Below are 57,671 nucleotides of genomic sequence, written 5' to 3' on the forward strand. Positions count from 1 at the left end.
AAAAACAAAGGAACAAACCCATGCCCACCCAATACCCCGCCGAACTCAAAACATGAGCCCTACGCCTACTGGCCGACCACCTCGAAAACAACCCCGACACAGGCATCTACACGCACCTGCCGAAACATCGGAGAACGCCTCGGCATCGGCCCCGATACTCTGCGAAAATGGCACAAACAAGCCGAAATCGATGCTGGCAGCACCCCCGGCACCACCACTGATATGGCAGCAGAAAACCGGCGCCTGCGCAAAGAAAACGCCGAGTTGAAGCGAACCAACGAAATCCTGCGCACCGCCCCGGCTTTTTTCGCGGCAGAACCAGGCCGCCCAGCCCGATCATGATCCGCTATATCGATAGGTATAGGAATCGTTTCGGGGTTGAGAACATCTGCACCGCACTACAAGAAAACCTAGCTGGTGGTTTCATCACCTCACGCGGCTACCGCGCCGCTAAGGCTCGTGTTCCTGCTGCACGTACTTTGAAGGACCAGCTTCTGATTCCTGAGCTGATGAAAATCCACTAGGAAAACTATTCAGTCTATGGTGTGCGCAAAATGTGGCACGCCATGAACCGGGTCGGCTGGAACATCGGTCGGGATCAGACCTACCGGCTGATGAAAATAGCCGGTGTTGCTGGTGCTCATCGGGGTCGTAAGCCTGTCACGACTCGGGCTGCTACAGTGGTTGATGACCGTCCTGATTTGGTGAATCGGGATTTTACCGCCACTGCCCCGAACCGGCTGTGGGTAGCTGATTTCACCTATATCAGGACGTATTCTGGCTTCTGTTATACGGCCTTCATTACTGATGTGTTTTCCCCGGAAGATTGTGGGTTGGGGTGTGTCTTCGACGATGCATACTCTGGGGATGCCTTTGATGGCTTTGAAGCAGGCTTTGTTCCAGGCGAAGAAAGATGGTTCTGATCTAACGCAGATTGTGCATTATTCTGACAGGGGGTCACAGTATGTTTCTACTGGTTACACCCAGGATTTGAAGGCGTTGGGTGTGCAGCTGTCGGTGGGTTCTACTGGGGATTCTTATGATAATGCTTTGGCTGAGTCCGTCAATAGTGCGTATAAGGCGGAGATGGTCAAGGATCGCCTGTTTGATTCTGTGGCTCGATTGGAGTTGGAGACGGCTGAGTGGGTGCGCTGGTGGAATCGGGTTCGGTTGCATCAGGGTCTTGGTTATCGGACTCCTCAGGAGGTGGTCGATGGTGCTTTAGTGGTCTTATAATTGTCGGAACTAAACCACGTACATATCAGGACAACCATCCCCTAGTTGTGTTATTCCGTGGAACACCAACACCCGCCCACATTGTTTTCGTTGCGAGTTATAGGAACGGGAGAGTTGAGCAGATTTGCTCCTCTCCCGTTTTCCATTTAAAGAGTAAAGAGAGTACACAGACTAGGTGACGCCTCGTAAAGACGCAAGTACAACAAATTGACGTAGAAACCCAGCCCTCAAGGGACTGGGTCTCTACATATCTAGAAATTTACCACCATAGATCCAGACGAAAGACCAGACCTAGTTGACGAAATTCATTGGCAAGTTGAATGTATTCTCGATCGAACCATGCACGCTGGTCTTGGTTGTAGAAACCATGGTTCTCTTCCGTGAAATTATCCAGAAAGAAAGAACACCAATGTTCATATCGCTGGATAAGTTCTGAAGAGAATTTTTCTCTAAAACCGTAATAAGGATGCAACTCATCAACCATGTAATCCACGAAAGGGTCCAGGGTGTAATTAGCTGAAAACATCGGTACATTTTCGTCAGAAACATTCATATCTCTATAGTGTCCCTAACAGGTTTTATTTCCCGTGGGAAATGATGTGATGACTTTACGATTGTTTGTAGAAACCGCCACACGGGGATAGATTGTTTTTTGGTATACCGGTTTTCTATTAACTTTTTTGAAGACTTGAATAGGAGTTACATAACAGCGAGTGGTTGAATTCTGCTGCCGACTATATGAAGGTGCCTGTAAAGCATTGATTGTTGAATACAGCATAAAATCATCCCAGTATCCAGCGAAACCTCCCTTTGCGTTATTCCAATCGCCTTCATGCCTGCTCCGAATGTGCACGTATCCGTTGTCTTTATTTCCGCATTTTAGATCGATATTCCCGTTATGTTTCGAATTGCGGATAGTGTAAACGACAGTATTTTCTCTACCAGCGTTGCATAAACCGATTTTTATGGGGTTCAGATAAAGGTTGCTCTCCGGAGTTGTTGACGTTGAAGAATCATGGTGAAGAGAATCTAAGTCCGAAGCTACTTCTCCTGCGAAGAATTTACTTCCTTCAGGGGCAGTTGGAGAGAAAGCTATAATATCTCCTTCTGCATATAGCTCTTCAACCTCTTCTTGATATGCAGATATGGACTGTTCTGCGTCGCTTGCTTCTGTTGAGGGGACATGTATGAGAGCTGAGCTGCGTAATTCCTTAGAGCTGTCAGGGCTGGAAGTGACCGTTCCAGCTTGGGCTAGACCTGAGGAGGTCAGAAGAAGAAGAGCTAGTGCAGAAGAAGACAACACCTTTGTTGTGATTCGCATAGATTTTTCCTCAGTTATCAATGAACCGAGGCTCAATTAAGCCTCGGTTCAAGTCTGTTGAGCTGACATTCAAAATGCAACAGGGTTAGCTAATATTTTCGATTGTTAAGCTCTTTTTTATTGCGCAATCCTATAAATCTCTACAGCCGAAAATCTAACCCCGAATCTTCCAGACCCAAATACATAGGCTCCGGAGCAACCTCAGCAACCGCAGTCCGCAAAGTACTCTCCCCCAGAACCTGCTGAATCTGAAGAACCTGATGTTTCTGGTAACGATTCAATTCATGGCCAGGGACATGATCATAGAACATAGGATTAGTCCTTCCCTCAGCCATCATCTGGAAATACACCCGAGTCTTACCCGAAGACTCAAAGTTTTCTTTCACATCAATCACCACAACAAGAACATCATGACGAGTCTGCAACAAATCTCCTGGTTGCAAATCAGAAACCTTAGCAGGCTCCAAAGCACCAACCACCCCGGCACGTTCCACCGCACACAACGGTTGCCGCACCTGAACAGACTCCTGTTTCCACAGACGCAAAGCCGAAGGCTCCAATACCCCCTCAAGCTCCCTCATACCAGAAACCAAAACAGTCCCATCAGACTGCGGCTGAACTTCCTCAACGTTGAGAATCTGACCCTCATAACCCATCACATCCCCAGTACGCACGCGACTAATCGAACGAGTACGCCAGTTCTGCTCAGCAACACCAGAATCAGGACTCATCTCCACCGTCACCTACGTATCGGGAGAAATACCAGTGGTGACCAACCCGCGCTCCGTGAGAACAGTAATAGCCACCGACTCCGGACTGAGCTGTTTAGTGCGCATCACGTTAAACCACTGCTGACCGTCAATTACCCTGTCCCCAGGACGAATTTGAGCACAAGCAATCCGTCGAGTCTCCGGATGCTCGTTCAACTCTCGACTGTAACTTTGGATCAGTTCTTCCGCACGAGGTACTTGCGTTACGCGCTCCTGAACAGGGCCGCCACTGACTCGATGAATATCCTCTTCACCATCAGTCACCACCACATGCTGATGACCATCTTCATCAGCAACAGTGACAGAACCGGCGATCTCCTCGGTGGTAGGCTCTACCGCCATCACCGTGCCACGAACATCAATAGTGGTATCTGTTGCGCACGTCTTGACCTTCAACCTGCACATCATCACCCACAGCCATCTCAGAAATATCGGCAGCCTCCAAAGCCAACACCGGGCTACTATCGCGGATCGTGGCAGCCAGAGCAATCGTCTGAGCAGCAGCTAACGACTCCACATAACAATGAGCACCCGCCTCAGCTTCTACTGCTAGATGCAGACCATCCTCATACGCCATATGCAGCACTCGACCAGAAACATTGACCCCCGTCACTAGGACGTTTTTCAGGTCAATAAATTCTTCACATACAGAAGGCAAAATCTTCAGATGCGCAGCCGTGATGTAATCTCCTGGTTCAATATCCGCTAGAGTAACACTGCCGAAAGTCTCCAGAACAGCATCACGGTTCACAGCCCACTCAGCACCCCCCAGAGTAGCCTCAGCTTGCTCCGCAGTAAGCACTCGAAACTTCTCCTGCGTCTCCAATGGACGAACATGAACAGTGAATTCTCGTTCGCTCTCGCGCGACACGGCAGAAAGTTCCACCGTCTTCTCCGCGGTATTAACACCAACAACTGTGCCCAACACACGCGGATACACCAAAGCCTCCGCAGAATTACCAAACTCAGTATCGGGACTGTTCGGATCAGCCACCGGCGAAGCATCAACTCCGATTTGAGCCAACACAAACTGACCCACATGAAGCTCCGACAAGGACATCAGACCGCCACCAGACTCACCGCCGCCGCAGACACATCACCATCAAAATCACGAATGAGCACCAAGGACCGCTCAAAAAGATGCTGATGCTCTACCGACAATTTCACCATCGCCAGCACCGTGCCGATACGCTCAATCGTCACCGAGGAATCCTCCCACGCCAGTTGTGGTTCATCCACCAGTGCGTCCTGACTCAACTGTAAATTTTTATACACTTGATCAGTTTTAGCCCGCGAATTATGCGCCCGAACCATCGAACGAGCCTGATTCACTGCCACAGCATTAATCCACTCAGCGAACGAACCGCGCTCTGGGTCAAAAGAATCAATTTTTCGTGTGGCTTGCAGGTACGTTTCTTGCACCACATACTCTGCATCAAGGAAAGTCAAACCCCACTTGCTCAGGTAAGACTTCACTGCCCTACGACTTTGTTTTAGCGCCTCGATACGCTCAGCAGTCCATACCTCTTCGGTTGCTTTGCTCATGATGACATCGTCTCTTTGCCAGTAGTAGGGCGGTAGGGCTCATCAACACCTACGCAAGCATGACAGCGCCCAGAAGCTACTATCGGTGTTTTTTAGCGGGTTAGACATGATTTCCTTTGCAGATGCTGATGAGTGATTTTTCAAAAGACACAATCCGGTCTATTTGTGTTTTATAAAAATATGTGGGGAAATAAAAAACCGGTTATTGCGAACGAAGGAACCAGCCACCATTGAGTGTACTCACATTCAATGCTTGTGACTGAGATAGCTTCATCGAAGTTCACAATATTTCGCCCTCGAATACCGCCGGATATAGCTCACGTAAACGGTTCAGACGGTTGCGACCTGTGCGGTCAGAGACATCAAGAAAACGACCTGCCGCAGCTCCGGTAATCTTGACGCCTTCTTCTATTTGCTCATTGACCCAGCGTGCTAGTTTCTGATCTTCCTCGGGCAGCTCTTCGGCAGTTACCGCAGAGATCGCCTCTGAACTGGTTTCGGTTTCATCGTCAACAACCACCTCAGGCTCAGATTCTGAATCTACTGAAGAAACCTCTTGCGCAACAGAATCCTCTTGCTCGCCCTGTGGGAGAGTTTCTTCGGGAGTATCTGCTGTTATTTCCTCAACAACCCCAGTCTCAGAATCAGAAAAGTGCTGATGCTCCACACGAGGGTTAGCACTGATAGCTGACTGAGCCGGAACAGAAGCCACTGCGCTCACCGTCGGAGATGAGGTAGGCACCTCCAGTAATCTCTCCTCCAGAACATCATCCACTCGTCTCACAGAAGTCGTGCGCTCCTCTGAGCCAGCTTCGGCCTCAGTGTCTTCTTCATCAGGAACAGCAAAAGCCTATCGTGATGCTTCTTCCGTTGCCGCAAAAACCGCCACAGGAGCCGTAGCAGCAATACACGCACCAATCCACGACTGCAACACGGTCTGTCCCTCTCCGACGCTCAAAGCGTGAACCGCGTTAGCGACCACTGAAATCGTGGTGAACGCCCCGAGCGTGAACCAGGTCAGACCCACAGGTTCTTTACGGGATTTATGAATCACCGCAGCCATCGAATACGCCAGAATCGCAATGTCAATAAAAATTGGTACAGCCCATCGCATCCAGGTTGGCAGCCCTACCCAAGCGGCGACATCATGCAAACCATTGAACGAGACCATGAAAGAGGTGAGCCCCAATAGCCCAATCAAAATGACGGTGAACCAGAGGGTTCGGATAGAGTCCGGGTTGATCCGGTTCTGCCTAGTTCTGGGGATATTCTTCACAGGTGTTCCAGTTCTTTGATAATCTGTTTTCATAACTTGGTCTCCTAGAGTGTTGTAACTCGTAATTGCATAAACTGGTTTGACAAGTTTTTTCATGTGGCGATCTGCCGTGCAAGACGGATCGCCACATTTTTTATCCGCCAAACGCTTCATCAACCTAGCCCTGTTCATCTTCACGCAGGGTGGTCACGACCTCATCGAGCGTGATAACCGTGGAATCCACTGCGGTTGCTAGTTGCTCTGAATCTCCTAGCAAGTCCGGTTGTAGGTTGAAGAGTTTGAGCAAACCTGAGCCGGCAAGCAACGTATGCACGACCTGTTGAGCCATCTTCTGCGAAACACTCCCGGGGTCAAAAACTTGCCGATTATTCGCGGTCATAGCTTTCTTGAAGAGCTCTTCAAGCTCGGTGGAGACCTCAAGAATTTCTGGGAAGTACAGGTAATCATCTGGTGTATCTTCACCGCGAGGTAATTCCTCATTGACCGCCGTGATAGTGGTATCGAAGGGGTCAGTGGCTGCTCGTTGAGCTTTTGCAGGGGTAGCTGTTTTGCTCTCTGCGGCTTTGAAAAAGCCAATCCCTAGATCAGCTACGGGCAAGTCCAGTTGTTCATTAGGTACAGCCGCAGGTGCTTTTCGCACGAGCGCTTTGCGTGTGCGTCCATCACGTCCGATGGTTGGCAAGTCTTCGGGGAGAGCTCCGGCTTCTTTAGCTTTTTTGATTTCTTTAGCCACGCTCATATGCGAAAGTCCAACGACTGAGGCAATGGCGCGAGTGGGCATTCCTTCCTTGGCTAGTTGGTTGATGAAGTCACCGCGGCGGTGACGTGGCAGAATCCAGCGTTCTTCACCGATTTCACCGTCCAGGTACGCATCCCAGCTGGTGTAACCCATGGTGAGCCAGATGCGCTGGCTGTATGCCATCACGCACAGGCTCTGCAAGAGTGTGGCTGACTGGGGTAGGTCTTTGGTGATTTGCTTGGCTTGATCGAGGGTGAGTTCGGGGAGAACTTCTACCTCTTCGGCTGGCTCGAATACGGGGGTTTGCAAAAGTGCGCTCATGATATTTTCCTTTGAGAAATGGTTAGGATTGCAAGACTTTTTAGGGGGTAAGAATTCCAGCGAGTCGGTCGGCTCGGTGTCCAGGACATTCTCGCTCAGCCGAGTGCTCCATGTGGTGGACAGGGCAGGTAACGATACGGGGTTTTTGTTGTGACTGTTTATGCTCGATTACTGATTCAGCCAGGGAGGCAAGCTCGTAGAACTCTTTGGAAATGCAGCTGAAGGCGAAGGGTTGAGGGCTTCGGATATCTTGGGTTGCTCGAGAAAAAACGATCTGAATCATTTGAGCCAGCACATCATCATTGATGTGACCAGAATCGAGACCTGAGGATTTTTTGAGATTCATTCGAAGGTCTTGATGATTCACGCCTCGGGTAATTCTGCTGACTGGTGCAGGAGATTTTTTGAGGTTTTCGGTTGGTCGGTCAGTCTCTGAGTTATCCACAGGTTGCTCTTTTTTGACTGACTGACTGACTGATTAGAGAAGTCTGTGCGCGCGTTCCTATTAAGGCGGGAGTGTCGTTTATGTCAGAGTGACACCTAGCCTGTGTCAGATTGACACCTAGCCTCTCTGAAGGTGTCGGAGTGACACCTTGTGTGTTTGCCCCGGAATTACCGCTAAGTGTCAGAGTGACACCTTGTGTGTTTTTGGAGTTATTCACAGGCTGATTTTCTACTTCCACTTCTTCGATGGGAATCCCAAATCGTGCCTGATTACTCTTTTGAAGTTGCTTGAGTGCCTTCATAGTTCGCCACGGAGTTTTAGTGCCCCTATTCCAAAGATGAAGGACAATCAGGTCTGTTTGACGGCCGCCGAAGTCTGCATATGCGCGTCGTTCACGATGAAGCAAATCAGCCTGTTCGAACTCTTTGAGAGCTCGGATGACAGTGGATTTACTAGCGCACGTTTCGTGAATGATGAACGCTACGCCTTTATCACCTTCGTGATCGGGGATGTAACCGTCGTCGTCAGCTTGCCCTGCAAGGAAGCGGAGGATTGCTGTTCATCCTACGGCGCTGTTTTCGAATTCATGGGTACGAGCCCATTCAAGTGCTTTGCTGCTTATAGCTAGGCACCATTATGAGTGGTTGAAAATTTGACGTATTTGGTGAGTTCTTCAATTTCTACACCCATGAAATTAGCAATATTTTCAATCTCACTGGGTTTGAATTCAACTCGACCTCTAAGTCGGGAACTCATCTGAGCCTGAGAAATACCTAGATGTTGAGCTAGGTCTGTTTGGTTGATTTCGCGGCGGCTAACTTTGGCTCGGATGTTGCCCGCGATGGAATCTGCATAGGTCATACTCACACATTATCGGTGATACCGATAATGCGCAATCTTTATTTATCGGCTTAGCCAATAATTTTTCATTTTTACTTGCTATTATCCAGAAATACTTGTAGCTTGAAGGTATGGCAAAAACAATCATCACCCCCGCCGAAGCCGTGGGTAAAGAAGTAAAAATTTGGATGGCTCGAAGAGGCCTCAACCAAGGCGATATTGCTCGAATCCTGGGAGTTACTCAGTCATCCGTATCTGAAAAATTACGTGGGAAAATCGCAATCAGCATTACAGATTTAATTACCATTGCTGCTGCTTTAGAAATTTCTTTAGCCGACTTACTTGGCGAAGGCATCTTAAACGCAAAAATCCCCTCCACCGTTACAAACAATGAAGGGAATAAAGAAGAAGCCCCAATCGGCTTTATACCGAATGGGGCTTCTTACGATGTAGTTGCGGGGGCAAGATTTGAACTTGCGACCTCCGGGTTATGAGCCCGGCGAGCTACCGAACTGCTCCACCCCGCGGCGACTTCTATAACTATACACATGCCGTTAACCTGCTGCAACCTAAAAGCCCCCTTTGTAAGAGACAACACAAAAGCTCCAGGTTCCTCTCTCCTCAGAGAAAGAGAACCCGGAGCTTCATCTCCAGCGGTAGCGCGGTATTACTCGGCTACAGCGCCGTCAGCTTCCATAGCCTGCGCTAGCGCCTTATTCAAACGGTCCTGAGCTTCACCATAGGCAGCCCAATCGCCGTCCTTCATCGCCTTTTCAGAATCCTTCATCGCTGCAGAAGCGTCCTTGAGCGCTTGCTGTAGTGACGGCGAATCGGAAGACTCATCCGGTTTATCCGAGGATCCCGTGTCAGCCTTCTTTTCGTCCACACCAGCGTCAGCAGCGGTCTGCGCGCCCGAGTCACCCCCGAATAGCTCGTTCAAAGCTTCTTCCAGCGTGGGCGCAAAGCCTACCTTTTCACCAAACCCAACGAGTACTCGACGCAAGGTCGGGTAAGAAGAATCGCCAGAGGATTGCACGTAGACCGGCTGCACATAAAGAATGCCATCTCCAACCGGCAAAGTCAGCAAGTTACCGTTGGTTACCTTAGAGGCGCCCTGACGCAACAGGTTCAGCTCGGTAGAGACTTCAGTGTCAGAGTTGAAGTTGTTCTGCGCCTGACCGGGACCAGGCACCACAGAGCTTCGAGGTAGCTCAAGCAATGTGAGCTTTCCATACTGATCTGAGACCTCGCCGTCCTTGCCGGTACCTGCATCGCCGTTGGCAGACATAAATCCGTACATGACGTTACGAGTGTTGTCATCGGACTGTTGCGGAATCCAGCTCGTTGTCAGAGAGAAAGCCCCTTGTTCTTCTTCAGGCATCTTCAAAGAGAGGTAGTAAGGAGGCAACGGAGTCGCCTGCTCCACAGTGGGATCATTAGGAACTGACCAAACGTCGTCGCCTGCATAGAACGACCCGGCATCGGTCACGTGATACCTGTTCAGCACTTCACGCTGAACCTTGAATATGTCCTGCGGATAACGCACGTGATCCAACAGGCCCGCGCTCATCTCAGAAACCGGTTTTACGGTCTGGGGGAAGACCCCCTGCCATGCTTTAAGCACAGGATCTTGGTCGTCCCATGCGTAAAGGTCTACTGAACCGTCATAGGCATCAACCGTAGCTTTAACAGAGTTACGAATGTAGTTCACTTCCTTGTTGGGAAGGGCAGCGGCAGCACCTGACTGTGTCTCCGAATCGACGGTCGCCTCACCGAGCTCCTGCGACTGCGAGTAAGGGTACTGATCGCTGGTAGTGTACGCATCCACAATCCACACCACGCGGTCATTGACGATCGCAGGATAGGGGTTGCCGTCCACCGTAAGGTAAGGAGCTACCTTATTGACGCGGTCGGTAGGATCACGGTCATAGAGCACCTGTGACTCAGGACGAACGACGTCAGAAAGCAAGATATCCGAAGACTGGAACTTGATGGCGTATGCCAGACGGTTGAAAAAATTACCAATATTCGGGCCGCCGTCACCCTTAAAGGTGTACTTGGCGTCGGCATTTTCTTGATCGTTAGCAGTCTGGGGGCGGTCAAGCTCTAGCGCGTCGTCGCTCTCAGAGCCACCCACAATCGAATATTCGGGAGAGGTCTGCCCAAAGTAGATTCGAGGTTCATAGTTCTCGCTAATCTCGCCGGTTGCTGTAATGCCATCCTGCATAAACTTTGGCTTACCGTCTGCCTCAACCTGGTTCCCGTAAGCAGCAATCACGCCATAGCCGTGGGTGTAGACAACATGCTGGTTAATCCACGAAGAATCAGCATTCTGCGCAGGGTTCAATTCGCGTGCTGCCAGCACGGTGTCATGGGTTTCGCCATTGATTTTGTAGCGGTCCACTGCCAAGTTGTCATCAAACCGGTAGTAGGGGCGGAACTGCTGAAGCTGAGCGAAAGACGCCGATACTACGTTCGGATCCAACAAACGAATGTTAGAAATGGTCTCGCTCTCCCCCTTCAAAGCTCCGGCGTTGGTGGCGGTAGTTGCATCATAATTTTGCACATCAATGTTTTCTAGCCCGAATGCAGCGCGAGTTGAATCGATGTTGCGCTGGATATATTCGCTCTCCGCTGCCTGCTCGTTAGGAACAACTTGGAAGCGCTGAACAATCCAGGGGTATACGGCACCGGCAACTAGCGCCGCAATCAACATCACGGCAATACCGATGACGGGTAGCCGCCACCGGTTGGTCAAAGCCGCCACGATGAAGAACGCCGCAACCAAAACGGCAGCAATCGCCAAAATAGATTTGACGGGGATAATCGCGTTGACGTCGGTGTACATAGCGCCAGCCCATTTACCGGACTGGGACTGAGTAGCGGTGTAACGCTCCAGCCAGAACTGGGCACCGCGCAAAACCAAGTAGAGAGCCGCCAAAACCGCTGCATGCATACGGAAAGCGCGAGTAGTATCAATACTTTTTTCGTTAACTTTGATACCGCCGTAGAAGTAATGCATGACGATTCCGGCAAGTGCCGAAAGAATAACGACGGTGCTCAAGAAAGTAAGAAGCGCTTTCCAGAAAGGGAGGCTAAAAATAAAGAAGCCTAAGTCTCGACCAAATTCTGGATCCTGCTGACCAAATTCTCCACCGTTGAAGAAAAGAGCAACGGTTTCCCACTGGGACATCGCGCCACTACCGACGAACAAGCCAAGAATGAGAGGAATTGCAATCAGCAAAACCTTTCGCATGCTATCTACCGATTGACGGTAGCGATCCATGTTCTGGTTGAACATATCTTGGAATTCAGCAAAAGGATCCTGCCCCGGCACTCCCTGCCCAGGGGCAGTCTGCGAGTAAGGGCGATGGGGGCGACGATTCGGCGCTTGAGGCGCCTGACCCTTTTTGTATGCAAAGTAAAGGCTTGCCCACACTGCCGCTGCAGTAATCAGCCCTGCTAAAGCGAAAAGAGCAAGTTTATAGAGGTTTTCTTTGACAAAAACATTCAAGAAACCCAGCTGGTCATACCAGAGAACATCGGTATAGATTTGCGTGCCAAACACAAAGAGCGCAATCAGCACTCCCACTATCACCAGCGTGGTGATAAGAGTGCTGTTTTTTCGTTGTGGACGGCGGGATTGGGGCGGGCTAGCTGCTCCGGTGCTCACATCTTCCTCGAAACTTCAGTGGTGTGCGATTTATATTCGCCGGTCTGACGGTGCCTTGGCACCGCACTTAGGTGTCTATCCATTGTGCCAAAGATAAAGGTGGCATGGGGATTTATTTCTTAATCGCGAAAAGCTTCCTGAAGCAGTTTCACTACCGCCCCAGCGAAATCGCGTTTATCACGCGAAATGTTATTACCGGAAGAACCCTCAGATTCCTCAGGTCGTTCCCGCTAGCTGGAACACTGAAAGTTATACTGAAGCCATGTCTAATGATGCTCAGCTTGATGCAATTAAAAGCGGGTACACCTTTGAAGGTGCCACAGTAAATCTTGGCGTGGCCCTGAGCAACGGTGAACCTCAGCCAGATGTTCATGTCTCACTCCCCCTTGCCATGATGAACCGCCACGGTCTCATCGCTGGTGCCACCGGTACCGGTAAAACAAAAACCTTGCAGGTACTCGCTGAACAGCTTTCAGCCAACGGTGTGCCTGTCTTTATGGCAGACGTGAAAGGCGACCTCTCAGGAATCGCCGCCCCCGGCGAATCCAATGACAAGCTCGTCGCGAAGACGTCGGCGCTGGGTCAAACATGGCAGGGCACCTCCTACCCCGCCGAATTCTTCACTCTCGGCGGTGAAGGAACCGGTGTTCCTATCCGCGCCACCATTGAATCATTCGGTCCAATTTTGCTCTCTCGAGTGATGGACCTGAACAGCACCCAGGAATCGGCGTTGTAGCTAATTTTCCACTACGCTGACCAAAAAGAGCTCGAACTCTATAACCTTGCCGATCTTCGTGCGGTCATCCAATTCCTCACCTCAGCCGAAGGCAAAGCCGAGCTGGAGAACCTAGGTGGAGTATCTAAGGCGACTGCCGGCGTCATCCTGCGTGGTCTGGTCACCCTTGAAGCAGATGGTATAGACAAGTTCTTTGGCGAGCCTGAATTTGATACAGCCGAGTTCTTGCGCACAGCCTCCGACGGCCGCGGCATCATCAGCATCTTAGAGCTGGCTAATCTGCAGTCTAAGCCCCAGCTATTTTCTACCTTCCTCATGTGGCTGCTGGCTGATCTCTTTGAAGATTTGCCCGAAGTGGGCGATGGTGAAAAGCCTAAACTCGTTTTTTTCCTCGATGAAGCACATCTACTCTTCAACGGTTCTTCTAAAGCGTTCAAAGAGGCCATCACTCAGACTGTGCGTTTGATTCGCTCTAAAGGTGTAGGGCTCTTCTTCATTACGCAGACACCTAAGGACGTACCCGCCGAAGTTCTGGGTCAGCTCGCTAACCGCGTACAGCACGCTCTGCGCGCGTTCACCCCCGATGACCGAAAGGCGCTGGTAGCAACAGCAAAGACCTTCCCCAAATCTGCTTATGATCTCGAAGAAGTGTTGACGACGGCGGGAACCGGCGAGGCAATCGTAACCGTCATGACCGAAACCGGCGCACCCTCACCGGTTGCCCTCACCCGCATGTACGCACCGCAGTCTTTCATGGGGCCGGCTCCCGAAGCGCTCAGCGCCACCGTGAACAACAGCACGCTGAATACTAAATACGCCACGGTGGTCGATTCGGTATCTGCTTTTGAGAAGCTCACCCAGAAAGCAGAAGCAACGCAGCAAGAGACAGCCTCTGCCCAGCAGAGTCAGGCTAATGATTCGGCAGCAAAAGAAGCCGAAAAGCGTGCAGCTGCTGAAGCTAAAGAAGCCGAGAAACGCGCTAAAGAAGAAGAGCGCGAGCGTCAGAAACGCAACGACGCCGTTATGAGGGTGGGCACGAATATTGCCACTACCTTGGGTCGCGAGATTGTGCGATCCATCTTTGGCACCAAGCGTTCCGGCCGTAAAGGCGGTCTGGGCGGCTTGTTCTAAACCCTGAGCCTATAAGAAATCTCCGCCCGAAAAATTCGGGCGGAGATTTTTATGCTCTTGTTTTGATGCTTTTACTCAGCGGTGCAGGTGGGGAATGTGGAAGGATCCTCTCCTGCCCCAATCTTTTTCACGGCGTCGGCTGCTTCTGTCAGATTGGAAACTTTCACCACGGACAGCCCCTCAGGAATATGCCCTACCACTTCGTCGCAGTTATCTGCTGGGGCAAGAAAAACCGTGGCACCGGCGTCTTTCGCTCCCACCATTTTCTGGGCGATACCGCCAATAGGTCCAACATCGCCGTTGGACTCGATAGTTCCTGTTCCCGCGAAGTGAACGCCGCCGGTCATCTTGCCTTCGGTGAGCTCGTCAATGATTCCTAAGGCAAACATCATGCCGGCACTGGGCCCGCCTACTTCTTCTAGACCGTACTTGACCTTGAACGGGAACTCATAGGAGCGATCCAGCGCGAGACCTAGAAGGTAGCGGCCATGGTCATCGCTGCGCTGAGGGGTGATGGTCTCGGTGATTTCTTTACCATCTCTGCTGACGGTGACGGCAAGGGGCTTGTCGCGGTTCTTGTCTAAAATCTCAGCAATTTGCCCATAATTTTCCAAGGTTGTTGAGCCCAGTTTAAGCAAGATGTCGTCTTCTTGAATCTTTCCTTGACTGGGGCTATTTTCAGTCAGTGAGGCTACTTTCAGCTTTTCTTTCACCGGTTTACCCAGATAATTGAGGGCAGCTGCCTGAGCTATCTCCTGAGAATTAGTCATATCCGCAGTGTTTTGCTCAACTACTTGCTCACTGGTGACGGTGGGTTGGTACAGCAAGTCCGATGGAAGTACCGTGCTGGTTGAGCTTAACCAGCTTGCCAGAGCAGGTACTGCGGTGAGGGTGGTGTTGGGACCACCCGCTACCGACACGGTCGTCATATCAAGATTGCCCGAAACATCATAGGTCTTAGCACCGTCAATTGAAATGAGCTGGTGTCCCTCATAATCACCAATGGTGTTGAAGGTGGGGCCCGGCTCCTCGGTCACGAAATCAACGGGAACCACAAAACCCGCCACCAGCAACAAACCCGTAGCCCAACCTGCAGTGGTGCGAGCAGATGGACGCCCGGTGCGCAACCGGGGTAACAGACGGGAATTGGTAGATGCGGGATTTGATGAATCGCGGGAAGTCATTATTCTAGGTTACCGGCTCGCCCAGGGTCCCCCGTAGATTGTGGTAGCAGATTCAAGCTGGTTGTTTGCTGTACGTTTTCATAGCTGTGGGCAAAACATTAGCCAGCACTCAGGCTCGTTGGGTAACGTAGAGGAAAATAATCACCAAAATATGTGGCAAGGAGAGACGTGTTATGGCTTCATCGAACAATTCACACGAAAACCACGACGGCTCCGATCCGTTCGAAGAATTTTTCAAAAAGCTCTCTGAAAATGGCGGGTTCCCTGGGGGTAATTTTGACCCTTCCGCCATGGGCATAGACCCTGACATGATGAAAAACATGGGTGGCATGCCCATTGATCCCGCTATGATGCAGGGTATTTTTGCCCAGGTGAGCGCCATGATGAGTAGCTCCTCGACCGACGAACCGGTGAATTGGGATCTTGCCCGTCAAACTGCGCGTCAGGTGGTATCTGCCGATGGCGACGCCTCTGTAACTTCCAACGAAAAATCAGCGGTTGCAGACGCCACCCAGCTGGCAGATCTTTGGTTAGACCCGGTGACCGCCTTTGAACGCCCCAGCTCTCAGACTGAGGCGTGGTCAAAGTCTGAATACGTAGAGAATACTTTTGGAGTATTCCAGGAAATTGCCGGCCCCATTGCCGAATCAATGTCTGAAGCCATGAATAACTCCATGGATTCACAGCTACCTGAAGAAATTAAATCTCTGCTGGGCGGTCAAACCAATATTCTCTCGGGAATCGGTGGCATGATGTTTGGCGCCCAAGCTGGTCAGTCCATCGGCAAGCTTGCGGCAGAGGTAGTCTCCTCCACCGACGTCGGGCTTCCCATGGCAGAGGGACGCTCAGCGTTAGTTCCAGCGGGTATCAAAAATTTCGGCGAGGGGCTAGAAATCCCTGCCCAGGAAGTCATGCTGTATCTGGCGGTCCGTGAAGCTGCGCTGGTACGCCTTTACAAGGCAAACCCCTGGTTGCGCCAAGACATTATTGATTTGGTAAAACGCTACGCCCGCGGAATTCATGTAGATATTGAGAGGATGCAGGACGCCGCTCAAGAGATTGACCCTATGAACCCCGACGCCATGCAGGAAGCCTTCGCTGCTGAAATTTTCACCCCGCAGAATACCGAAGATCAGCAACTTGCCTTGGCGCGTTTGGAAACCCTGTTGGCACTGGTAGAGGGCTGGGTAACTGTCATTACCGAGCAAGCTACCAAAAACCTGCCTATGGCAGCACAATTGGCGGAAACCATGAACCGCCGTCATGCCAACGGAGGACCTGCCGAGCATATCTTCGCAGCACTTGTGGGATTGGAACTGCACCCCCGCAAGAACCGAGAAGCCGCTAACTTCTGGCGTTCCTACGGTGAAGAACGCGGTAAAGACGCCCGCGATGAGTTGTGGAGCGCTCCCGAAACACTACCTACCGGCGACGAGCTGGATGACCTCGATGCCTACACGAAGCGTGTCGAGATGGTCACCGCATCTGACGACGAGTTCGACGCCGCTTTGGAGAAGCTCCTTTCTGGCGGCTACGACGAAGATCAGACATCTGAGAAAATCGAAACGGATGATGCTTCGGAAAACAAGAACTCCGATAAGCCCGACGATTCGGACTCAGATAAGGACTAGCAAGCTTTGGGATAAGGTATAAGGTCAGATCTCCAAACCCGGGCACAGCAGTATGGTGAACTGGCTGGGTCTGGCATCAATCGCTTCACTGAGGGTTAGCGAAGCGAGCGAGAAGGTTAGTTCACCGTTGCTGTGCGTGCTGGATGCTTATCCCCTTGAATCAACCCTTTAGTTTTGAAATTTGAGCCCAGCGCTCAAACCCGCCAGATAAGCCTCTGCCTCCGCTTTTCGGGGGTAGAGGCTTTCTAATGCCCTAAAGCGTGCGCTGTGGTTGAGCTCGATAAAATGGCACAGCTCGTGGTGTAACACAAAATCAATCACATATTCTGGGGCACCCTGCAAGACGTGGGAAAGGCGGATGCTTCCGCGTGAAGGGGTAGCAGATCCCCACCTCGTATTCTGATTAGTCACCCAGCGGATACTGGTGGGGCGAGTCATCTTCGGGAGTCTTTCCATCAGCGCTTCGGCACGAGCTATCAAATATTCATCGCTGGCCCGCGCATCCTGCTGTCTCTTATTCCGCTGACGCTGTTTGAGCAAATCTGGGAGCAACTTTTGAATGTACTCCTGCACCTCGCGGGGGCTGCTGGTTGCAGGAACCATGAGCCGTGCTCGCCCGTCGTCGTCCATGCGAGCGCTCACCGTTTTCCGGCGCCGGGAGGAACGCACCACCACAATCTCCGGCATGGATTCAGTGGCAGGAATAACGCTTTCAGAAGTGCTTGAACGTGGCAAGGGCGGCGCTTTCTAGGGGCAAGCTCAAAGGTTGATTATTTAGTAGGGGGCGCGATGGAATCAAGAAAACGCGAACGGCGTCGATTCGCCCGGCCGCCGGGGGTGCGCGCCCTCGACCAGGAGAAGGTGAGATATTTGCGAGCGCGGGTGATGCCTACATAAAGCAGGCGGCGTTCTTCATCTATTTCATCGCCCGTTTTGGCAAAGGAAATAGGCATGAGCCCTTCATTGAGACCGCAGAGGAAGACGGCGTCCCATTCCAGGCCTTTCGCCGAGTGGAGAGATGCCAGGGTTACACCGTTCATTTTGGGTGGATCCTGGTGCGCCATCCGCTGGGCGAGTACTGCCACGAATTCAGCCATGGTGAGGGGACGAGGAAGCTCGCTGGCGCCGTTATCGTGGGCTTGATCGCGCGCTTTTTCTCGCTCGTTGTGCAGGCGATCTGCCATAGAGACGAGTGCAGCCAACGATTCCCATTTCTGGCGAACAGCGCCGGACGCCGAGGGCCCCTTAGCGGTGTACCCCAGGGATTTAAGGATATCGCGGGTGGCTTGGGGCACCGGATCATCAGAAATCGCAGCGGCGGCACCGCGTAACTGGGCATAGGCATTTTTGACTTCGGGGCGGGAGAAAAATTGCTCTGCCCCGCGTAGCTGATAGGCAATACCTTCGTCGGTGAGTGCCTGTTCCAGTGCAGCTGATTGACCGTTCGTCCTAAAAAGCACGGCAATTTCAGACGGCTCGACGCCCTCTTTGGTGATGAGATCTTGAATGTCTTCGGCGATGCCCGCGGCCTCGTCCTCGTCGTCGGCGTATTCGAAGAACTCTGCGGTGGGCCCTGTCCCCCGCTGAGATACCAACTCTAAAGGTTTGGCCCAGGCTCCCGGGGTGGAATCTTTAGCCGGCTTGCGGGAGTTCAGGAGGGTATTTGCTAGTTCAACGACCTGGTGGGTGGAACGGTAATCTCGCACTAGTTTGACGACATTGGCGTTGTCGTAGCGGCGGGTAAATTCCAACAAATGGCGGCTCGTTGCGCCGGTGAAGGAGTAAATGGTCTGTGAGGCATCACCCACTACGCATAGGTCATCGCGCCCGCCTAGCCAGGCGTCCAGTAGCCGCTGCTGAAGGGGAGAAACGTCCTGGTATTCATCGACGACGAAGTGCCGGTACTGCTGGCGGACGGCGGCAGCGACCTGCTCATCGTCCTCTAAGACCCCTACGGTCAGAAGCAGAACATCTTCAAAATCAATAATGTTCCGCTCATCTTTGAGATCTTCGTAGGCTTTGAAAAGGCGGCACATGTTGATGGGGGTAATATCCGAGGGCAAAACGCGATCTGCCAGATGTGGCATGAGGGTGTCATAGGTGTACATATTGACCTTTGCCCACTCAATTTCAGCGGCGAGATCTCGAATCATCGCCCGGTCGGCGCTGATACGCAGGCGCTGAGCGGCCTCGGTAATCAGTTGAGCTTTATGGGAAATGATGCGAGGTTCGGAGCCGCCAACCGCCTGCGGCCAGAAGAATCGGAGCTGCCGTAAAGCTGCCGAGTGGAAGGTTCGGGCTTGCACTCCTACCGAACCCAGTGCCCGCAAACGAACCCGCATTTCATCGGCAGCGCGAGTTGTAAATGATAGAGCTAGGACGCGGGTTGGGACGTATCTGCCGGTAGCAATTCCATAGGCGATCCGGTGAGTAATCGCGCGCGTCTTACCGGTGCCGGCGCCTGCCAACACGCACATGGGGCCGCTGAGTTCAGTAGCAACCCGGCGTTGCTCAGGATCAAGCCCCTGCAAAATCAACTCAGGGCTCGGCGGTGCCTGCTCTGCTAAATTCGCTGAGCTACTGGATGAGTGCGCAGGATTCGGCAGAGTAGACATGAAACTCCTGAAGGTTGTGTTTAAAAGGGCTCTTCCAGTGTAATTTATGCCAACGGTTCACCGAGAAAATTCTCGATGAGCATACGGGAGATTGACGCGCGGGAGGGCAGCTTGATTTCCCCGCTGGAGTGAGCGGTTTTCAGCTCGTGAGCGGTAAACCAGCGTACCGTTTCTATTTCTTCGCCGTCCGCTTGCACCTGGTGGGGGTTAGAAATCTCAGCACGATACCCTAGCATCAGTGAACGCGGAAAAGGCCAGGGCTGCGAACCCAAATACTGTAGGCTGTCTACTTCGCCGTTGCACTCTTCCAAAAGTTCTCTTTGAACTGCGTTCTCCGCTGATTCACCGGCTTCGATGAACCCGGCAAAAGTGGAAAACCGATTCTTTCCCCAGGCGCGTGCCTGCCCCAGCAGAATTCGTTCTTCGCCGTCAAAGGTTGCAGTTACCGCTGTAATAACTGCCGGATCTGTTCGGGGAAAAATCTCTCGACCGGCAGAATTCACACGCGACCATCCCGCCTGAGCCACAACAGTTTCCTGCCCCGTTGCCGGGTCATAGGCTGCTCCTCTGTGCCAGTTGTTCAATGCCACAGCAGCGCCAGCAAGTTCTAACCAAATCTTTAACTCTGCGTCTTGAGAATTCGCTACATGTTCGGCAAGCTCGTGCACCGACTGCCAGTGCCCCTCGGCATGAGAGGCCAGGACGTCGCGGGGCGCTCGTTGCTCTCCGTCGGGTCCTAAGAGGTTGAGATGCTCGGTCTTGAAATCACAGAAGTATTCCCAGTTGCCCGTCAAGGCCAGAACCGCGCTCCCCTCGCGTGTTCTGCCGATGAAAATCACATCAGCTTGGCGCTGCGGCTCTGCTACCCAATGCCTGAGCACTTCAGCTTTAATCATCGAAGCGTTCAGTTGCAGAGGCTTGGATGTCTCATCCACTAAGATTTCGTGCCCCTCTACTGCCACGAGAACCGGCTCCTTCTGGGATTTCTCTGCACCCAGAAAATCCTCTACAAGCTGAGAAAGAAAGCCTGGACGAGCCCGATTTTCACCCTCCATCCGAGGTCGCGTACCAGTCAGAGGCAGATACCCTAACGGTGCAATAGATTCTCCTGGTTCACGAGAATTCGTAGAGTTTTCTTCAAAAATAGGGTTAGATTCCTGCTTCATTGCTGTGACCTGCTGATTCTCTTGTACTCTGGAAAGGTGACTGTTACACCGCTTCAACTTGCCGCTATTGTATCTGCCGGAGTGCCCGGGCTCTATCCTGTTGCCGCGCTCCCCTCTGCTGACGATGCCGTCGATTTTGATTCGGCCATCATTATCGATTCAGCCGATAAGCGCTGGCGGGTCCGCTCTCCCAAGAACCCCGAAGCAAGCGTTCGTTTAGAAGCTGAACACGTAATTCTCCAGTCCTTTTCCGCCGGTTTGCGCGCGCGCCTTCCTTTTCAGGTGCCCACTATTGTCGGCTCAGTGCCTGTCGATGGTATGCAAACTTTTATCTATACCCACATTCCCGGTAGCCACTACGACATTGACGAACTGGCAGAAATTTCCTCTCATGCCAAACCGGGCACCGAAGATTTAGCAACCGCGCTGGGGCGCATAATTGCCACCATTCACGTAATGCCCACCACAATTATTGAAGACGCCGACCTTCCGGTCTACACCTCCGAACAGTTGCGCCAACGCCGTCTCACAGAACTCGAACGAGTCGAAAAAACCGGCAAAGTGCCCGCCGGCCTCATTCGCCGCTGGCGAGAACTGCTCACCGACCCCCACATATGGAACTTTCGACCGCGCGTCATCCACGGGGATCTCAACGAAGATAACCTGGTCCTCAACCAGAAAAAAGTCACCGAAGTAACCGGCTGGTCCGAAGTATGTGTGGGGGATCCTGCCATGGATTTCTCCTGGCTTCTTGCCTGCGAAGACCGTTCCTTTAGCGACCGGGTCATGAACGTCTATACCGAACAGATGCCGCAACGCCCCGATAATTCTCTGGCGCTACGCGCGAATCTTTACGCCGAATTTGCCCTAGCCCAATGGTTGATACGTGGTATCGAATTAGAGGATCAGGCGATGGTCGATGAAGCATTTGCCATGCTCCATCAACTAGAAAATGATCTGCGCAGAGTCGGAGAAATCACCGACGATAAGACCAACTTCGCGCTGAGTCCAGATGATAAACCGTCAGGGTCGGTAGCGGCTCCCTAACTCATCATTTTCTAAGTATAAGAGGTAGGTTTAGCGTTTTCTACGCTGAGACGCTTCCCCCTGTTGTCCAGCCTTGTACGCTCGACGAATCAGCCTCTTCAACGATTCTTCGTCAGCCAGATGTTGCGGTCGCACTGTCTTTGCCGCCCCCACGTAGAAGAAAGTGGCAAAAACGTCCTCAACTGGGATGTCATTCAACCGGGCAAAAGCCAACCGGTACAGTGCTAGCTGGATGGATTTAGCCTCCATCTCAGAAGCACGAGGAACTCGACCCGTTTTCCAGTCCACCAGTTCCCACGTCATATGTCCCGATTCATCAATGTGGCGATAAATAGCATCTACTCGCCCCCGCACCGAAATACCTTCAACCGGGGTTTCGAGCGGAAATTCCACTGCCCACGGTTGCAGGTTTGCCCACTCGCTCGCCAAAAAGTTTTCCCGTAGTTGCGGTAAATCTAAAGAATCATCAATGTCATCGTCGGCAAACTCTTCATTTCCCATATCTAGCATTGCGGAGTGCTCAAAATGGGACTCCACCCAGGCATGAAAAATGCTACCCTGACGGGCTGCGATGCCGGGACGCTGCGGCATCGGTCGTATCAAATTACTCACAACAGCTTCTGTGTTACTTTTCAACGCCACCAGCTGCGAGGCGCTGAGATGAGAGGGTAGCTCAAACTCGCGATACTCCGTTGGTTCGTTGAGCAGCGCCAGGAGTAGCTCGGTTTCTTGACGCCAATCCTCAATGGAAGGCCCGTCCAGCTGGGTTTGTTCTCCTCCGATGACAGCTGGCGAGTCGCCCTCCTCCGCAGAACCACGAAGGACGTTTTGCGCGGCACGGGTAAGCCTCGCTCGCCGGGAAACCGCCGGGTCGCGAAGAATATCTGTGGTCATAGATTCACCTGCAGAGGGGGAAGTATTCTCTGAACTATGTCCTGCATCATGAGCCAGATCCCATTCTTCTTCGTTCTTCCACTGAATAATTTCGGGCCCGTCCAGAGGGTCAAAAGGCCATAGAGCGGTGGTGAGCGACGCCGATTGAGGATTCTCCTCCCCTATCTGAGTTTCGTCCAAGGTACGCAGCATCAACGGCATGTCGCTCGCAGGATCATGCTGGGGACTCAATTGTGCTTCCTCAGCCAGTTCCTCCCAAAATTCAGAAGCTTGCACAGGCTTACTCGCGGTCCCTTTCCAAGCTGCCGAGCCCAGCATCAGAAGAGTGCGAGCGCGCGTGATACCCACGTAGGCAAGACGCCGTTCCTCCGCAGTACTGTGTATCAGGGCTTCTTCTTTGAACTGCCCTATATATGCCTTGAAATCAGTGAGGTTTTCGTGGTCGGGATTCCACCCGGGCAAAAAGTTCTTGTCCCCGCGTAGAGGCCAGGGAACAGTCTGCGAATTCTGGGTCCAGCGCGCGTCTTTTGTCAGGGGAAAATCGCCTTGGTAGAGCCCTGGAATGTAGACGTGATCCCATTCAAGACCCTTCGAGGCATGCACCGTCAGAATCTGCACCGCATCATGACGCGGCTCTTCAGCAGCCATTTCCAGCCCAGATTCTTCAGCAGCAGCGGCGTCCAACCATGCCAAGAAACCGTTAATTCCGCTGGCTGATCCGCTCGATGCGGTCAAGCTGAAACGAAGTATTCGTTCGTCGTCTTCAGTCAGCTCATCGCTGTTCTGAAACGCTGCCGCTCCTGCATGTAGGGTGGCGTTGATGCGCGGAGCGCTCATCGCATACTGAGCGGCAACCTCGTGGAAGGCATCTAGATTTCGACGCGCCTCATGGTTCCCTCGCCCCGGCTTAGCCGCCAACTCGATATCGAGCAGAATTGTCCGCTCGATTTCTACCAGCAAACTTGAAATATCATCTGCCATAAATTGGCGAAGATAACTGAATTCTGCAGCAAGTGCCTGAAGCCTTTGCAGACCCACCTCGGTCAGTGAACGACCTCGGACCGACGTCCAGCCCGGTTTCGGTAAGGTTTCCAGCGCTTCAATCAAAGAGGAATGATCCGTAATATCCGAAACGGTCTCCCTCGCCTGCCTTGCCTCTTCTTCTGCCCGTTCTTGCTCACTCAAGTCGGCAAAAAGGTTCTCCGCGCGCCCTTCTCGAATAGCTTTCTCGCGCTCGCGTGCAAGGTGGGTGGACCAGTCGGACAATGCCAGCAGGTCAGATAAACCGAGTCGCCAGCGGGCACCTGCCATGAGACGCATCAGGGCATCCGAGCGCCCCGGGTCAGCAAGAACTCGCAGGACAGAGACCATATCGATTACTTCAGGGGTATCCAGCAAACCTCCCAATCCAACGATTTGATAGGGAACACCCAACTCTTCACATGCCTGGCGGATAGGTTCCATCATGGCGCGTTTCTTACACAGCACTGCCATAGTGGGCATTTCGGTCAGAGGACGGTGAGCATGATGGGCTCGTTCCTGGGCTATTTTCTCTACCATCGAGCGAGCCTCTTCTTGGTCAGTGAGGTAGCGGCCCATCAGCACTTGTCCGACGCCCGGTTCTGGTCTGGCCACCAAATCGGGTACGTCCACCTGGTGAGGTGAACGAACCCATGCGGGTTGCACTTTGAGCGGATCAGCTACCCGGTTAGCCGCATGAAGAATTGCCGTGTCATTTCGCCACGCGACGGTCAGATAACTTGCGGTGGTGTCTTGGGTGGGAAAGTAGCTGTAGAAGCTAAACAGCTGGCCGTCGGATGCCCCGCGGAAACCATAAATGGATTGCTTGGGGTCGCCCACCGCCATGACCGGATGTTCTTCGCGCCCCTTTGTTCCGCCAAACAAATCGGAAAATAACTGCATCTGAGCATGGGACGTATCTTGAAATTCGTCCAGCAAGACCACCTTGAAACGATCCCGCTCCGTGGCACTTGCCTGCGGTATCTCGCGGGCTATACGCGCAGCTAACGCCACTAAATCGCCATAGTCCATAACCTGCATTTGCTTCTTCAAGCGAGAATACTGCTGCACTAAAAGAGCATAGAAAACACGGTTGTGAAGCCTTTGTACCAGTTTGTTCCGCTCGCTCACAGCCCCGGGTTTATCGATGTTTTCTAATGCGGCAATTTGCTGCTGGCACCATTCAATGATGGTTTCGGGGTCAATGAGGTGCTCGGAGCACTCCCCTGCCAGTTGCATCACGCCCTCGATGATGCTCTTTTTCGACGGCGGATCAACCGGCAACAGTTTGGGATCTACAAACTCAACCAGCTGTGCGACCAGCTGCCATGCCTGTGCGCTACCCAGCATCTGCGCATCCTGTTCAATCCCCAGTCGCAGACCGTAATTCGCCACTAACGTATTGGCATAGGAGTGGTAGGTGGAAACACTGGGATCTGAAACCGGGGCATTTTCCTCATTCTGCGGAGTACGCACCATGTCTAAGCGGCGTAGCTGTTCCAAGCGCATACGCATACGCTCCCGTAGTTCACCGGCGGCTTTGCGGGTAAAGGTGACGCCCAGCACTTGATCGGCTCGAACTAATCCGTTGGCTACAAGCCAGACCACACGATCCACCATGGTCGCCGTCTTACCCGATCCGGCGCCTGCCACGACCAAACGCGGGGTGAGGGGGGAGGCAATAATCGCTGACTGTTCAACTGTAGGGCGCGGACGTCCCAGAGCATCGGCAATTTCTTCGGGAGTATATAAATGTTGTTGCATCGTAGACCTAATTCTGAGTGACCTGGCGGCCGCGGTTGCACAGCGGGCAGATATCGGGAAGTTTGCATTGAATGCCGAAAGAACTGCTGGAGGACGACGTATGCCGTGCCTCCACATGGTTGCCCGCAATCAGTTCGGCCGCTCGATTAATGAGTTCAACAGCCCAAGTGCTTGAAGAAGTGAGAGCCGGTTGTTCTTGCTCTATGTACGTCTTGGTATCTCTACCTAGTTGAATGAGGAAGGCTCCACCGGAAAGTTCCTGAAGACCCTCGAATTTCAGCTTGTTGGGTAGCGATAGATGGTGCTCGCTAAAAGCTTGCGCCATGTGCTCACCTGCGCCAGCTTCCAATGCAACCTGGTAAGAGGCGAGCTGAGGGTGCTTCTGCAGGTCAGCTTTGGTGGGCTGGGTGGAGCCTGTTTTCAAGTCAATAATCACGAATCTGCCCAGCGAGTCCACTTCTAGTCGATCCACTCGTCCGCTCAGAAGAGCATCCCGCGCTGGCCCGGGAATGAGTACACTAAAGGCACCTTCAACACCCACCAGTTTGCGCCCCAGCGTGGAAAGATCTGCGGTGTACTGCGCAAACTTTCGCACCATTGTTTCCGCACGCTCTATCACCTGCGCTGACTCCCACGTATCTGGCAAGTTCAGTTGTTTGATGCGCTGGTGTAATTCATCGAGTAGTTGATGCCGGGGAGCATCTGGCATGTCTTCAGCAAGTTCGTGTACCAGAGTACCGAGTGTTCGCGATAGGTCTGTGGCCGCCTCTGCTTTGGAAGCGGAAACAAACCAGTCCAGAGGTGAGCGGTGAATTTCGGCTACCCGGGACGGTGAGATGGGAATTGGCTCGTTCTCCCCGAACCCTGCGCCAGTTGAAGAAATCGGTAGCAGACCCCACCAGGTAGCAGGGTGAACACCGGGTAGGTGGGCTCCCGCTGTTTGGGCAGGATCATTGAGCCGATGCAAAATTTCAGTTGCCGCCTGTGCTCGGTGGAAATCGTCGTCCTGTTTTTCTGCCCACTGGCGAAGCTCAGCGATGAGAGCGCGCAAGGTCATAGGACGCCGCACTTCTACGTTGGTGCGCTGCCCCTCTGGAGCTGGCGCTACCATATCGAGAAATTCGCTCGGTGCGTCATCAACCGAGGAAACCGCAGTACAGATGAGGCGTTCGCTGGCGCGGGAAACAGCCGTAGAGAATTGCCGTAACTCATCGTAGCGGGTATCTCGTATTCGATCGCCGATAGAGACAGTCGCGGCTGCTTGCGGACCCACATCAAAAATATCGGTGAGTTGCTGGGTATTCAGTAAAGAACCACGAATGGTGGTGTTGGGCCAGGTGCCCTCTTGCAATCCGGCGATATAGACAGTGTCCCACTGCCTCCCCGCTGCGAGTGCGGGGGTAAGGATCTCAACGGCATCGTAAGAATTTGCCCGCTGAGCTAGGGTATCCATCGGCAAATCTTGGGAATCAATGTAATCCAAGAACTGTGCGGCGGTGGCACCGGGCATCTGGTCAACGTAGCGAGCAGCTGCCTCGAATAATCCGAGCATGGCATCTAAGTCGCGGTGCGCGCGGTCGGCTCCTACTCCTTGAGAGAGGGCTTGTTCTCGCCAAGGTTGGGCAAGACCCGATGCCTCCCACAGCGCCCAGAGCACCGTTTCAGCCGTTCCACCTTCTTGTTGTAGAGCTTCGGTTCCCGCCGCCAAAACATTGCTGATTCGACGTGCAGCAGCTCCGGCATTTCCCGCCGGCAAGTTGCTGGGGTTCAAGAGCGCTTCCACCAGCAAATCATCGCTGGACCGTGTTCCTCCGGCTCGGAGTTCTTCGGCGCGCAATCTCTGCCTGAGACGGCGTACGTCCATGGGAGAAGCACCTCCCAAGCGGGAGGTCAGAAGAGACAATGCAGTATCAACTCCCCATCCTTGAGCAGGGCGCTGAGTATGGGTTTCTTCTTGACCAGGTTCAGTTTCATCCTCAGACGAGCGCGGAGAAGGAGCAAGAAGAATCAGCGAAAGGGCATCAAGGAAGGGGCGCACCGCGGGTTCATCACGCACAGGTGTGAGCGCAGAAGACGTTTGCACGGGAATACCTTGCCCCACCAAAACCCGTTTGATACGAGAAACATCCGAACCATTTCGGACGATCACCGCTGAACGCGAAAAAGCTTTGCCTCGGTAAAGATGATCTTCCAAAAGCATTTGCGCTATCAGACGTGATTCATGCTGGGCTGTTTCGACTGTCAACCCTTGTACGATAGGGCGATTGTCCTGGGACTTTTCGGGGTCCAGCAGGGTGCCGTCGTCGCCTAAATTCCACAGTGCCTGTTCCTGGGTATCACCCACCGGTTCGGTGAGATCACGGCTATGCCGTGCCTGGGCGACGACGGGAATGCGGGTTGCTACCGATTCCCAGGAGCGCGCGATGTCAGGAGGCATTCTATAAGAAACATCGAGCATGTCTCGGTGCGGGTGATTCAAGATATCTTCAAGCTGGCTCGCGAGAGTAGGACGGGCGCCGCGGAAACCTTGAACTACGGTGTCGGTGCATACCGTCACGCTAAATACAGGGGCAGGTTCTGCTGAACTTTCTGAATCTGCTAAGACGCGCAGAAGGCGAAAAATAGAGGGCGTAGCCTCCTGCATATCGTCTACCAAAACCAGTTGCAGTTGAGCACGTTCGGCAGTTAGGAATTCAGGGTTTTTCAGGAATGTTTCCGTTGCCTGATGAATCAATGCCGCAGGGTCAAAAGCGTTGGGCATCCGTAGGCGGCGTATCTGCTGATATTCAGTATATAGTTGCGCCGCTGCCGCCCATTCTGGATGGTCCCAGTGCTGGGCTAGTTCTTTGACGTGCTCGGAGGTGAGGTTGTATTCGGCCATGCGGTCAAAGAAATCGCGTATTTCGTGGCGGAAACCCCGTGTTCCTAGAGCTTCATGTAAATCCACGGGCCAGAACACTGCTAGACCTTCTCCCCGGCTATGTCCGGCGAGAAGCTCGGCAATCATGACGTCCTGTTCTGGACCGGAAATGAGTTTGGGAGAGAACTCTAGACCGGGCAGGATGCCTAAAGCATGCGCTCGTCGGAGAACATCAAAGGCATATGCCTGCCAAGCGCGAATCGGCGCGGAAGACATGGTGGTTTGCGCCCGGGCAGTGAGTTCTTCGCGTATGCGAGTAGCAGATTGACGGGTGGGGGTGAGTATCAGCAAAGAGGCGGGGTCTGCGCCCTCTGAGAGAAAGCGGTGGGCACGCTCTATTATGCCCTCGGTCTTGCCGGTTCCTGGTGCACCGAGGATGAGTTCGTGCTGGGGCAAACCTGATAATTTCTGGTTCATGTTGTGCGCTCTATCCTTCTCTCTTCTACCCCTGTTTTCCCTGCAATTTCTATCTGCTAGCAGGCGGGTTCTTCAAGACTATGTCAGAACTATGGCAAAGACGACTGACAAGATAAGTAATTTTTCCCTTCATGACAGCAGGAAATCTGAGAATCGAAGAATTTTCTCAGAAGTTATATAGTCGTTCCATGACTGCATGGACTGAGCTACCCCGCGCCACCTTTGACTTAGAAACCACTGGAATTGATCCCTCAACAGCCCGTATCGTGACGGCGTCGCTGGTTTTGGTCAATCCCGATGGCACAGTGCTGCGTTCTGGCGAGTGGCTAGCCAACCCCGGTGTAGAAATACCGGAGCAAGCCGCGGCAGTTCACGGAATCACTACCGAATACGCCCAAGAACACGGGCGAGATGCCCGCGAGGTGGTCTACGAGCTGGCAATGGCTCTCGGCGGTCTCTTTCATGACGGCGTGCCCGTTATTGCATTCAATGCCGCCTACGATTTTTCGGTGCTTCATCACGAGCTCAAACGCTATGACTTCCCTGAGCTCACCTGCTATCCGGTACTTGACCCTTACGTCATCAATAAACAGGTGCACAAGTTCAAAAAAGGTAAGCGCACCCTCGAAGTTCTGAGCGCCGAATACGGCGTGAGTTTGGAAAATGCTCATACCTCTAAGGACGACGCGATGGCGGCAGAGCGGTTGCTTGCAGCGATGGCTCAGCAGTATCCGCAAATTATTGTAGATGCTCAGTCTTTGCACGAAGAACAAATAGGTTGGGCACGCGCTCAGGCTGCTGAATTTCAGGATTATCTGCAGCGCCAGGGAAAGAACGAAGTTATCGATGGTTCATGGCCTGTGCGTACTGCTAGGTGAGTAACATCGCGTTTACACGCGACCTGCTTCTGCTCAATGGATGCCACCATTGAATCGATTCTGATTCCATTCGAGAGGGATTATTGTGGCTGATTCGTCTATGGTTCCGCCCACCAATAGCATCTATCTAGGGTCCACCCGCTCCCAGCACGAGCATCTCGTGGCCCAATCAGGTGTTGTGCTGAAACTCGGGTTGCTCCTGTTGAAGTCTGGAGCGAGCGCCTACCGGGTCAAAGCATCCATGGCACGGCTAGCTCGTGCGGTGGGTTTGGAAGAGCATCATTCGCAGGTCTCTTTTACCGAAATTACTACTACTGCGTACTCTACCGGCAATTTTCGCACTGAAATTGCTGAGCAACGAGTCATGGGCATTTCTGCCTATCGGATGGATTTACTCAGCGATTTTGTCTCAAATCTACCCGAGAAAATTTCCCCTCAAGCAGCTTCCGCTGAGATTGATCGGATCGCCACGCTCCCCCATCTCTATTCAAAATTTTGGTTGGCATTGGCTGCAGCTTTCGCGTGTGCAGGCTTTGCTTTCCTTAATGGTGGTGGCTTGGTGGGGTGCCTTGTAGTTTTCGGTGCAGCTGGCATTGGTCAGTTGATTCGTACCCTTTTGATGCATCGCGAGGTCAATCATCTGGCGATTTGGTTTGTGTGTGGTGTAATTTCAGCAGGAATCTATAGCGGTACGATTGGTGTCCTTGCCTCAGCTTCACTGATTGCTCCGAACCATATGGTGGGCTTCATTTCTTCCATTCTTTTCTTAGTGCCAGGTTTTCCTTTGGTCACAGGTATGCTCGATCTTGCCCGCTTCGACTTTTCGGCGGCGATTTCACGGCTCACCTATGTTGCTCTATTGCTGGTGAGCGCATCCGCTGCAGTATGGATTCTGGCGTTCCTCTTCGAGCTCCCTTTGGACGTCGCCACCCCAGCGCCTATGACCCCTTGGATGCGTTATTCACTCCAAATGGTTGCTTCGTTTATTGCAGCCTATGGTTTCGCCATGCTCTTCTCAGCGCTCCCCTTTGCCTGTTTATGGGCAGGATTTATAGCGGCGCTAGTTAACCCAGCTCGTCTATTTCTCACCGAAGCTGGTTTGACGCCGCAGATTTCGGTTTTTCTGGCCGCGCTCGTCGCTGCTCTTCTGGCTGAACTCATCTCACCGCTCCATGGGCGGAAGTATTCCCGTATTTCGCTCTCAGTGCCTGCTGTTGTCACTATGGTACCGGGGGTGATGTTCTACCGTTCCATGGCGTATCTTTCTAACGGTAATCTCACGGATGCGATTTCCGGCATGGTTGATGTTTTTCTGATTTTCTTAGCTATTGGTAGTGGCTTAGTAATCTCCCGTTTTGTCACCGATGAGAACTGGCTTTTCAACAGAGATCTTCAAAAAGTCCGCACGTATGATTCCCATGCTCATTTACGCTAATGATGCGGTGAGAAGACGACGCCCCGGCACTCTCTGGTGAGAATACCGGGGCATCGTTATAGAGAAAATAGTCTCTTACTATTGGTGTTAGGCGGTAGCCTGAGCTGCTGCCTCTGCGGCATCGGGAAGCGCAGCAATGATTCGATCCATCACAGCATCGGTATGAGCCGATGATAAGAACCACGCCTCGAAAGCGCTCGGCGGTAAGTAGACGCCCGCGTTTAGCATGGAGTGGAAGAACGGCGCATAGCGGAAAGTCTCAGAATTCTTGATATCCGCGTAGTTATGGACGCCGTTTTCAGCCGTACCGAAAGCCACCGAGAACAGATTTCCAGCAGTTTGAATCGAATAATTCAGCCCCTGGGCATCGAAGGCTTCGACAATCGCCTGCTGCAGTTGGCGGGATTTGGCATCGATGCTCTGATAAACCTCAGCGTCTGCCGCCTGCAAGGTAGCCAAACCTGCCGCCATCGAAATCGGATTACCCGAGAGCGTACCAGCCTGATACACCGGGCCGGTGGGAGCAAGATACTCCATGATTTTTCGTTTACCGCCCAACGCTGCGATGGGCATACCGCCGCCAATCACCTTTCCGAAGGTGAAAATATCGGGAACCCACCCGCCGTCGTCGGGTGATGCAAAGCCCCAATAGCCAGCCGAAGACACGCGAAAACCGGTCAATACCTCGTCGAAGACCATCAGCGCGCCATGCTCTTGGGTAATCTCCCGCAGTCCGCGGTTAAATCCCTCGGCAGGGGTAACTACACCCATGTTGCAAGGAGCTGCCTCGGTAATGACTGCGGCAATCTGCCCCTCGTGAGCGGCAAAAGCTGCGCGGACTGCATCCAAATCGTTATAGGGCAACACAATGGTTTCAGCCGCGGTAGCCTCCGTTACGCCTGCCGAACCGGGCATTGCCAAGGTAGCCACGCCCGAACCAGCCTCGGAGAGCAAGGAGTCAACATGCCCGTGGTAGCAGCCGGCAAACTTGATGATCTTATCCCTGCCGGTATAACCGCGTGCCAAGCGAATCGCCGTCATGGTAGCTTCCGTACCGGTAGAGACCATGCGAATCTGATCGATAGCGCCGGGCAGAACATCGTTCATACGGGAAACTACCAGCTCAGCCAGACGAGTCTCAGATTCGGTAGACGCACCAAAAGAAAGACCGTGCTCCACGGCAGCATGAACCGCTTCAATAACGCGCGAATCCTTATGCCCTAACAAGCTCGGGCCCCAGCTCATAACCAGATCCACATAATTACGGCCATCAGCATCGGTCAGGTACGGCCCCTGCGCCTCCACCATGAAAGCAGGAGTACCGCCTACAGAGTTAAAGGCGCGAACAGGGGAATTCACGCCGCCGGGAATTACCTTTTGAGAGCGGGCAAATAATTCTTCAGAAACAGTCACAGGTCTAAATCCTTTTCGTTAGGTTTCTGGGGATAAGTCTAATGCGTAAGAAATCGGGATGGGGACAGTAAGGCTTCCTCCAGCGGAATAAACCAAGCAAACGTACGCCCGTTACTTCAACCAGCCAGCGACCTCGGTAGCATAATAGGTCAAAATCATGTCCGCCCCGGCACGTTTGATGCCGCTCAGCGATTCGAGAACGATGCGCTCGCGATCCACCCAGCCATTGGCAGATGCCGCCTCGATCATCGCGTACTCCCCCGAAACCTGGTAGGCAGCTACAGGAACTGGTGAGAAATCTGCTACCTCGCGCACGATATCTAGGTAAGCCATAGCAGGCTTGACCATCACAAAATCGGCGCCTTCTTCAATATCGAGCTGTGCTTCTAGAACGCCCTCGCGGCGGTTTGCCGGATCTTGCTGGTAGCTCTTGCGATCGCCGTCCAAGGATGAACCCACGGCATCGCGGAAGGGGCCAAAGAATGCTGAGGCGTATTTGGCGGAGTATGCCATGATGGCGACGTCGGTGAATCCGGCGTCGTCCAGTGCCTGACGGATGGCGGCGACCTGCCCGTCCATCATGCCCGAGGGGCTCACCATGTGGGCACCAGCTTTCGCTTGCGCTACCGCCATTTTGCAGTATGACTCTACCGAGGCATCATTATCCACTACCGTATTTCCAAATTGGTCGGTGGTGAGCGGACCACAGTGGCCATGAGAGGTAAATTCGTCGAGGCAGGTATCAGCCATAATCACGATGTCGTTGCCAAACTTGTGCCGGATAGCGGCAATTGCGCGGTTCAGGATTCCGTCTTCAGCCCAGGCAACGGAGCCTTGATCGTCTTTATCTTCATCGAGAGGTACACCGAACAGGTCGATACAGGCGATACCCGCGTCGATAGCGCGACTCACCTCGTCTAAGACCGAGTCAAGAGTGTGCTGATACTGCCCGGGCATAGATGCAATTTCCTGGGGTGACTCGATGCCGTCTCGAACGAAAAGCACCTGAATAAGGTTGCGAGGGGTCAGCTCAGTTTGAGCGACTAGCGAGCGCATTGCGGCTGTGGTGCGCAGGCGGCGAGGGCGGAAGGGAAGTTCTAGGTTTTTCATGGTGTTCCTTTAACGAAAATTCTGTAGGAAGAAAGTTAGCGGGTCAGGTGTAGAAGGGTATCGCAGGCTGCGGTTGCAAGGTCTGAAGCAGCTGGGCTGGCAGGTACGGTGGCGGTCAGACCCAATTCGACAGCTTGGAGGGCGGTTGATTTTCCAATGGCAATGAGATGGGGGAAATTCTCTCGGCTACCCTGCGGCGAAGTCACCCATCCTTGATAAAACGCCCGGAGTAACGAGGGCGCTGTAGCAATCAGAATTCGCGCAGTGGAATTATCTGCCGAGGTACGTCCCTGAGCTACTTCTAAAGCCTGATTGAGCGAAAGCGGTTCGTACTCCCCGTAAGACTTTGAGCCCTGTACGAGCGCCGATTCAGCGGGAAAGTCCCGCATTTGATAGACGGTGGCGACATCAACCCGGTGTCCTAGCGCTTTCAGTCCTTCGCGAAGTGTTGGACGAGCGTTGGCACCCTGTACGCACAAAATACGTTGGTTCAAACCAGCAGATGCTGGCCACTGTTGAATCATGTGCTGAGCATCTTGGATATCGGGAATGAAATTCGCAGTAATGCCCAGTTTTTTTAGTTCAGCAGCAGTACCCTGTCCCACGGCGGCAATCAATGTTTCCGGGGGAAAGGGTAGAGCTTGAGAAGCTATCAGTTGTTCAAAGGCCCGTACTCCATTGCGACTGGTAAACGTGACCGCATCAAACTGCCCTTTCAAACTCTGGCGGAGCAACTCGCGGGCTACTTCCCGCGCATTCTGGGGGATAAGCTCTGCCTCGTGGAGAGGTACGCAGAGCAGCTCAATTGCGCCAGAAGGTGAAGACAACAGGGATTTCCCTACCCCCTCGAGGAGCTCATCAATGAGCTCCCCAGCGGCGGCAGGTGTTCTCGTCACAAAGATTTGTGCAGATGCAGTCATTAGAGGGTCAGATTTGCCAGGCGGGCGGCGCCCATGGAGAGAAGTTCATCAGCAAGTTTTTCTCCCAATGTTTTCGCGCCATCCGCCGATAGATCGGAAGTGGTTGCTTGGTGGCGTAGGGATTCAGAGCCGTCAGGGTTTGCTACCACTGCGTCTAGGACGAGTGTTTGCTCCTCTAACCGCGCAAAAGTTCCTACGGGAGCTGCGCATCCGGCTTCTAAACGTGCCAACAGAGCCCGCTCGGCGGTCACTGCCCAACGAGTAGGCGCATGGTCGACGGCGCGAATTGCCTCTGCCAGTTCAGTAGCTTTTTCGACGTCGCTCTCGCGCACCTCCAGCGCCAGAGCGCCTTGACCAGCGGCGGGGAGCATCTGAGTGGGATCAAGATAATCGGTAACTGTCTCTTCAAAACCCAGACGGCGTAAACCCGAGGCCGCCAGAACCACCGCATCGCAGTCCCCGGCAGGTGTGCTTTGATTTCCATAGGATTCGAATCCTGCTACGCGCGCCAACCGAGTACCCACATTGCCGCGAATATCTACAATCTCGATATCGGGTCGGATCAAGCGCAATTGTGCTGCGCGGCGGGGAGATCCGGTTCCGATGCGGGCACCAGCGGGTAGTTTCTCTAAGGTCAACCCGTCGCGAGCAATCAGAGCATCACGGGGATCTTCTCGCTCCGGAATCCCCGCAACGACCAGTCCGGGGCAGGGAGCAGTGGGCAAATCTTTGAGAGAGTGCACCGCAAAGTCAACCGATCCGTCGAGCACGCGGGTACGTAGGGTTGCTGCGAATACTCCGGTACCACCCATCTGAGAGAGGGGGCCGGTCAACACATCGCCCTCGGTGCGAACGGTACGTAGTTCCACCTCAAAGTTGCCGGCTGCAGCGATTTGATCAGCTGCCATTCCCGATTGGGTGAGGGCAAGAGCAGAACCGCGCGTTCCTAGGATAAAGGTCATGAACGCGCTCCTTCTGCTTTATCGGCACCTGTATACGTAGCAATGGTAGGCTTCTGAGCTTTTGCTCGTGCCGATACGCAACAGTCAGGGTTGCAGGCGTCAAACCACCCAGGGGTGCCGCAGGCACTGGTTCTCAATTCATCCAGCTCAGCGGGATTTTGCGAAGGGGCAGAAGATGCCACACGCTGGACGATGAGTTGGCGCAACATTTCAACGTACTCGGGGTGGGTTCCGGGAGTCGGTGTCCGTGTTGCCACGAACCCCAGTTTCTCGCAGGTGTCCAGAGCCTCGGTGTCCAAGTCCCACTTGACTTCCATGTGGTCTGAGACGAATCCCAGCGGCACCAGAACCACGCCGTCCACAGTGCCTTCTAGCGCTTCGAGGGCATCGTTCACATCGGGTTCAAGCCAGGGCATAGACGGCGGACCGGAACGAGACTGGTAGACCAGCTCCCATTCCACGTCTTTCAACAGCTCAGGATGTTTTTTCTCCACTCCGGCGAGCACCGCGCGAGCAGCCTGCAGATGTTTTTCAACGTAGGCGGAGCCACCTTCGTAGTCGACGCCGCGAGGTCCCGCTTCATTTGCCGCGCTGGTGGGTATCGAGTGGGTGCAGAACATAATGCGAATCTTGCCGTTGCCGGCAGCTTTCCGCTCTGCCTGCTCTAGCCGGGCGCGCACGTCCTGTAGTCCTTCGATGAGACCGTCTTCGAAAGGCGCGATGAAACCGGGGGCGTCAAAATACTGGCGTACCTTATCGATTTGTAGCTTTCCTTCGAGGCCCAGCTGCTCTAAGGCAATACCGTAATCCTCGCGGTATTGGCGGCACGATGAATATCCCGGGTAAGCGCTGGTAGCCAGTACCAAGATTTTGCGCGCGCCCTTGTCGTAGGCCTCTTGAACTACGTCTTTGACGTAAGGCTCCCAGTTTCGATTTGCCCAGGTTATGGGCACATCGGGACCTTTTTCAGCGAGTGCCGTTTGTAGGGCTGCCAGGAGCGCACGGTTCTGCTCGTTAATCGGCGAGACTCCCCCGTTGGCGCGGTAGTGAGTGGCTACCTCTTCTAGACGCTCGTCGGGGATTCCTCGCCCTGCGGTGACGTTGCGCAGAAAGGGGATAACGTCCTCTTGGCCTTCAGGGCCGCCGAAGGAGGAAAGAATAACGAGGTCGTAATCCTGCGGTGCCTCAGAGCGCACACGGGTAAGGTTCTCTTCCCCATGGAACACCTCCAGGTTCTGCTCATTCAGAACGGCTGGCCCGTTGGTTGCAGTGTTCTGGGGGTCTGTCCGATTCGGAATAATGTCGGTGGGAAGTTGAGTCATTTAAGCAAGTACTCCTGCCACTTCACTGGCTTCAATGCGGCGACCAGTGTAGAACGGGATTTCTTCGCGGATGTAGTGGCGTGCCTCTGTGTTGCGGAATGAACGCATCAGGTCTACCAGCAGAACCAGTTCAGGGGATTCGAGGGCAATGAGCCATTCGTAGTCATTGAGTCCGAACGTTGCGATGGTGTTGGGGAGAACTTCGCGGAAGTCTACGCCCTTCATGCCGTGATTCTTCATGATTTCGCGGCGCTTTTCGGGGTTGATGGTGTACCAGTCGTAGGAGCGAACGAAGGGGTAGACGCAAATCCAACGCTCTGGGGCAATACCCTTGGCGAAGGATGGGGTGTGGTTGTTAGAGAATTCTGCATCGCGGTGTACGCCCATGGTCGACCAGACGATTTTGGTGCCGGAGAATGCAACGGTTCGGCGGATATCTCGGATAGCTGCCTGAAGGTCTTCAGGGGTTGCGCCGTGAACCCAGACCATGACGTCGGCGTCGTTGCGCATCGCTGAGACATCGTAGAATCCGCGTACGGTGACGCCGTTGGATTCAAGGCGTGCTACAACCTTGTTCAATTCTTCGGTGGCAGCTTCAGATATTGCGTTGTCCGCAGGCTGGGTATCACGGGCAAAAACGGTGTGAATGGAATAGTGGAACTGGTCATCGAGCTCGGCGGTTTCGCCGGGTCGCTGACCCTGAATCTTTCCGTGGGCATCTTTAGCGGTGGGCATGGATGCGCCGTGGCCGTGGCTGTATGCGTGTGCTTTTTCCTGCTGTGACATGGTGTTCTTCCTTTTCTGCGTCCCAGTTTGTGTTGAGCTGGCACGCGGCTTCTGTCTGGAAAATAAAATCTTTAGTCGGCTGATGTTGCGTCAATAAATTCGTGCATGGTGCGGCGGGTATCTGCGGTGACGGCGGCTAGCCCGTTGCCTGATAACCAGGCGCCCACTGCGGTAACGCCTTCTAGATCCTGCAGTGAGTTGCGAAACTGCTGTACTTTTTCGCGGTGTCCGGGGCGCATGGTGGGCAAAGAGCCCTTCCATCGCACTACGTCAGCCCCCAGTAAATTGCCCCGGGTGATGCTGACGCCCAGTAGCTTGCCTGCATCGTGCATTGCCAGAGTGATGAGCTGGTCATCATAGAGGGAAACTTCGCGCAAAGGTCCGTGGTCGTTGCCTCGTCCGTAAGACAGACGCACGACGTGTTTGCCCGGACCCATTTCCTCTGCAATCCACTTCCACTTGGCAGTGGCATGGGTTAGCGCTTTGGCGCGTACGGTGGCTACCTGATCGCTGACTAGCAGACCGGTGCCGCGGGGGCGAGAATCCAATTCTGGCTGCTCAATGGCGAGGGTAACCAGAGCAATTTCGTGCCCTGCTTTGACCTGGGGAATGGTGGAAGCATCCAAATGGGATCCCAGGATTCGCAAGGTAGTGGGTCCATCGGTTGCCATCACTAAGTATTTGCCGTGAACCGGTGCAACGCGCTCCCCCAGCTGGGGTGCCCTTTGTAGCAGGGTCCAACCGCCTCGATCGGGGTCACGGTCAACGGCGATGGCATCGTAGCCGGTGAGGATACGCACACGGCGGCGCAGAACATCACGCACCAAAGCCTCAGAGAGCTGGTTCATACCTCCTACTAGGCCAGCAACCTGGGATCCAGCCGGAGAGGCAGCTCGCAATGATGCCGAAGCGGCGGCAAGCGAACCTCGCTGGGCGAGCGCTGCCCGCAGACCGGGGATAACGCTTTCAATTTCGACTTCATCGGGATGGGTCGATTGGACGCCGGTGGTTACCGGCGCAACGAGTCGGTCGACAACCTGCTGGCCCATACGCTTGCGAACAAGTTCACCCAGAGTCTTAGCGTTGGCGCCCACAGACGCAGGGAGTAGCTTATCCATCTTGGCTCGTCGAAGACCAGCTGATGAAAGAATTTCCCGGATTGAAGGATCGCTCAAATCGCCAGGAATACCCAGAATTCCCGTGCGAGGAGCCGGGTGGGCGCCGTCTTGCAAGTACAGCCATGAGCCGCCGTCATAAGGTGAGCAAATCTTATCTTCAATGCCCAATTCGGTGAGCAGTTCCGCAACATCAGAGGTGCGGGTAGCAAACGATTCAGCCCCCGAATCGAGCACGTGCCCATCTACCTCGTGTGCGCCTACAGCACCACCGAGATGAGAGCGCTTTTCAACGAGAGTAACGCGCAGCCCCTTCATCGCTAGTTCACGGGCAGCGAGCAAACCGGAGATGCCGCCACCTACCACCACCGCAGATTCGCGGTGAGTTCGTCGGGAGTCCATAGCCATTATTGTTCAAGAATGCTTTCTACTCGTGCTGGGTAGTTTGGGTGTGAATATACTCCACCAGGCGGGTCAGGACGGCGGGGTCGGTGCTCGGGGGTACGCCGTGGCCCAGATTTACCACGTGGGTGGGTGCGCTGTTGCCAGCTGCTAGTACCTGATCGGTGTGCTCGCGCAGAGCGTCCCAACCCGATGCCAGCAAGGCAGGGTCGATATTTCCTTGCAGTGGAATCCCTCCGCCCAAGCGCTGCTCAGCTTCGGTCAGGGATAGGCGGTAGTCCACTCCAACGACGTCAGCGCCAGCCTCGTGCATAGCGCCGAGTAACTCAGCAGTACTCGTGCCAAAGTGGATACGTGGGACACCGAATTCTTCAACCATTGCCAAAGCATCCGCAGAGTGTTTCTGAACGAAACGCCGATAATCCGCTTCAGATAGTGAACCTGCCCAAGAGTCAAAGAGCTGCACCGCAGACGCGCCGGCTTCTATCTGAGCGCGAAGGAACTGGCCTGAGGTGCGTGCCGCCCACTGCCCCAGGGCTTCCCATGCTTCGGGTTCAGCGTGCATCATGGTTCGCGGGCGCAGGTGGTCGCGGGAGGGTCCGCCTTCCACCATATAAGCGGCAACGGTGAAAGGAGCCCCAGCAAAGCCAATCAGCGGGGTATCTCCTAGTTCTTTGACGGTCAGCTCAACAGCTTCGCGAATAGGATCCAACGCAGAGTCTTCAAGTTCGGGAAGGTTCTTGATCTCTTCCAACGTGCGAACCGGAGTATCGAGTACTGGACCGCGCCCGGGCACAATATCAACGCCAACCCCGGCGAGCTTCATAGGAATCACGATGTCAGAAAAGAAGATGCCCGCATCCACGTTGTGTCGCCGCACAGGTTGGAGGGTAATTTCAGCTGCCAACGAAGGAGTCAGGCAAGCATCCAACATCGGGACACCTTCGCGAACCTTTAAATATTCAGGAAGTGAACGCCCAGCCTGACGCATGAACCACACGGGACGATGCGCGCTCTGCCGCCCGGTCAGTGCTCTCATCATCGGAGAGTCAGCGGTTCCACCCGCTCGCAAGGGGTGATGGGCAGGCAGGTGCTTCAGCTGCTCGTCGGTGAGCAAGTTACGCTGGCGAAGTGATGAAGTCATATGTTCTATTGTGCCAATAAATTCTGGGTGTTTTGTCTACACTCTGTCATTTATTTGTGCTCGGCACGGTAAGGAGCGCGCATTCCCCGCTGAGTCCAACCCATTCGGGGTATCTCATTCATGAGTTTGACCTCAGCTATTCGCCAAGGTAGCTCAGACATGTTTATGATATTGAAGTCGTGACTATTTTTTCTCTCGTAGCATCTCACCAAACTGTCGATTTGAGCACCGTGGCACATCTAGCCAACGGTGCTAGTTCACTTGATGCCTCAGAACTCGATGTAGAAACCCGAGGTTTAGTGGTTCTCTCTACCTGCAATCGCCTAGAAATCTACGGGGAAACAGCTCAGGATACTGTGGCGACGGACCAAAAAGCAGAACAAGATGTCGCCGAAGTAGCCACCGCGATTTTTGAAGAACTCTCAGCGCTATCGTCCTTAGATTATTCGACCGTTGAATCAAGTTTTGACGTCTTTTTCAACGACGCTGTAGCTCACCATCTCTTCACCGTTGCCTCAGGTCTTGAATCCGCAGTTGTGGGAGAACGAGAAATCACCGGCCAAGTTCGCCGCGCCATCACTGCCGCTCAAGAAGAGGGCAAAGCCTCTGGAAATCTTGTGCGGCTTTTTGACAACGCAGCCAATACTGCCCGACGAGTAGGACAGCAAACACTCTTGGGCGCTCGCGGACGCTCGGTGGTCTCTGTTGCTTTGGACCTTGCCGACGACGTCGCCGAGAAAACGTGGAAAGACCGATCGGCTTTGGTTTTTGGTACGGGTGCCTATGCAGGTGCCACCGTTGCAGCCTTGCGAGATAGAGGTTGCCAGAATATTACGGTATATTCCTTCACCGGCCGTGCAGCTACTTTTGCCCACAAGCGTGGGGTAAAAGCGATTGACGGCGCTTCTTTGCCTCAGGCGCTGGCTAGTGCAGATGTCATTATCGGGTGTTCGGGTAGCTCTGATCCGCTCAGTGCCGATGAAATTCCTGCGGGAAAGCGGGTTATCCTCGATCTTGCCCTCACTCGCGATTTCGCCCCCGAGGTAGCCGACCTCCCAGATACAGAACTCATTACTTTAGAGTCTGTGCGCTTGGCAGCCCCTGAAGAAATGGATAGTTCCGTGCAGCTTGCCCACACAATAGTGGACAATGCTGTTGAGGAATTCCGCATTAAACAAAAGGCGCGCACTGTAGATGCTGCTATTGTTGCTCTTCGAGAGCACACCATGTCCATTCTCGACTCCGAGTTAGAGAAAGTTCGTGGACACTTTGGGTGTGGAGGAGCTGCTGATCAGGTCGAATTCGCAATGCGTCGCATGGTCAAATCCCTTTTACACACTCCTACGGTCAGAGCACGTTCGCTAGCCCAAGAAGGCAGAGAATCCGAATATATTGCGGGTCTCGAAGCACTTTACGGCATTGAAGTTTCGCAGTCTCAAGAAAAAGTCGTCCGAGATATCCCTCAGGCAGACGCATCTTAGAGTATGGCATTCATCAATCTCACACGTAGATAATTTCGCACCTTAGATACGTCAGGACACACACTTGAGCGCACATTTCGAGAATCAGTCCGAGCCCACTGCCCTCAGCGGACTCTCCGCAGAACAGGCAACCGGTGGCATTCGCCTTCCTAAAAAATTACGACGTCAGCAGTTAGTTTTTTCAGCCCTTCGAGTTTTTTCCTCCCAGGGTTATCACGTCACGACCATGAACCACATTGCGTCGGCAGCAGACGTCACCAAGCCAGTTCTTTATCAGCACTTCAAATCAAAGCGCGATCTTTATCTTGCCGTTCTCGATGAGCAAATTGATGATCTCATCAAGCGCATTGTTGAGCCTCTCTACCGCACAGAAAATAATCGTAGCCGCGTAGAGGGTGCCCTCAGCGCTTTCTTTGAGTTCATCCGCACCAATCCCCAGGGCTACAGGCTCATTTTTGAGTCTGATATTCAAAGTGACCTTGCAGTTCAAGAATGCTTGGACAAGCTCTACACCTCTATCGCGGGGCATATCGCTGGCATTCTTGGTCCCAACGCCGGTCTGCCCATCAAAGAAGCAGTCCTGCTGGCACGAACGCTTACAGGCATGGTTATTTCTGCCACGCAACACGCAATTAGCCAAGGTGCATCCACCGATGAGCTCGCTCAGGTGGAGCAACTGGTGTTCCGCTTAGCGTGGGGCGGCATTTCTATTATTGACGAAGATTGGGAATAATCGAGATCTCAAAATTTGCTCTGAGTGATATTCGAAAAATCACAGGGGCGCTCCCCCTAGACTAAATTCAACGCAAATATTTTTCGTTGAAGGAAACGGAGTAAAAGTGGAAATCAAAATTGGCGTTCAGTATGTCCAACGCGAAATCGTTATTGAGACCGAAGAGTCAACGAATGACATCAAGGCAAAGGTATCCCAGGCTTTGCAGGATAAGTCAGTTCTAGAGCTAGAAAATACTAAGGGTGCTATCACTTTGATTCCTGCCGAGCAGATTGGTTACATCGAACTCGGCGCAGAGACCAAGCCTCGTATTGGCTTTGGATTTTCCGAATAAGAATTAATAAAACCCTGATGAAGCAGTGAGAGCGTGTTGCCGCTCTCACTGCTTCATTTTTCAATTTGCTACTATGAGAAGTGTTATCTGGTTGCCCGGTCGTTGGACGGCATATACCATTTTGAGACTCTCCCCGTTGAGAGCGTACTTTTTACGATCGGCTTCCCCACTCGCGTCCTGTCTATCCCGGTTCTAAAACTGGCGGATTTCAGACAGTAGATGCACCTATATTTTCAAGGAAACCTTCGTTGACTGAAGAAATTAAGACTTTTGCCGATTACGGCTTACGAGAAGATATCTGCGAGGCACTGGCCGAACGCGGTATCCTTTCTCCTTTCCCTATCCAGGCACTCACCCTTCCCGTCGCTCTTGGCGGCCATGACATTATCGGCCAGGCGAAAACCGGTACAGGTAAGACCCTCGGTTTTGGTTTGCCAGCTATTCAGCGAGTGGTTGGCCGAGATGACGCCGGTTGGTCCCACCTCAAATCCCCCGGTGCGCCTCAGGCACTCATCGTGGTCCCTACCCGCGAGCTTGCTATTCAGGTGGGTTCTGACCTTGAAGCTGCGGCGAAGAAACGCAACGCTCGTACAGTCACCCTGTACGGCGGTGTGCCTTACGAATCGCAGGTTAAGGTTCTGGATGAGGGCGTCGAGTTGGTAGTGGGCACCCCCGGTCGCCTGATCGATTTGCAGCGCCAAAAGAAGCTGAATCTTTCGCAGGTCAAGATTGTAGTTCTTGACGAAGCCGATGAAATGTTGGACTTAGGCTTCTTGCCCGATGTTGAAAAACTCCTGGCGGTCCTGCCCGAAGTTCGCCAGACTATGCTGTTCTCAGCCACTATGCCCGGCCCCGTAGTAACTATGGCTCGCCGCTACATGACCAAGCCTATGCATATTCAGGCGTCGTCTCCGGACGATGAGTCTATTACTAAGGCATCCATCCGCCAGGTGATTTACCGTGCGCACCCGCTGGATAAGGACGAGCTGGTCGGCCGCATCCTCCGTGCGAACGGTCGCGGTCGCACCATCATTTTCTGTAAGACCAAGCGATCGGCCGCGAAACTTGCCGACGAACTTAACACCCGCGGATTCGCCGCCGGCGCCCTTCACGGTGACTTGAACCAGGGAGCGCGCGAACAGGCTCTTCAGGCGTTCCGTGATGACCGCGTTGATGTTCTCGTGGCAACCGACGTCGCCGCTCGCGGTATCGACGTTGATGACGTCACACATGTCATCAACTTCCAGTGCCCCGAAGACGAGAAGACCTACCTGCACCGTGTGGGTCGCACCGGACGCGCGGCGAACAATGGTACCGCAGTCACCCTGGTGGATTGGGAAGATGTCCCCCGCTGGTCGCTCATCAACAAAGCACTGGAGCTGGGCGTTCCTGAGCCCGTAGAGACTTACTCATCCTCCGATCATCTGTTTACTGACCTCGATATTCCTGAGGGCGTCAAGGGCAAGTTGCCCCGCGACGAACAGACGAAAGAAGGCCTCTCTCAGAACCACTCAGCCGGAGTTCGGAGTAATAATCGCCGCAACGAGCGCGTTGGTTCTCGCCAAGGCAACGGCAGGAACCGTAACCGCTCGGAGCGCGGTGGCGCTCGCCGCCGCGACGGCGAGAAATCTGCACAGAACGAGAAGTCCAATAATCGCCGTCCTCGGCGCCGGCGCGCTGATGGGGATTCCGCGCAGAAAACGGCAGACTCTCGTGAAAAATCGGTAGAGAAGTCTTCAGATGGCACGCGCCGTCGTCGACGTCGCCGCAAGCCCGCGGATAACAAGGGCGAGTAAGTAGTTCTTGGCGGGGAAGGAGCAGGTGATTTCACCGGTTCCTTCCCCTTTCTATCTACTGGGTGAAAAGGTGGAAAGTTTCCGGATGCGTTGAACCGTGTGCCGATCGGTGGTGTTTTCACCCAGACGGTTTGGCTTGCCAGCACCGTGATAATCAGATGACCCGGTTACCAACAAGTCATGCTCGAACGCTATGCTATGTAACCATTTCTGGTCTTCAAGTGAATTATCGCGGTGATGAACTTCTAGCCCGGCAAGTCCCGCATCAATCATTTCTTCGATGAGCTCTGCAGAGGCAATGCGGCCTCGACTACGAGCGCGCGGATGCGCCATAACCGGCACTCCCCCGGCGGCACGTACCAGCCGTACGGCTTCAACCGGATTCACTGCATAGTGCGACACATAGTAGCGCGATTGTGGGGTGAGGATGGAAGCGAAGGCTTCTGAGCGGTTCTCCACAGCACCGGCTGCCACGAGAGCATCAGCTATGTGGGGTCTGCCTACAGTGGCTCCCTCACCCGTTTGTTCCATGACGTCGTCCCAATCGATAGGATAGTCTTCGCTCAGAAGAGTCACCATCCGCTGGGCACGGTGAATGCGGGATTCGCGGGCACGAGCAATTTCCTGCAAGAGTGGCTGATAGGTGGGATCATGCAAGTAGCTGAGCAGGTGAATGCTCACGCCATGCCCCGCACAGGAAATTTCCATTCCCGCCACAAAATCTAGTCCTAGTTTTTGAGCGGTTTGATCTGCTTCAGACCAGCCAGCTGTGGTGTCATGGTCGGTCAGCGCAAAGCCGTCTAAACCTGTTTCAGCAATTTCCTGAACCAGATCTTTGACCGACTGAGTACCGTCTGAAATTTTTGAATGCACATGCAGGTCATAACCCATGCCTCTATCTTAGGTCGCTTGCACCCATAGCCAGAAGTGAACCGGAGATGATAAGCGTTACCTGCCGTATTAGAGTTAAAACCATGAATACTTCTGAGAACAATTTTGAAATAGATTATCAGCCGCTGGAAGAGCGTGTTAATAATCGTTCGCAGCCTCCTAAATCCCATGCTTTTACTGAGTTTATTAGTTCTAACTGGGCACCGAGCAACCAGCAGATTCCCAATCGTGCTGAGGTAGCCGATTTTGCTGCAAAGCGCCGTCGGGCTATTTCATTGAAGTTCCCCGGTGAGCGTTTGGTTTTGCCTGCGGGTCCTTTGAAAGTTCGCTCTAACGATACGGATTACCGCTTCCGCCCCCATTCTGCTTTTGCACATCAGACGGGGTTAGGTACCGACCATGAGCCCGACGCAGTGCTGGTTTTTGAGCCTGTAAAAGAAGGCGCTGGGGATAATGGTTCGAATCATGAGGTGACTCTTTACTTCCGTCCTTTGGCGGGGCGAGATACCGAGCAGTTCTATTCGGATCCTCGATACGGTGAATTTTGGATTGGCCCCCGCCCCACCCTTGCTGAAATTGAAGCTGAGTACGGTGTGAAGTGTAAAGATCTTTCCGAGCTCGAAGTTGCTATCACCAAGAATGCCGGAAATAAAGCGCTCGGTGGTGTTCAGATTCGACTGGTGCGCAATGTCGATTTGAACATCGACGCGCTGGTGGATACCTCGCGGTATAACACCGGCGTTGATTTGGAACAGGCAGATGCCACCGATGCTGTGTTGACCGAAGCGCTTTCCGAGGCTCGTTTGGTGAAGGACGCGGTAGAAATCGATAATCTGCGCCGTTCGGTAGCGTCTACCGTTGAAGGGTTCGAAAACGTTATTCGAGCTTTGCCTCGTGCGGTAGCGCACCGTCGTGGCGAACGCGTTATCGAAGGTGCTTTCTTCACGAAAGCCCGCGAAGAGGGCAACGACTTGGGTTATGACACCATTGCTGCCTGCGGTAACAATGCCACCGTACTGCACTGGATTCAGAACACCGGTGCAGTCGAAGAGGGCAAGCTAGTACTGTTGGACGCCGGTGTTGAGGACGATACGCTGTACACCGCTGATATCACCCGTACTTTCCCCGTCAACGGAAAATTTTCCGAAGTTCAGGCAAAGGCTTATCAGGCGGTGCTGGACGCTGCAGATGCGGCATTTAAGGCAGCAGTTCCTGGCAATAAATTCCGCGACGTCCATGCTGCAGCGATGAATGTTCTCGCCTCCCGCCTTGAGGACTGGGGGCTTCTGCCGGTCAGCGCCGAGGTCGCTCTTTCGGACGAGGGCGGGCAACACCGTCGTTGGATGCCGCACGGCACCAGCCACCATCTAGGGCTGGATGTGCACGACTGCGCGCAGGCGAAAAAAGACCTCTACTTGGATGGCACTATCGAAGCGGGTATGGTCTTCACTATCGAGCCCGGTCTGTACTTCAAAGAAGAAGATCTTTCCATTCCAGAAGAACTACGAGGTATCGGCATTCGATTGGAGGACGATGTCCTGATTACTGAAGCAGGCAATGAGAATCTTTCCGCTGCGTTGCCTCGTACGGTTGAAGAAATTGAGCAGTGGATGGCAGAGCTAGCTCAATAGAGCAATCTTGCGTCCGAAGACAAGAACAAGGCCCATCACCGCTCAGGTGATGGGCCTTGCTCATGAGTTCAGCAGATAACTGTTCTACAGTGTCTCTCAATCAAGAGAGGTCATAAGTTAGGACTTGCGGGAACCGTGGTGTTCCGAGGGCTCCTCTGGGGCAGATGAAGCAGGTGCGTTGCGTACGGAATCCTGAACCTCTTGAGAATCCTCTACCTTCAGACCGTATCGTTGAGGACTCTGCTCTTCTCGCACCTTTTCGATTCTCTGTTCAGAATCGTCCGGGCGCATTGGTTCGGTGCGCACCATCTTGGCGTACTCTTCGGGGTCGTCAATGCGTAGCCCAAATTTGCCGCCGGCGGGCGAGCCGTCCCTGTTATATTCGGGGCCAACAAAGGTGGTGGGATCTGCTTGTTCATGGGAGTGCCCCTGAACTACAGATGATGGTGTTCCCGATGCGGGGGTATTGGGGCGTGCTAGCTGCGGGCGGAAGTTCTGGGAACGGACGCCCAGTACTTCACGAGCCTGTGCCGCTACGCTGGGATTGCTCATCAGCGAAAAAGCTGTAGGAATCATTTGCTGGCGCATCTGGAAGGCGCCGTTCTTGTTCCCCCGAGAAAAAGAGAGAATGCCAAAAATCATCCAGATGGCAATGCCCAAGGGTACTGCGGAAGCAAGATGCGGCAAGACTGATGTGCCGGTCACCAATGCGGTCACCACGCCGATTAGAGCACCGAAGGTTGCACCGCTAAGCGCTGAGCTCAAAGCAATACGTGGATATGACAGCTTGCCTATAAAATATTCAACTTGTTTGAGGTCATGCCCCACCACAAAAAATGCCTGGGCAGGTAAGCCTGCGCTCGTCAGACGCCCCATCGCGGCATCCAGTTCTGCACGAGAAGTAAAGTTTTGCACCAGCTCACCGCGGGGAATTTTGCCGGCTTCTGGAATAACGGGTGTTATCTGTTGCTCATTCATGTACATTATTTTTCCGTGTTTACCGCAAAGATTCCTAATAATTGCCCAAGGTATCGCAACAGGCGAAAAAATGAGTAAATTTTGACTCCTTGACAGGGAAATCTACTCGTTTATCTCACACTTTTCTCTGGGACTCCCGATTTGCCCTCAATATCCCCTAATCTTGAAAGGGTGAGTACTACACCGAACAAAATCTTTATTGCCCGTCTACTCGGCATGGACGTTTTTGACCCCCTGGGTGATCGTCTAGGACGATTACGCGATATTGTGGTGCTCAAACAGAGTTTTGGTGCCCTTTCCGCGTTGACAGGAACCGCTGGACAAAAGGGCAAAGAGCCCATCGTAGTGGGCATCGTGATTGAAGTCCTGGGTAAGAAACGAATTTTTGTACCTATGACCCGCGTAACGACTATTGAATCTTCGCAGATTATCTGTACCGGTTTGGTTAATCTCCGCCGGTTCGAACAGCGTGGATCCGAGGCACTGGTCGTTGCTGAAATTTTTGACCGCAAGGTACGACTGACCGACGGTTCAGGTGAAGCAATGGTTGAAGATGTTGCCATGGAGCAGCGCCGGAATGGTGACTGGTTCCTCTCCGAGCTCTTTGTCTCTCGCGCCCACGAAACCGGTGGTCTGCTGCGCCGTCGTAAAGATACTCTGATTGTGGACTGGAATGAAGCGATTCTCTCCACCGATTTAGAACCCCAGGCTGCGACCGCGTTCGTCGAAAACCATGCAAACGCCAATCCTGCGGACTTGGCAGATGCCATCCACGAGATGAACGACAAGCGCATGGTCGAAGTTGCCCATGAACTCCAAGATGAGCGCCTAGCAGACGTCTTGCAGGAACTTCCCGAAGATGACCAGGTGGAAATTCTTTCTCACCTCGATGTGGAACGCGCCGCCCAGGTTCTCGAGGAAATGGAACCGGATGACGCCGCCGACCTCCTCAACGAACTATCCGATGCTCAACGTGAAGAACTGCTGCACTTGATGGAACCAGAAGAAGCAGACGATGTCCGTCGTCTTCTGGAATATGAGGAGGGAACCGCAGGTTCGTTAATGAACCCTGTTCCAATTATTCTCTCCCCCGAAGCTACCGTTGCTGAGGCACTGGCGCATATCCGGCAGGAAGAAATTTCCCCCGCGATGGCAGCTGCCGTCTTGGTAGCCCGTCCCCCGTTGGAAACCCCCACTGGTAAATATCTAGGTATGGTTCATATGCAGCAGCTTCTTCGCTATCCGCCCAGCGAGCTGGTGGGAACACTTTTGGATTCCTCCATCGAACCGGTCTCCGATATGTCTTCTCTTGCGGAAATTTCCCGCATCCTCGCAACGTATGACCTCACCATCATACCCGTCGTCAACCAGCATGACCGATTAGTCGGTGCGATTACTATTGACGACGTGTTAGACGCTATCTTGCCCGAAGACTGGCGAACCTATGACGATGGAACTCCGATTCGAAAGGTAGGACGCCGTTTTGAGTGATAAGAACCGCGACCGTTCCTCCACCGATGAACACCTCTCCCAGCCCCAGGCAGCTCGTCGCAAGTTTGCCTTCTCGTCGAATCCCGATAGCTTTGGTCGCGCCACTGAATCTATTGCGCGATTCATGGGTACTCCCACCTTCTTGCTCTACATGACGGTCTTCTGCGGTCTCTGGCTGGGGTGGAATACCTTGGCACCTGAAGAGATGCAGTTTGACCCCCGTTCATTGAACTTCACTCTGCTCACGTTGATGCTTTCTTTGCAGGCATCCTATGCTGCCCCGCTGCTCCTTTTGGCGCAGAATAGGCAGGACGACCGCGACCGCGTGATTGCCTCACAGGACCGTAAGCGCGACCAAGAAAACCTGGAAGAGACCCAGTACCTCACCCGTGAAATTGCCGCTTTGCGCATTGCTTTGCGCGAGGTGGCCACCCGCGATTACGTACGTAGCGAATTGCGCGACATCATGGAAGAACTACAGAAAATTCAGGATAAGCAGAATCAGTTAGATCAGTATGTGCCGGAAGCACGAGATCCACTGACCGGTTCTGTAGCTATCGTGACTGAAGAATCGCGGAAGAAGAAAAAGGTTAAGGATGTCGATGAGAGCGAGCACGACTCCCCTAACCAATAGCCTATTTACCGCAGCAACCTAAGGATAATCCCGTGTTAGACGAAGCCCTGTTTCAAGCGCTGGCTGAAGTATATGACCCCGAGTTGCGCAAACCCATCACCGAATTGGGAATGGTCGAATCTGCGCAAGTTCAGGGTTCCTTAGCTCAGGTTTCAATCCTGCTGACCATAGAGGGGTGCCCGCTTCGCTCCACCATCGAGACAGAGGTACGCCAGGCTGCCCTGGGTTTAGATGGAATAGAGCAGGTAGAAGTCTCTGTGGGCTTTATGAGCCTCGAGCAACGCTCGGCATTGCGGTCTTCACTGGGTCATACTAAAACCAATCCTTTCGCTGTCAAAGAATCATTGACGCGCGTTTTTGCCGTCGTCTCGGGCAAAGGCGGGGTAGGTAAATCCTCCATGACCGCCAATCTTGCCGCTGCTTTTGCCGCGCAGGGGCTCAGCGTGGGTATTGTAGACGCCGATGTTCACGGCTTCTCGATTCCTGGTCTCATGGGTATTACTCAACCACCCACCCGAATGGACGATATGATTCTCCCGCCGGTCGTTGAGGTACCTTCGTCTGCCTCCCCCGTTTCAGACGGGACAGCAGAAACTCACGGGTTTGTGAAAGTTATTTCCATCGGCATGTTTATCGAAGGAAATCAGCCTGTAGCGTGGCGAGGCCCCATGCTCCACCGCGCATTAGAGCAGTTTCTCACCGACGTCCATTTTGGTGATTTGGATGTGTTGTTACTCGATCTACCGCCCGGCACCGGAGATATTGCGATTTCGATGGCGCAACTTCTCCCTCATGCCGAGTTGCTTCTTGTTTCTACGCCTCAGCATGCAGCAGTGGAAGTTGCAGAACGAGCCGGTACCCTCAGCTTGCAAACCGAACAAAAAGTTGCCGGTGTGATTGAAAATATGGCAGCTATGCGAATGCCAGATGGTTCGTTGCTAGAAATTTTTGGCTCGGGCGGCGGAGAACAACTCTCTGATCGACTCACCGACGCATTGGGATACGACGTGCCGCTTCTAGGTTCTATCCCCCTAGAAACCGACGTGCGAACCGGCGGCGATGAGGGAATGCCCATCGTCTGGGGCGCGCCAGAGACCGAAGCAGCGCAGACTATTTCCCATATTGCAGAAGAACTTGCCCACCGGGGTCGCGGGCTCGCAGGAAGACCCCTGCCCCTAAACTTTTCTTAGGTAGCGTCGGTATCAAAAGGGGCATAAGCGCCACGCGGTAGACGGCGAAGGTTCTGTTCAACCGGCTGGTTCAGCGCCATCTGCTCTTCAGCACGAGCTGCTCGCTCGGCGTCGTCCTCAGCTAATGCCTCACGCACAATCGTGCGAGGGTCGTACTGGCGAGGATCATACTGTTTCCAGTTGAAATCCCCCAGCGGATTTTCTCCCATGGTTTCTTTAAGGTCATCTCGCGCTTCAAACGCGATACCTCGAACCCATTTCACGCCTTCTTTAAGCTTTTGGGCGTATTCAGGCATGCGTTGAGGACCGATCACCACCAAAGCGAGGATGATCAGTATCAAAAATTCCATACCGTTGATACCTAACACATATGGAAGATTACCAGTAAAACCTGAAGAACACTGAAAATTTGAGGGGGTTCTATATGATGAACACAGCAGGGTTTTGTGGATGAGGTGGAACAAACAGTGTTTTCAAAGGACGAAATAAGACCTGACCGGAACAGCATTTGGGCTTTTATCGAGGAATTTCCCGAGGAGAGCTCAGATATTACGGACGCCCGGAAAGCCGCCCGAGAACTCGGAGTGCAGCCGGTCAGCGCCCATACGGCTGATTTGTTGCGGGTTTTGGCGGCGTCTACTCATGCTCAAAATATCTTAGAGGTGGGAACCGGCACGGGGGTCTCTACTTTGGCGTTGCTTCAGGGCATGGAACCGGGGTCTGCCCTGACCACCTTAGATATTGATAATTCTCGCCTGCAGCGAGCTCGGTTAGTTATTCAGAATTCTTCACACGGCAGAAAACACCGAGTACGCACCATCTGCGGCGATACCGCCGAAGTTCTCCCCCGGCTCTCTCAAGGATCCTACGATCTTGCTTTTGTAGATACATCCGTAGAATCTGCAGAGTATTCGGTACTTTCTTGTCTCTCACTCATCAAATCGGGCGGGTTACTCATCATGCACAATGCTCTCAACCAAGGGCTAGTAGCTCAACCTACCGCTCGGGATCCGCAGACCGTTGTGCACCGTCGTCTGCTTCAAGAAATCCAAGAATGCACTCACGATGTGTTCGTTTCATTGGTTCACTCCAACCTGGGTTTGTATTTGGTCTACAAACGCTAGCAAGTAATATTTCCCAATGTCCCCTGAGAATACTCAGGTTAGTGTAAGAATAAATTTTATCGGTATAGGTAACCTTTCGTTAACTATCTGATGGAGCCTGCAGGCTCCTCTCCCCTAACACTCTTTCGCACTGAGGACTTTCGATGAAGAAAACTCTCCCCCTGCTTGCTCTTGCGCTGGTTTCTCTGACCGGTTGCGTCAATATCAACAACGCTGCTCCCGAGGAGTCAGCCTCAAGCTCTCCCAGCGCCTCCCCCAGTTCAGCCGTCACAAGTTCGACAACGGCTGCGCCAGCGTCGTCGAGTAAAGCACCGGAATCGCCATCGAGCTCTCCCTCCGAGACGCCGGTTCATGCGATGCCTGAGAAGACGCAAAATGCCTCCAAAACATCTTTTGCAGGAACGACCGCAAAAGGAAATGATATTTCCTTCTATATGCTTCCTGCGTTCGACCAGGACACCATGAATGGAATGATGCGCAGCACTGGTCTGTCGGGCTCGTGGGCTTCACTGTGCTCGTCCTCTGCTACCCAGCAACAACTCACGGAAACCGCAGTGAACACCGTTTCATCCAGTGGTTCGGTACACACATGGATGTCCTTCAAATATGCGGCGCCTTATCTGGACGTCATGACCGAGTCCCAGAGCCAACTACTAGAGCAAAAACTGGTTGATGGCCCCGCCGAGGGCACAAACTTGACCTGTATACCGGTGATTACCCAACAAGTCTCAGCTTCATTGCAGGGGTATCCCTCCGCTACCGTGGGTCAGTATGTAGGTAGCCAAAATCTGGTTAATACCGTTGAAATCTATTAATACCTAGCACCTCGTTGCCCCATAAAAAGTGCCCTGCCGATTCTTCGGCAGGGCACTTTTTATGGCTGATTAGCTAAAATCTTCGAGGCACTTTTTCAGAGCTTCAATCTCATCGGTCGAAATTTCCAGGACGAGACGTCCGCCGCCCTCAATAGGAATCTTCATGTTGATGCCACGTCCTTCGCGAACGATTTCAAGTGGCCCTTCGCCCGTGCGTGGTTTTTGTGCGGCCATACTCAATCTCCTTGTTATAAGTCCACGTTCGGGGAACCGAGTGGGATCAATTCTGTGATATGCCCCATGATAACCCGGAATAATCGTCAGATTTTGTACATCAGCTGGGAAAAATGTCGTTTTCTAGGCTTAGGGCGGATAGTCTCCGCCTGTGGGAAGCTGTTTCCAGTGCCAGAGCCAGCCAACCCACCCGAACTGAAGAGCGGCACCACCGAGCACCAAAAGCATCCGATACGCTCGATCAGCTGAAACCGCCACCGTCACCAGCGCTAGTGGGAACAGGGGTAACAGCATTCTAAAAAGCGAACTCTGCGGGTTAAGGAAAAGCACCAGATACGCCGCGTAGCACGCACACCACATGATGAGGACGGGGTGAAGAGTTCTGCGGATGAGACGGGAGCTGAGCAAGACGATAAAGCCAATGAGGAGAACAATGAAAAGTATTGGCCCTGCCGCCCCAAAATATTCGGTACTCTGCTTAAACCAGGGCGCCACTAAGTAAAGATCGCTACCCCGCCACGCTGTTTCGGTGGCCGTATAAGCATCTACTCGCCCCGTCCTGATCCAAGCGATAAGGGGCCAGAGCAAGGCAATCCCGCAGATTAACAGGGCAGAAATAAGCTGCGAAGCATGCTGAGCGAAGGACTTACTCCAACCCAGCGGCGCACCCGGTTGATCTGCGCCGGTGTGCATACCGCGGGCGTCGATAATCCACGCGATAAGCCAGAGCAGACCGGCTGTTGCTCCCAGAGGCACCCCTACAGGGCGAGAAAAACATGCAGGAATGGCGAGGAGCACTGCCCACCAGAATTTGCGATTCATCAGCGCTAAGAGTACCGCTGCTACGAACAATAGATTCAAAGATTCGGCGTAGGCGACCTGTAAGACCGGGGAAATAGGGGCGAAAGAAAATACCGCTACTCCCCAAAGAGCCATAGATTCTACGCTGGACGGTTCGCTGAGAACCGCCGAGACACGCCCCGCTCTCAACGTGCGTAAAGAAGTCTCGAACAGACGATATATCAGGCACGCTGCTCCAAAGCCACTCACTAAGGAAACGGCGGCAGCAACTGGCGGATAGCTCACTCCCAAGAGATTCATCAGAGCAGAATTTACCAATGGATAGAGCGGGTAGAACGCCCACGGGTTCTCTGCAACGGTGCCGGTAGGAGTCAGCGGAAGCTGAGTAGGATAGCCAGTCTCAGCAATCTTGCGATACCAGTCGGCATCCCAAATATTAACAAAGCTGAGGTAGTCCATGGGTTGGTCGCTCCACGGACTATATTTTTCCTGTTTCCCGACGACAGTAAAAAGCACCCAGCCAAAAACACGGCTGACGGCAAAGATAATGAGTACCTGCACATAAATATTTGCGCTGCGGAAGGCCTTCTGATAATTTTCCCATGCCATCATGACCCGCAACGAAAGTGCATCTCTTTGTCTAAGCATGGTGGTGTTTTTCTTCCAGCTGACTCCGCAAACGAGTATTTTCCTCAGCCAGCAACGTCAGCGCCTGGTCTACCTCATCTGGATTGTACCCGCGCCACGACGTCGAAAATCGTTGCCTCTTTACCTCAGCGACTGTAGGGCGCGACGATAAAACCAAAGGCATTTCAAGATCAGACTCGGGAGCTATTCCATCATTCGATATATGATTCAACACATTTCGAGCAGGAAAAATCCGGTCAGAACCCAAGAGGGCAATACTCACCATCGTTAGAGCCAGAACTATAAAAGTTATGAAAACCAGTACATAATTCACCGATCAATTCCCTCACATTTTCTGCATTACCGTCATATCCTCACCACCATATTGCATGAAAATGAATATTTTCTTTGCGTTCTGTAACACAGTGGTAACGCAGTTCACTGTAAGGTGTTCCTTGTACCTATCACACACCGCGCCCATCTTCGAATAACGATGCAGGGCACGGCTCACACATCCCTCAGGAGGAACCCTCGTGAATGAAGCGTTGGTTCAGCTGAAGTCCGTTAACAAACATTACGGATCTCTGCATGTACTCAAGGACATCAATCTGGAAGTAGGCAAGGGCGAAGTTATTATTCTGCTCGGTCCCTCAGGTTCCGGTAAATCTACTCTGTGCCGCACTATCAACCGTCTCGAAACCATCGATTCCGGTTCGATTTCCATTGACGGCAAAATACTCCCTGAAGAAGGCAAAGAACTCGCAAATTTGCGTGCCGAAGTGGGAATGGTTTTCCAGTCATTCAATCTCTTTGCCCATAAGTCAATTCTCGACAACGTGACGCTGGGACCCCGCAAGGTTCGCGGGCTCTCAAAAGCCGAAGCTGAAGAAGAAGCAATGGCTTTGCTCCGCAAAGTGGGCGTGGATTCCCAGGCTCAGAAAATGCCCGCGCAGCTCTCCGGCGGTCAGCAACAGCGTGTAGCTATTGCACGCGCTCTCGCTATGCGCCCCAAGGTCATGCTCTTTGACGAACCAACCTCCGCGCTTGACCCCGAAATGGTCAATGAAGTGCTGGACACCATGGTCAACCTGGCACGCGAAGGCATGACCATGATTGTGGTGACCCACGAAATGGGCTTCGCCCGTCGTGCAGCAGACCGCATTGTCTTCCTTGCCAACGGCGAAATCGTTGAGCAGGCTACACCCGATGAGTTCTTCTCCAACCCCAAGTCAGACCGCGCCAAGGACTTCCTCGGCAAGATTCTCAACCACTAAGGAGTATCACATGGCTCTGATGAAGAATCTGAAGAAGAAAAGCCTGGTAGCTATGGCGCTGGCAGCTACAGCCACCTTGGCTTTTTCAGGATGTGCTTCTACCGATGATTCGGGCGATAAAATCCGCATTGGTATTAAGTACGATCAGCCAGGTTTGGGCTACCAGGACGGTAAGAATTACACCGGTTTCGACACCGACGTCGCCCGCTATGTAGCCAACGAGCTCGGTTACCCTGAAGATCGAATTGAATGGGTCGAAGCGCCTTCTGCTAACCGTGAGAACATGCTTTCAAACGGTCAGGTAGACATGATTTTTGCTACCTATTCCATCTCCAATACCCGTTTGAAGACCATCGACTTTGCCGGCCCCTACTTTGTAGCCGGTCAGGACTTGCTGGTACAGAAGGACAACACCGACATCACCGGCCCCGATTCGCTCAACGGCAAGGATCTCTGCTCTGTCACCGGCTCAACCTCAGCCAAAAAGATTCAGGACAAGTTCGCCTCCAACGTGCAGCTCGTTCAACAGAATTCTTACTCTGACTGCGTAGTTGCTCTTAACGCTGGCATGGTCGATGCAGTGACCACCGACGACATCATCCTCGCCGGTCTGGGAGCTACCAAAGCGAACAAAGGCGAGCTCAAGCTCGTGGGCAATACCTTCACCACCGAAAAATACGGTGTGGGTCTACCCAAGGGTTCTGATAAGTGCAAAGACATTAACACCGCCATCAACAAAATGGTTGAAACCGGCGAATGGGAAAAAGCACTGGAAAAGAACGTCGGCGACTCCGGGTTCAAATTTAACAAAGAGCTCAACCCGCCCAAACTTGGCGATACCTGCGCTCAACCCACTGAAGACAAAAAATAAACAACAATACTTTTAGAATTGGAGGCTCCCGTGTCATTCGGCGAACAGCTCTCCACGCTCTTTGATACCTATAACGTGCTGGGCGCGTTCTGGGTGAATGTTCAGCTCACTTTCTGGGCAGCTATAGGTTCTTTCATCATTGGTTCGGTTCTTGCGCTTATGCGCATTTCTCCGGTGCCGTCGTTGCAGTTTATTGGCACCGCGTACGTGCATATTTTCCGCAACACCCCGCTGACCATTTTGATGACCATGGCAATTTTGGGCGTGTGGACTCAGTTCCAGCTTCAGCTGGTATCTGACTTCAAAGCAAACTTCTTTATCTACGCTGTGATTGTGTTGGCAATCTACCACGCAGCTTTCGTGTGTGAGGCAATCCGCTCGGGTATCAATACCGTACCGGTTGGTCAGGCGGAAGCAGCTCGTGCCATTGGACTAGGGTTCTTCCCTGCCGCACGTCATATCATTTTCCCCCAGGCGCTTCGTGGTTCAATTACCCCCTTGGGCAACACCCTGATCGCACTGGCAAAGAACACCACCGTAGCTACCGTGGCTTCGGTTGCTGAAGCATCGGGAATGATGAAATCAATG

At 53.2% G+C, this 57,671-nt stretch carries 53 protein-coding genes, 1 tRNA gene and 2 pseudogenes (1 of these 56 running past the window's edge); 23 read left to right on the forward strand and 33 right to left on the reverse strand.

Going from position 1 to position 57,671, the window contains the following annotated elements; translation table 11 throughout:
* From A7E48_RS11575 to A7E48_RS11590, 4 genes and pseudogenes are all read left to right on the forward strand, one after another.
* Positions 1-342 (forward strand): transposase (locus A7E48_RS11575; RefSeq protein WP_369796765.1); only part of this gene is annotated, 342 nt, incomplete at its 5' end.
* Positions 339-524 (forward strand): hypothetical protein, encoded by a 186-nt coding sequence (locus A7E48_RS11580; protein ID WP_083147259.1) that lies wholly within the window; start codon positions 339-341, stop codon positions 522-524. The genes A7E48_RS11575 and A7E48_RS11580, both read left to right, overlap by 4 nt.
* Positions 525-536: 12 nt before the next feature.
* Positions 537-923 (forward strand): annotated as a pseudogene (locus A7E48_RS11585) (transposase); the annotation flags it as partial.
* Positions 877-1,236, forward strand: a complete 360-nt coding sequence (locus A7E48_RS11590) for a transposase (RefSeq protein ID WP_369796766.1) — start codon at positions 877-879, stop codon at positions 1,234-1,236. The pseudogene A7E48_RS11585 and the gene A7E48_RS11590, both read left to right, overlap by 47 nt.
* 259 nt (positions 1,237-1,495) lie before the next feature.
* Here the strand turns inward: A7E48_RS11590 and A7E48_RS06870 are convergent, their stop codons facing one another.
* The 11 genes from A7E48_RS06870 to A7E48_RS06925 all read right to left on the reverse strand — a co-directional run bounded on the left by A7E48_RS06870 (position 1,496) and on the right by A7E48_RS06925 (position 8,514).
* Positions 1,496-1,789 carry a hypothetical protein gene (locus tag A7E48_RS06870; RefSeq protein WP_068171307.1) on the reverse strand — a complete coding sequence of 98 codons (294 nt, stop codon included), beginning with the start codon at positions 1,787-1,789 and terminating at the stop codon, positions 1,496-1,498.
* A gap of 15 nt (positions 1,790-1,804) precedes the next feature.
* Positions 1,805-2,557, reverse strand: coding sequence for a hypothetical protein (locus tag A7E48_RS06875; protein WP_068171310.1), 753 nt, complete (start codon positions 2,555-2,557; stop codon positions 1,805-1,807).
* A 140-nt stretch (positions 2,558-2,697) separates the two neighbouring features.
* Positions 2,698-3,288, reverse strand: a complete 591-nt coding sequence (locus A7E48_RS06880; protein ID WP_068171312.1) for a hypothetical protein — start codon at positions 3,286-3,288, stop codon at positions 2,698-2,700.
* A 12-nt stretch (positions 3,289-3,300) separates the two neighbouring features.
* Positions 3,301-3,723 carry a hypothetical protein gene (locus A7E48_RS06885; RefSeq protein WP_158004408.1) on the reverse strand — a complete coding sequence of 141 codons (423 nt, stop codon included), beginning with the start codon at positions 3,721-3,723 and terminating at the stop codon, positions 3,301-3,303.
* Positions 3,686-4,387: a hypothetical protein gene (locus A7E48_RS06890; RefSeq protein WP_068171320.1), complete on the reverse strand. Its 702-nt coding sequence runs from the start codon at positions 4,385-4,387 to the stop codon at positions 3,686-3,688. Before A7E48_RS06890 ends, A7E48_RS06885 begins: the two co-directional genes overlap by 38 nt.
* The gene (locus A7E48_RS06895) at positions 4,387-4,872 is read right to left on the reverse strand and encodes a sigma factor (RefSeq protein WP_068171322.1); all 486 of its coding nucleotides are present in this window, start codon (positions 4,870-4,872) and stop codon (positions 4,387-4,389) included. The genes A7E48_RS06890 and A7E48_RS06895 overlap by 1 nt, the downstream gene beginning before the upstream one ends.
* A 280-nt stretch (positions 4,873-5,152) precedes the next feature.
* Entirely contained in the window at positions 5,153-5,614 is a 462-nt protein-coding gene (locus tag A7E48_RS06900) for a hypothetical protein (RefSeq protein WP_141669404.1), read from the reverse strand.
* A gap of 108 nt (positions 5,615-5,722) precedes the next feature.
* Entirely contained in the window at positions 5,723-6,181 is a 459-nt protein-coding gene (locus A7E48_RS06905) for a DUF2637 domain-containing protein (RefSeq protein WP_068171328.1), read from the reverse strand.
* Positions 6,182-6,305: 124 nt separating this feature from the next.
* Positions 6,306-7,208, reverse strand: coding sequence for a hypothetical protein (locus A7E48_RS06910; protein WP_068171330.1), 903 nt, complete (start codon positions 7,206-7,208; stop codon positions 6,306-6,308).
* Positions 7,209-7,248: 40 nt separating this feature from the next.
* Positions 7,249-7,653 (reverse strand): hypothetical protein, encoded by a 405-nt coding sequence (locus A7E48_RS06915; RefSeq protein ID WP_068171335.1) that lies wholly within the window; start codon positions 7,651-7,653, stop codon positions 7,249-7,251.
* Between the two features lie 624 nt (positions 7,654-8,277).
* Positions 8,278-8,514, reverse strand: a complete 237-nt coding sequence (locus A7E48_RS06925) for a helix-turn-helix transcriptional regulator (RefSeq protein ID WP_068171340.1) — start codon at positions 8,512-8,514, stop codon at positions 8,278-8,280.
* Positions 8,515-8,624: 110 nt separating this feature from the next.
* Here A7E48_RS06925 and A7E48_RS11595 point away from each other — a divergent pair, with 110 nt between their 5' ends.
* Positions 8,625-8,987 (forward strand): helix-turn-helix domain-containing protein, encoded by a 363-nt coding sequence (locus A7E48_RS11595; RefSeq protein ID WP_083147272.1) that lies wholly within the window; start codon positions 8,625-8,627, stop codon positions 8,985-8,987.
* On the opposite strand, the gene A7E48_RS06930 is transcribed toward A7E48_RS11595, so the two are convergent.
* Together A7E48_RS06930 and A7E48_RS06935 are read right to left on the reverse strand one after the other, a co-directional pair.
* A tRNA-Met gene (locus A7E48_RS06930) sits at positions 8,947-9,020 on the reverse strand. The genes A7E48_RS11595 and A7E48_RS06930 overlap by 41 nt on opposite strands.
* Positions 9,021-9,160: 140 nt before the next feature.
* Complete coding sequence (locus tag A7E48_RS06935) at positions 9,161-12,166, reverse strand: UPF0182 family protein (RefSeq protein WP_068171343.1); 3,006 nt, start codon at positions 12,164-12,166, stop codon at positions 9,161-9,163.
* 262 nt (positions 12,167-12,428) lie between these two features.
* Here A7E48_RS06935 and A7E48_RS06940 point away from each other — a divergent pair.
* A pseudogene (locus A7E48_RS06940) lies at positions 12,429-14,033 on the forward strand (helicase HerA-like domain-containing protein).
* A 71-nt stretch (positions 14,034-14,104) separates the two neighbouring features.
* Here A7E48_RS06940 and A7E48_RS06945 read toward each other — a convergent pair.
* The gene (locus tag A7E48_RS06945) at positions 14,105-15,217 is read right to left on the reverse strand and encodes a PDZ domain-containing protein (protein ID WP_083147262.1); all 1,113 of its coding nucleotides are present in this window, start codon (positions 15,215-15,217) and stop codon (positions 14,105-14,107) included.
* A gap of 173 nt (positions 15,218-15,390) precedes the next feature.
* Between A7E48_RS06945 and A7E48_RS06950 the strand changes: the two genes are divergently transcribed.
* Positions 15,391-16,848 (forward strand): zinc-dependent metalloprotease, encoded by a 1,458-nt coding sequence (locus A7E48_RS06950; RefSeq protein WP_068171347.1) that lies wholly within the window; start codon positions 15,391-15,393, stop codon positions 16,846-16,848.
* Positions 16,849-17,016: 168 nt separating this feature from the next.
* On the opposite strand, the gene A7E48_RS06955 is transcribed toward A7E48_RS06950, so the two are convergent.
* Genes A7E48_RS06955 through nudC form a run of 3 tightly spaced genes read right to left on the reverse strand, consistent with a single transcriptional unit; the run spans position 17,017 to position 20,629 of the window.
* Positions 17,017-17,583, reverse strand: a complete 567-nt coding sequence (locus A7E48_RS06955) for a M48 family metallopeptidase (RefSeq protein ID WP_233126018.1) — start codon at positions 17,581-17,583, stop codon at positions 17,017-17,019.
* Between the two features lie 35 nt (positions 17,584-17,618).
* The gene (locus tag A7E48_RS06960; RefSeq protein ID WP_068171350.1) at positions 17,619-19,463 is read right to left on the reverse strand and encodes an ATP-dependent helicase; all 1,845 of its coding nucleotides are present in this window, start codon (positions 19,461-19,463) and stop codon (positions 17,619-17,621) included.
* A gap of 44 nt (positions 19,464-19,507) precedes the next feature.
* Positions 19,508-20,629, reverse strand: coding sequence for an NAD(+) diphosphatase (nudC, locus tag A7E48_RS06965; protein ID WP_068171353.1), 1,122 nt, complete (start codon positions 20,627-20,629; stop codon positions 19,508-19,510).
* A 36-nt stretch (positions 20,630-20,665) separates the two neighbouring features.
* Here nudC and A7E48_RS06970 point away from each other — a divergent pair, with 36 nt between their 5' ends.
* Entirely contained in the window at positions 20,666-21,676 is a 1,011-nt protein-coding gene (locus A7E48_RS06970; RefSeq protein ID WP_068171356.1) for a phosphotransferase, read from the forward strand.
* A 30-nt stretch (positions 21,677-21,706) separates the two neighbouring features.
* On the opposite strand, the gene A7E48_RS06975 is transcribed toward A7E48_RS06970, so the two are convergent.
* Positions 21,707-25,354: an ATP-dependent DNA helicase gene (locus tag A7E48_RS06975; RefSeq protein WP_068171358.1), complete on the reverse strand. Its 3,648-nt coding sequence runs from the start codon at positions 25,352-25,354 to the stop codon at positions 21,707-21,709.
* A gap of 7 nt (positions 25,355-25,361) precedes the next feature.
* The gene (locus A7E48_RS06980) at positions 25,362-28,691 is read right to left on the reverse strand and encodes an ATP-dependent DNA helicase (RefSeq protein WP_068171361.1); all 3,330 of its coding nucleotides are present in this window, start codon (positions 28,689-28,691) and stop codon (positions 25,362-25,364) included.
* Positions 28,692-28,879: 188 nt separating this feature from the next.
* Here A7E48_RS06980 and A7E48_RS06985 point away from each other — a divergent pair, with 188 nt between their 5' ends.
* Both A7E48_RS06985 and A7E48_RS06990 read left to right on the forward strand, forming a co-directional pair.
* Positions 28,880-29,569 carry a 3'-5' exonuclease gene (locus A7E48_RS06985; RefSeq protein WP_068171363.1) on the forward strand — a complete coding sequence of 230 codons (690 nt, stop codon included), beginning with the start codon at positions 28,880-28,882 and terminating at the stop codon, positions 29,567-29,569.
* Positions 29,570-29,654: 85 nt separating this feature from the next.
* Complete coding sequence (locus A7E48_RS06990) at positions 29,655-31,004, forward strand: threonine/serine exporter ThrE family protein (RefSeq protein WP_233126019.1); 1,350 nt, start codon at positions 29,655-29,657, stop codon at positions 31,002-31,004.
* 87 nt (positions 31,005-31,091) lie between these two features.
* Here A7E48_RS06990 and hemL read toward each other — a convergent pair whose 3' ends face one another.
* The 8 genes from hemL to hemE all read right to left on the reverse strand — a co-directional run bounded on the left by hemL (position 31,092) and on the right by hemE (position 40,178).
* On the reverse strand, positions 31,092-32,417 hold the full coding sequence (gene hemL, locus A7E48_RS06995) for a glutamate-1-semialdehyde 2,1-aminomutase (RefSeq protein ID WP_068171366.1): 1,326 nt from the start codon (positions 32,415-32,417) through the stop codon (positions 31,092-31,094).
* Positions 32,418-32,528: 111 nt separating this feature from the next.
* Positions 32,529-33,527 (reverse strand): porphobilinogen synthase, encoded by a 999-nt coding sequence (gene hemB / locus A7E48_RS07000; RefSeq protein ID WP_068171369.1) that lies wholly within the window; start codon positions 33,525-33,527, stop codon positions 32,529-32,531.
* 35 nt (positions 33,528-33,562) lie between these two features.
* Positions 33,563-34,447, reverse strand: coding sequence for a uroporphyrinogen-III synthase (locus A7E48_RS07005; RefSeq protein ID WP_068171371.1), 885 nt, complete (start codon positions 34,445-34,447; stop codon positions 33,563-33,565).
* Positions 34,447-35,409: a hydroxymethylbilane synthase gene (gene hemC, locus A7E48_RS07010; RefSeq protein WP_068171373.1), complete on the reverse strand. Its 963-nt coding sequence runs from the start codon at positions 35,407-35,409 to the stop codon at positions 34,447-34,449. The genes A7E48_RS07005 and hemC overlap by 1 nt, the downstream gene beginning before the upstream one ends.
* Entirely contained in the window at positions 35,406-36,731 is a 1,326-nt protein-coding gene (locus A7E48_RS07015) for a ferrochelatase (RefSeq protein ID WP_068171377.1), read from the reverse strand. Before A7E48_RS07015 ends, hemC begins: the two co-directional genes overlap by 4 nt.
* Complete coding sequence (hemQ, locus tag A7E48_RS07020; RefSeq protein ID WP_068171483.1) at positions 36,732-37,466, reverse strand: hydrogen peroxide-dependent heme synthase; 735 nt, start codon at positions 37,464-37,466, stop codon at positions 36,732-36,734.
* Positions 37,467-37,588: 122 nt separating this feature from the next.
* Positions 37,589-39,040: a protoporphyrinogen oxidase gene (gene hemG, locus A7E48_RS07025; RefSeq protein WP_068171381.1), complete on the reverse strand. Its 1,452-nt coding sequence runs from the start codon at positions 39,038-39,040 to the stop codon at positions 37,589-37,591.
* A gap of 19 nt (positions 39,041-39,059) precedes the next feature.
* On the reverse strand, positions 39,060-40,178 hold the full coding sequence (gene hemE / locus A7E48_RS07030; RefSeq protein WP_083147264.1) for a uroporphyrinogen decarboxylase: 1,119 nt from the start codon (positions 40,176-40,178) through the stop codon (positions 39,060-39,062).
* A 179-nt stretch (positions 40,179-40,357) separates the two neighbouring features.
* On the opposite strand from hemE, the gene A7E48_RS07035 reads away from it, so the two are divergent.
* From A7E48_RS07035 to A7E48_RS07050, 4 genes are all read left to right on the forward strand, one after another.
* Positions 40,358-41,659 (forward strand): glutamyl-tRNA reductase, encoded by a 1,302-nt coding sequence (locus tag A7E48_RS07035; RefSeq protein ID WP_068171387.1) that lies wholly within the window; start codon positions 40,358-40,360, stop codon positions 41,657-41,659.
* 64 nt (positions 41,660-41,723) lie between these two features.
* On the forward strand, positions 41,724-42,392 hold the full coding sequence (locus tag A7E48_RS07040; RefSeq protein WP_233126020.1) for a TetR/AcrR family transcriptional regulator: 669 nt from the start codon (positions 41,724-41,726) through the stop codon (positions 42,390-42,392).
* A 106-nt stretch (positions 42,393-42,498) separates the two neighbouring features.
* Positions 42,499-42,726: a DUF3107 domain-containing protein gene (locus A7E48_RS07045; RefSeq protein WP_068171389.1), complete on the forward strand. Its 228-nt coding sequence runs from the start codon at positions 42,499-42,501 to the stop codon at positions 42,724-42,726.
* A gap of 248 nt (positions 42,727-42,974) precedes the next feature.
* On the forward strand, positions 42,975-44,522 hold the full coding sequence (locus A7E48_RS07050) for a DEAD/DEAH box helicase (protein ID WP_068171392.1): 1,548 nt from the start codon (positions 42,975-42,977) through the stop codon (positions 44,520-44,522).
* A 51-nt stretch (positions 44,523-44,573) separates the two neighbouring features.
* Here the strand turns inward: A7E48_RS07050 and A7E48_RS07055 are convergent, their stop codons facing one another.
* On the reverse strand, positions 44,574-45,413 hold the full coding sequence (locus A7E48_RS07055; RefSeq protein WP_068171395.1) for a PHP domain-containing protein: 840 nt from the start codon (positions 45,411-45,413) through the stop codon (positions 44,574-44,576).
* Between the two features lie 83 nt (positions 45,414-45,496).
* Here A7E48_RS07055 and A7E48_RS07060 point away from each other — a divergent pair, with 83 nt between their 5' ends.
* Positions 45,497-47,044: an aminopeptidase P family protein gene (locus A7E48_RS07060; RefSeq protein ID WP_068171398.1), complete on the forward strand. Its 1,548-nt coding sequence runs from the start codon at positions 45,497-45,499 to the stop codon at positions 47,042-47,044.
* Positions 47,045-47,161: 117 nt separating this feature from the next.
* Here the strand turns inward: A7E48_RS07060 and A7E48_RS07065 are convergent, their stop codons facing one another.
* Positions 47,162-48,022 carry a general stress protein gene (locus A7E48_RS07065; protein ID WP_068171400.1) on the reverse strand — a complete coding sequence of 287 codons (861 nt, stop codon included), beginning with the start codon at positions 48,020-48,022 and terminating at the stop codon, positions 47,162-47,164.
* A 171-nt stretch (positions 48,023-48,193) separates the two neighbouring features.
* Here A7E48_RS07065 and A7E48_RS07070 point away from each other — a divergent pair, with 171 nt between their 5' ends.
* From A7E48_RS07070 to A7E48_RS07080, 3 genes are read left to right on the forward strand one after another with little or no spacing between them, the layout of a single operon-like run.
* Positions 48,194-49,513 (forward strand): magnesium transporter MgtE N-terminal domain-containing protein, encoded by a 1,320-nt coding sequence (locus tag A7E48_RS07070; RefSeq protein WP_068171404.1) that lies wholly within the window; start codon positions 48,194-48,196, stop codon positions 49,511-49,513.
* Positions 49,506-50,147 (forward strand): DUF1003 domain-containing protein, encoded by a 642-nt coding sequence (locus A7E48_RS07075; RefSeq protein WP_083147266.1) that lies wholly within the window; start codon positions 49,506-49,508, stop codon positions 50,145-50,147. Before A7E48_RS07070 ends, A7E48_RS07075 begins: the two co-directional genes overlap by 8 nt.
* A gap of 32 nt (positions 50,148-50,179) precedes the next feature.
* Complete coding sequence (locus tag A7E48_RS07080) at positions 50,180-51,337, forward strand: P-loop NTPase (RefSeq protein WP_233126021.1); 1,158 nt, start codon at positions 50,180-50,182, stop codon at positions 51,335-51,337.
* On the opposite strand, the gene A7E48_RS07085 is transcribed toward A7E48_RS07080, so the two are convergent.
* Positions 51,334-51,705: a preprotein translocase subunit TatA gene (locus tag A7E48_RS07085; protein ID WP_068171410.1), complete on the reverse strand. Its 372-nt coding sequence runs from the start codon at positions 51,703-51,705 to the stop codon at positions 51,334-51,336. The genes A7E48_RS07080 and A7E48_RS07085 overlap by 4 nt on opposite strands.
* A 99-nt stretch (positions 51,706-51,804) precedes the next feature.
* On the opposite strand from A7E48_RS07085, the gene A7E48_RS07090 reads away from it, so the two are divergent.
* Positions 51,805-52,461, forward strand: a complete 657-nt coding sequence (locus tag A7E48_RS07090; protein ID WP_068171413.1) for an O-methyltransferase — start codon at positions 51,805-51,807, stop codon at positions 52,459-52,461.
* Between the two features lie 143 nt (positions 52,462-52,604).
* Entirely contained in the window at positions 52,605-53,276 is a 672-nt protein-coding gene (locus A7E48_RS07095; RefSeq protein ID WP_068171415.1) for a hypothetical protein, read from the forward strand.
* Between the two features lie 69 nt (positions 53,277-53,345).
* Here A7E48_RS07095 and A7E48_RS07100 read toward each other — a convergent pair whose 3' ends face one another.
* The 3 genes from A7E48_RS07100 to A7E48_RS07110 form a co-directional block, all read right to left on the reverse strand.
* Entirely contained in the window at positions 53,346-53,510 is a 165-nt protein-coding gene (locus A7E48_RS07100) for a DUF3117 domain-containing protein (RefSeq protein WP_068171418.1), read from the reverse strand.
* A 129-nt stretch (positions 53,511-53,639) separates the two neighbouring features.
* Positions 53,640-54,959, reverse strand: coding sequence for a hypothetical protein (locus tag A7E48_RS07105; RefSeq protein WP_233126022.1), 1,320 nt, complete (start codon positions 54,957-54,959; stop codon positions 53,640-53,642).
* A complete protein-coding gene (locus A7E48_RS07110) occupies positions 54,952-55,272 on the reverse strand; it encodes a DivIVA domain-containing protein (RefSeq protein WP_068171423.1) in 321 nt (106 codons plus the stop codon). The genes A7E48_RS07105 and A7E48_RS07110 overlap by 8 nt, the downstream gene beginning before the upstream one ends.
* A gap of 211 nt (positions 55,273-55,483) precedes the next feature.
* Between A7E48_RS07110 and A7E48_RS07115 the strand changes: the two genes are divergently transcribed.
* The 3 genes in view from A7E48_RS07115 to A7E48_RS07125 are tightly spaced (at most 30 nt apart) and all read left to right on the forward strand, a layout consistent with a single transcriptional unit that may run on beyond the window.
* Complete coding sequence (locus A7E48_RS07115; protein WP_158004409.1) at positions 55,484-56,212, forward strand: amino acid ABC transporter ATP-binding protein; 729 nt, start codon at positions 55,484-55,486, stop codon at positions 56,210-56,212.
* Between the two features lie 19 nt (positions 56,213-56,231).
* The gene (locus tag A7E48_RS07120) at positions 56,232-57,083 is read left to right on the forward strand and encodes a glutamate ABC transporter substrate-binding protein (RefSeq protein ID WP_068171489.1); all 852 of its coding nucleotides are present in this window, start codon (positions 56,232-56,234) and stop codon (positions 57,081-57,083) included.
* A 30-nt stretch (positions 57,084-57,113) separates the two neighbouring features.
* Positions 57,114-57,671: the 5' portion of an amino acid ABC transporter permease gene (locus A7E48_RS07125; RefSeq protein ID WP_068171431.1), read on the forward strand. Its footprint extends 126 nt past the window's final position; only the first 558 of its 684 coding nucleotides appear in the window; it begins with the start codon at positions 57,114-57,116; its stop codon lies off the right edge, out of view.

It is taken from the genome of Rothia sp. ND6WE1A (genome assembly GCF_001683935.1).
Taxonomy (GTDB): Bacteria; Actinomycetota; Actinomycetes; order Actinomycetales; family Micrococcaceae; genus Rothia; species Rothia amarae.

Bases quoted from the DNA above. Each gene is read 5' to 3' on its own strand.
- A7E48_RS06980 (WP_068171361.1), bottom strand. From the start codon at position 28,691: ATGAACCAGAAATTATCAGGTTTGCCCCAGCACGAACTCATCCTCGGT.
- A7E48_RS06905 (WP_068171328.1), bottom strand. From the start codon at position 6,181: ATGAAAACAGATTATCAAAGAACTGGAACACCTGTGAAGAATATCCCC.
- hemE (WP_083147264.1), bottom strand. From the start codon at position 40,178: ATGACTTCATCACTTCGCCAGCGTAACTTGCTCACCGACGAGCAGCTG.
- A7E48_RS06985 (WP_068171363.1), top strand. From the start codon at position 28,880: ATGACTGCATGGACTGAGCTACCCCGCGCCACCTTTGACTTAGAAACC.
- A7E48_RS11590 (WP_369796766.1), top strand. From the start codon at position 877: ATGGCTTTGAAGCAGGCTTTGTTCCAGGCGAAGAAAGATGGTTCTGAT.
- A7E48_RS11595 (WP_083147272.1), top strand. From the start codon at position 8,625: ATGGCAAAAACAATCATCACCCCCGCCGAAGCCGTGGGTAAAGAAGTA.
- A7E48_RS06925 (WP_068171340.1), bottom strand. From the start codon at position 8,514: ATGACCTATGCAGATTCCATCGCGGGCAACATCCGAGCCAAAGTTAGC.
- A7E48_RS06945 (WP_083147262.1), bottom strand. From the start codon at position 15,217: ATGACTTCCCGCGATTCATCAAATCCCGCATCTACCAATTCCCGTCTG.
- A7E48_RS06910 (WP_068171330.1), bottom strand. From the start codon at position 7,208: ATGAGCGCACTTTTGCAAACCCCCGTATTCGAGCCAGCCGAAGAGGTA.
- A7E48_RS06870 (WP_068171307.1), bottom strand. From the start codon at position 1,789: ATGAATGTTTCTGACGAAAATGTACCGATGTTTTCAGCTAATTACACC.
- hemC (WP_068171373.1), bottom strand. From the start codon at position 35,409: ATGACCTTTATCCTAGGAACGCGCGGTTCTGCTCTTGCCCTCACCCAA.
- A7E48_RS07120 (WP_068171489.1), top strand. From the start codon at position 56,232: ATGAAGAATCTGAAGAAGAAAAGCCTGGTAGCTATGGCGCTGGCAGCT.
- A7E48_RS07015 (WP_068171377.1), bottom strand. From the start codon at position 36,731: ATGACTCAACTTCCCACCGACATTATTCCGAATCGGACAGACCCCCAG.
- A7E48_RS06975 (WP_068171358.1), bottom strand. From the start codon at position 25,354: ATGCAACAACATTTATATACTCCCGAAGAAATTGCCGATGCTCTGGGA.
- A7E48_RS06950 (WP_068171347.1), top strand. From the start codon at position 15,391: ATGGCTTCATCGAACAATTCACACGAAAACCACGACGGCTCCGATCCG.
- A7E48_RS07105 (WP_233126022.1), bottom strand. From the start codon at position 54,959: ATGCTTAGACAAAGAGATGCACTTTCGTTGCGGGTCATGATGGCATGG.
- A7E48_RS06895 (WP_068171322.1), bottom strand. From the start codon at position 4,872: ATGAGCAAAGCAACCGAAGAGGTATGGACTGCTGAGCGTATCGAGGCG.
- A7E48_RS07100 (WP_068171418.1), bottom strand. From the start codon at position 53,510: ATGGCCGCACAAAAACCACGCACGGGCGAAGGGCCACTTGAAATCGTT.
- A7E48_RS07060 (WP_068171398.1), top strand. From the start codon at position 45,497: ATGAATACTTCTGAGAACAATTTTGAAATAGATTATCAGCCGCTGGAA.
- A7E48_RS06890 (WP_068171320.1), bottom strand. From the start codon at position 4,387: ATGTCCTTGTCGGAGCTTCATGTGGGTCAGTTTGTGTTGGCTCAAATC.
- A7E48_RS07005 (WP_068171371.1), bottom strand. From the start codon at position 34,447: ATGACTGCATCTGCACAAATCTTTGTGACGAGAACACCTGCCGCCGCT.
- A7E48_RS06960 (WP_068171350.1), bottom strand. From the start codon at position 19,463: ATGTCTACTCTGCCGAATCCTGCGCACTCATCCAGTAGCTCAGCGAAT.
- A7E48_RS07095 (WP_068171415.1), top strand. From the start codon at position 52,605: ATGAAGAAAACTCTCCCCCTGCTTGCTCTTGCGCTGGTTTCTCTGACC.
- hemQ (WP_068171483.1), bottom strand. From the start codon at position 37,466: ATGCCCACCGCTAAAGATGCCCACGGAAAGATTCAGGGTCAGCGACCC.
- A7E48_RS07065 (WP_068171400.1), bottom strand. From the start codon at position 48,022: ATGAATGAGCAACAGATAACACCCGTTATTCCAGAAGCCGGCAAAATT.
- A7E48_RS11580 (WP_083147259.1), top strand. From the start codon at position 339: ATGATCCGCTATATCGATAGGTATAGGAATCGTTTCGGGGTTGAGAAC.
- A7E48_RS06880 (WP_068171312.1), bottom strand. From the start codon at position 3,288: ATGAGTCCTGATTCTGGTGTTGCTGAGCAGAACTGGCGTACTCGTTCG.
- A7E48_RS06875 (WP_068171310.1), bottom strand. From the start codon at position 2,557: ATGCGAATCACAACAAAGGTGTTGTCTTCTTCTGCACTAGCTCTTCTT.
- A7E48_RS07055 (WP_068171395.1), bottom strand. From the start codon at position 45,413: ATGGGTTATGACCTGCATGTGCATTCAAAAATTTCAGACGGTACTCAG.
- nudC (WP_068171353.1), bottom strand. From the start codon at position 20,629: ATGAAGCAGGAATCTAACCCTATTTTTGAAGAAAACTCTACGAATTCT.
- hemG (WP_068171381.1), bottom strand. From the start codon at position 39,040: ATGGCTATGGACTCCCGACGAACTCACCGCGAATCTGCGGTGGTGGTA.
- hemB (WP_068171369.1), bottom strand. From the start codon at position 33,527: ATGAAAAACCTAGAACTTCCCTTCCGCCCTCGCCGCCTGCGCACCACA.